The organism is Flavobacterium sp. (assembly GCF_027484705.1).
Taxonomy (GTDB): Bacteria; Bacteroidota; Bacteroidia; order Flavobacteriales; family Flavobacteriaceae; genus Flavobacterium.
In genome coordinates this window covers 57,672-115,342 of sequence record NZ_JAIXSL010000012.1, presented here as the reverse complement: position 1 = coordinate 115,342, position 57,671 = coordinate 57,672, and the positions used below count along the sequence as shown (strand labels likewise).

At 42.6% G+C, this 57,671-nt stretch carries 57 protein-coding genes (2 of these 57 cut by a window edge); 28 read left to right on the top strand and 29 right to left on the bottom strand.

Annotated features, from left to right (window positions below; translation table 11 throughout):
• Positions 1-808, bottom strand: partial view of a recombinase RecA gene (gene recA / locus Q0058_RS07250; RefSeq protein ID WP_298222369.1) — the 5' portion only. Its footprint begins 197 nt before the window's first position; the window shows 808 of its 1,005 coding nt (coding positions 1-808); its start codon is at positions 806-808; the stop codon falls past the left edge of the window.
• Between the two features lie 114 nt (positions 809-922).
• On the opposite strand from recA, the gene Q0058_RS07245 reads away from it, so the two are divergent.
• The 4 genes from Q0058_RS07245 to Q0058_RS07230 all read left to right on the top strand — a co-directional run bounded on the left by Q0058_RS07245 (position 923) and on the right by Q0058_RS07230 (position 3,740).
• Positions 923-1,051, top strand: coding sequence for a hypothetical protein (locus tag Q0058_RS07245; protein ID WP_298222367.1), 129 nt, complete (start codon positions 923-925; stop codon positions 1,049-1,051).
• 192 nt (positions 1,052-1,243) lie between these two features.
• Positions 1,244-1,975, top strand: a complete 732-nt coding sequence (locus Q0058_RS07240) for a lysophospholipid acyltransferase family protein (RefSeq protein ID WP_298222366.1) — start codon at positions 1,244-1,246, stop codon at positions 1,973-1,975.
• A gap of 45 nt (positions 1,976-2,020) precedes the next feature.
• Positions 2,021-3,010, top strand: a complete 990-nt coding sequence (locus Q0058_RS07235) for an acyl-ACP desaturase (protein WP_298222364.1) — start codon at positions 2,021-2,023, stop codon at positions 3,008-3,010.
• Between the two features lie 76 nt (positions 3,011-3,086).
• Positions 3,087-3,740 carry an HD domain-containing protein gene (locus Q0058_RS07230; RefSeq protein ID WP_298222362.1) on the top strand — a complete coding sequence of 218 codons (654 nt, stop codon included), beginning with the start codon at positions 3,087-3,089 and terminating at the stop codon, positions 3,738-3,740.
• 32 nt (positions 3,741-3,772) lie between these two features.
• Here Q0058_RS07230 and Q0058_RS07225 read toward each other — a convergent pair whose 3' ends face one another.
• The 6 genes from Q0058_RS07225 to Q0058_RS07200 form a co-directional block, all read right to left on the bottom strand.
• Entirely contained in the window at positions 3,773-5,332 is a 1,560-nt protein-coding gene (locus Q0058_RS07225; protein ID WP_298222360.1) for a hypothetical protein, read from the bottom strand.
• A gap of 23 nt (positions 5,333-5,355) precedes the next feature.
• Positions 5,356-6,138: an enoyl-CoA hydratase-related protein gene (locus tag Q0058_RS07220; RefSeq protein WP_298222358.1), complete on the bottom strand. Its 783-nt coding sequence runs from the start codon at positions 6,136-6,138 to the stop codon at positions 5,356-5,358.
• Between the two features lie 3 nt (positions 6,139-6,141).
• Complete coding sequence (locus tag Q0058_RS07215) at positions 6,142-7,557, bottom strand: ATP-binding protein (RefSeq protein ID WP_298222527.1); 1,416 nt, start codon at positions 7,555-7,557, stop codon at positions 6,142-6,144.
• Between the two features lie 59 nt (positions 7,558-7,616).
• Positions 7,617-8,171, bottom strand: coding sequence for a CopD family protein (locus tag Q0058_RS07210; RefSeq protein ID WP_298222356.1), 555 nt, complete (start codon positions 8,169-8,171; stop codon positions 7,617-7,619).
• Between the two features lie 72 nt (positions 8,172-8,243).
• Positions 8,244-9,257, bottom strand: coding sequence for a ferrochelatase (hemH, locus tag Q0058_RS07205; RefSeq protein WP_298222354.1), 1,014 nt, complete (start codon positions 9,255-9,257; stop codon positions 8,244-8,246).
• An 88-nt stretch (positions 9,258-9,345) separates the two neighbouring features.
• The gene (locus tag Q0058_RS07200; RefSeq protein WP_298222352.1) at positions 9,346-10,218 is read right to left on the bottom strand and encodes an AraC family transcriptional regulator; all 873 of its coding nucleotides are present in this window, start codon (positions 10,216-10,218) and stop codon (positions 9,346-9,348) included.
• Positions 10,219-10,445: 227 nt separating this feature from the next.
• On the opposite strand from Q0058_RS07200, the gene hemA reads away from it, so the two are divergent.
• The 14 genes from hemA (at position 10,446) to Q0058_RS07130 (ending at position 22,316) form a co-directional block, all read left to right on the top strand.
• Positions 10,446-11,702, top strand: a complete 1,257-nt coding sequence (gene hemA / locus Q0058_RS07195; RefSeq protein WP_298222350.1) for a glutamyl-tRNA reductase — start codon at positions 10,446-10,448, stop codon at positions 11,700-11,702.
• Entirely contained in the window at positions 11,699-12,625 is a 927-nt protein-coding gene (hemC, locus tag Q0058_RS07190) for a hydroxymethylbilane synthase (protein WP_298222525.1), read from the top strand. The genes hemA and hemC overlap by 4 nt, the downstream gene beginning before the upstream one ends.
• 3 nt (positions 12,626-12,628) lie before the next feature.
• Positions 12,629-13,309, top strand: coding sequence for a uroporphyrinogen-III synthase (locus Q0058_RS07185; RefSeq protein ID WP_298222349.1), 681 nt, complete (start codon positions 12,629-12,631; stop codon positions 13,307-13,309).
• 49 nt (positions 13,310-13,358) lie between these two features.
• Positions 13,359-14,384, top strand: a complete 1,026-nt coding sequence (gene hemE / locus Q0058_RS07180) for a uroporphyrinogen decarboxylase (RefSeq protein ID WP_298222347.1) — start codon at positions 13,359-13,361, stop codon at positions 14,382-14,384.
• 83 nt (positions 14,385-14,467) lie between these two features.
• Positions 14,468-14,848, top strand: a complete 381-nt coding sequence (locus Q0058_RS07175; RefSeq protein ID WP_298222345.1) for a hypothetical protein — start codon at positions 14,468-14,470, stop codon at positions 14,846-14,848.
• A gap of 1 nt (position 14,849) precedes the next feature.
• Positions 14,850-15,392, top strand: a complete 543-nt coding sequence (locus Q0058_RS07170; protein ID WP_298222343.1) for a GNAT family protein — start codon at positions 14,850-14,852, stop codon at positions 15,390-15,392.
• Positions 15,389-16,291, top strand: coding sequence for an oxygen-dependent coproporphyrinogen oxidase (hemF, locus tag Q0058_RS07165; protein ID WP_298222341.1), 903 nt, complete (start codon positions 15,389-15,391; stop codon positions 16,289-16,291). Before Q0058_RS07170 ends, hemF begins: the two co-directional genes overlap by 4 nt.
• A gap of 43 nt (positions 16,292-16,334) precedes the next feature.
• Positions 16,335-17,324: a porphobilinogen synthase gene (hemB, locus tag Q0058_RS07160; RefSeq protein ID WP_298222337.1), complete on the top strand. Its 990-nt coding sequence runs from the start codon at positions 16,335-16,337 to the stop codon at positions 17,322-17,324.
• Between the two features lies 1 nt (position 17,325).
• Positions 17,326-17,694: a c-type cytochrome gene (locus tag Q0058_RS07155; protein ID WP_298222335.1), complete on the top strand. Its 369-nt coding sequence runs from the start codon at positions 17,326-17,328 to the stop codon at positions 17,692-17,694.
• Positions 17,695-17,847: 153 nt separating this feature from the next.
• Positions 17,848-18,318, top strand: coding sequence for a methylated-DNA--[protein]-cysteine S-methyltransferase (locus Q0058_RS07150; protein ID WP_298222333.1), 471 nt, complete (start codon positions 17,848-17,850; stop codon positions 18,316-18,318).
• Between the two features lie 133 nt (positions 18,319-18,451).
• The gene (locus Q0058_RS07145; protein WP_298222331.1) at positions 18,452-19,609 is read left to right on the top strand and encodes a serine hydrolase; all 1,158 of its coding nucleotides are present in this window, start codon (positions 18,452-18,454) and stop codon (positions 19,607-19,609) included.
• Positions 19,610-19,645: 36 nt separating this feature from the next.
• Positions 19,646-20,359: a 3'-5' exonuclease gene (locus Q0058_RS07140; protein WP_298222329.1), complete on the top strand. Its 714-nt coding sequence runs from the start codon at positions 19,646-19,648 to the stop codon at positions 20,357-20,359.
• Between the two features lie 47 nt (positions 20,360-20,406).
• Entirely contained in the window at positions 20,407-21,861 is a 1,455-nt protein-coding gene (locus tag Q0058_RS07135) for a nucleoside recognition domain-containing protein (protein WP_298222327.1), read from the top strand.
• Positions 21,862-21,866: 5 nt separating this feature from the next.
• Positions 21,867-22,316, top strand: a complete 450-nt coding sequence (locus Q0058_RS07130; protein WP_298222325.1) for a DUF1569 domain-containing protein — start codon at positions 21,867-21,869, stop codon at positions 22,314-22,316.
• Between the two features lie 68 nt (positions 22,317-22,384).
• Here the strand turns inward: Q0058_RS07130 and Q0058_RS07125 are convergent, their stop codons facing one another.
• From Q0058_RS07125 to Q0058_RS07080, 10 genes are all read right to left on the bottom strand, one after another.
• On the bottom strand, positions 22,385-23,410 hold the full coding sequence (locus Q0058_RS07125) for a DUF2167 domain-containing protein (protein ID WP_298222323.1): 1,026 nt from the start codon (positions 23,408-23,410) through the stop codon (positions 22,385-22,387).
• Between the two features lie 133 nt (positions 23,411-23,543).
• Positions 23,544-24,203: a CoA transferase subunit B gene (locus Q0058_RS07120; protein WP_298222321.1), complete on the bottom strand. Its 660-nt coding sequence runs from the start codon at positions 24,201-24,203 to the stop codon at positions 23,544-23,546.
• A 2-nt stretch (positions 24,204-24,205) separates the two neighbouring features.
• On the bottom strand, positions 24,206-24,907 hold the full coding sequence (locus Q0058_RS07115; protein WP_298222319.1) for a CoA transferase subunit A: 702 nt from the start codon (positions 24,905-24,907) through the stop codon (positions 24,206-24,208).
• 145 nt (positions 24,908-25,052) lie between these two features.
• Positions 25,053-27,344 carry a transglycosylase domain-containing protein gene (locus tag Q0058_RS07110; RefSeq protein ID WP_298222317.1) on the bottom strand — a complete coding sequence of 764 codons (2,292 nt, stop codon included), beginning with the start codon at positions 27,342-27,344 and terminating at the stop codon, positions 25,053-25,055.
• 10 nt (positions 27,345-27,354) lie between these two features.
• A complete protein-coding gene (locus Q0058_RS07105) occupies positions 27,355-27,843 on the bottom strand; it encodes a gliding motility lipoprotein GldH (protein WP_298222315.1) in 489 nt (162 codons plus the stop codon).
• Positions 27,827-29,155, bottom strand: coding sequence for a regulatory iron-sulfur-containing complex subunit RicT (ricT, locus tag Q0058_RS07100; protein WP_298222313.1), 1,329 nt, complete (start codon positions 29,153-29,155; stop codon positions 27,827-27,829). Before ricT ends, Q0058_RS07105 begins: the two co-directional genes overlap by 17 nt.
• Before the next feature lie 182 nt (positions 29,156-29,337).
• Complete coding sequence (locus Q0058_RS07095) at positions 29,338-30,696, bottom strand: rhodanese-related sulfurtransferase (protein WP_298222311.1); 1,359 nt, start codon at positions 30,694-30,696, stop codon at positions 29,338-29,340.
• 274 nt (positions 30,697-30,970) lie between these two features.
• Positions 30,971-31,381 (bottom strand): BrxA/BrxB family bacilliredoxin, encoded by a 411-nt coding sequence (locus Q0058_RS07090; RefSeq protein ID WP_298222309.1) that lies wholly within the window; start codon positions 31,379-31,381, stop codon positions 30,971-30,973.
• Positions 31,382-31,463: 82 nt separating this feature from the next.
• Entirely contained in the window at positions 31,464-32,600 is a 1,137-nt protein-coding gene (locus Q0058_RS07085) for a lycopene cyclase family protein (protein ID WP_298222306.1), read from the bottom strand.
• A gap of 1 nt (position 32,601) precedes the next feature.
• The gene (locus Q0058_RS07080; protein ID WP_298222304.1) at positions 32,602-33,342 is read right to left on the bottom strand and encodes a transporter; all 741 of its coding nucleotides are present in this window, start codon (positions 33,340-33,342) and stop codon (positions 32,602-32,604) included.
• 82 nt (positions 33,343-33,424) lie between these two features.
• Between Q0058_RS07080 and Q0058_RS07075 the strand changes: the two genes are divergently transcribed.
• From Q0058_RS07075 to Q0058_RS07065, 3 genes are all read left to right on the top strand, one after another.
• Positions 33,425-35,296: an Nramp family divalent metal transporter gene (locus Q0058_RS07075; RefSeq protein ID WP_298222302.1), complete on the top strand. Its 1,872-nt coding sequence runs from the start codon at positions 33,425-33,427 to the stop codon at positions 35,294-35,296.
• Between the two features lie 117 nt (positions 35,297-35,413).
• Positions 35,414-36,067 (top strand): metal-dependent transcriptional regulator, encoded by a 654-nt coding sequence (locus Q0058_RS07070; protein ID WP_298222300.1) that lies wholly within the window; start codon positions 35,414-35,416, stop codon positions 36,065-36,067.
• Positions 36,068-36,078: 11 nt separating this feature from the next.
• On the top strand, positions 36,079-36,498 hold the full coding sequence (locus Q0058_RS07065; RefSeq protein ID WP_298222298.1) for a hypothetical protein: 420 nt from the start codon (positions 36,079-36,081) through the stop codon (positions 36,496-36,498).
• Position 36,499: 1 nt separating this feature from the next.
• Here Q0058_RS07065 and Q0058_RS07060 read toward each other — a convergent pair whose 3' ends face one another.
• The 5 genes from Q0058_RS07060 to Q0058_RS07040 all read right to left on the bottom strand — a co-directional run bounded on the left by Q0058_RS07060 (position 36,500) and on the right by Q0058_RS07040 (position 42,101).
• Positions 36,500-36,625, bottom strand: coding sequence for a FeoB-associated Cys-rich membrane protein (locus tag Q0058_RS07060; protein ID WP_298222523.1), 126 nt, complete (start codon positions 36,623-36,625; stop codon positions 36,500-36,502).
• 32 nt (positions 36,626-36,657) lie between these two features.
• Positions 36,658-38,892: a TonB-dependent receptor gene (locus Q0058_RS07055; RefSeq protein ID WP_298222296.1), complete on the bottom strand. Its 2,235-nt coding sequence runs from the start codon at positions 38,890-38,892 to the stop codon at positions 36,658-36,660.
• A 116-nt stretch (positions 38,893-39,008) separates the two neighbouring features.
• Positions 39,009-41,111 carry a ferrous iron transport protein B gene (feoB, locus tag Q0058_RS07050; protein WP_298222294.1) on the bottom strand — a complete coding sequence of 701 codons (2,103 nt, stop codon included), beginning with the start codon at positions 41,109-41,111 and terminating at the stop codon, positions 39,009-39,011.
• Positions 41,111-41,350, bottom strand: a complete 240-nt coding sequence (locus tag Q0058_RS07045) for a FeoA family protein (RefSeq protein ID WP_298222293.1) — start codon at positions 41,348-41,350, stop codon at positions 41,111-41,113. The genes feoB and Q0058_RS07045 overlap by 1 nt, the downstream gene beginning before the upstream one ends.
• 82 nt (positions 41,351-41,432) lie before the next feature.
• Positions 41,433-42,101 (bottom strand): SCO family protein, encoded by a 669-nt coding sequence (locus Q0058_RS07040; RefSeq protein WP_298222291.1) that lies wholly within the window; start codon positions 42,099-42,101, stop codon positions 41,433-41,435.
• A gap of 90 nt (positions 42,102-42,191) precedes the next feature.
• Here Q0058_RS07040 and Q0058_RS07035 point away from each other — a divergent pair, with 90 nt between their 5' ends.
• Positions 42,192-44,255, top strand: a complete 2,064-nt coding sequence (locus Q0058_RS07035) for a M13 family metallopeptidase (RefSeq protein ID WP_298222289.1) — start codon at positions 42,192-42,194, stop codon at positions 44,253-44,255.
• 82 nt (positions 44,256-44,337) lie between these two features.
• Here Q0058_RS07035 and Q0058_RS07030 read toward each other — a convergent pair whose 3' ends face one another.
• Genes Q0058_RS07030 through Q0058_RS07015 form a run of 4 tightly spaced genes read right to left on the bottom strand, consistent with a single transcriptional unit; the run spans position 44,338 to position 48,853 of the window.
• Entirely contained in the window at positions 44,338-45,267 is a 930-nt protein-coding gene (locus Q0058_RS07030; RefSeq protein WP_298222287.1) for an EamA family transporter, read from the bottom strand.
• Positions 45,268-46,071: an SDR family oxidoreductase gene (locus Q0058_RS07025; RefSeq protein WP_298222285.1), complete on the bottom strand. Its 804-nt coding sequence runs from the start codon at positions 46,069-46,071 to the stop codon at positions 45,268-45,270.
• A gap of 21 nt (positions 46,072-46,092) precedes the next feature.
• The gene (locus Q0058_RS07020; RefSeq protein WP_298222282.1) at positions 46,093-48,486 is read right to left on the bottom strand and encodes a M20/M25/M40 family metallo-hydrolase; all 2,394 of its coding nucleotides are present in this window, start codon (positions 48,484-48,486) and stop codon (positions 46,093-46,095) included.
• A gap of 19 nt (positions 48,487-48,505) precedes the next feature.
• On the bottom strand, positions 48,506-48,853 hold the full coding sequence (locus Q0058_RS07015; RefSeq protein ID WP_298222280.1) for a hypothetical protein: 348 nt from the start codon (positions 48,851-48,853) through the stop codon (positions 48,506-48,508).
• Positions 48,854-49,092: 239 nt separating this feature from the next.
• Here Q0058_RS07015 and ssb point away from each other — a divergent pair, with 239 nt between their 5' ends.
• Entirely contained in the window at positions 49,093-49,419 is a 327-nt protein-coding gene (ssb, locus tag Q0058_RS07010; RefSeq protein WP_298222278.1) for a single-stranded DNA-binding protein, read from the top strand.
• 16 nt (positions 49,420-49,435) lie between these two features.
• Positions 49,436-49,861, top strand: coding sequence for an HRDC domain-containing protein (locus tag Q0058_RS07005; RefSeq protein WP_298222276.1), 426 nt, complete (start codon positions 49,436-49,438; stop codon positions 49,859-49,861).
• A gap of 63 nt (positions 49,862-49,924) precedes the next feature.
• On the opposite strand, the gene Q0058_RS07000 is transcribed toward Q0058_RS07005, so the two are convergent.
• Positions 49,925-50,608, bottom strand: a complete 684-nt coding sequence (locus Q0058_RS07000) for an HAD family hydrolase (RefSeq protein ID WP_298222274.1) — start codon at positions 50,606-50,608, stop codon at positions 49,925-49,927.
• Between the two features lie 11 nt (positions 50,609-50,619).
• Positions 50,620-52,680 (bottom strand): methionine--tRNA ligase, encoded by a 2,061-nt coding sequence (gene metG, locus Q0058_RS06995; protein ID WP_298222272.1) that lies wholly within the window; start codon positions 52,678-52,680, stop codon positions 50,620-50,622.
• Positions 52,681-52,924: 244 nt separating this feature from the next.
• Here metG and Q0058_RS06990 point away from each other — a divergent pair, with 244 nt between their 5' ends.
• From Q0058_RS06990 to Q0058_RS06975, 4 genes are all read left to right on the top strand, one after another.
• A complete protein-coding gene (locus Q0058_RS06990; RefSeq protein WP_298222270.1) occupies positions 52,925-53,905 on the top strand; it encodes an LD-carboxypeptidase in 981 nt (326 codons plus the stop codon).
• A gap of 9 nt (positions 53,906-53,914) precedes the next feature.
• Positions 53,915-54,274: a YraN family protein gene (locus Q0058_RS06985; RefSeq protein WP_298222268.1), complete on the top strand. Its 360-nt coding sequence runs from the start codon at positions 53,915-53,917 to the stop codon at positions 54,272-54,274.
• Positions 54,275-54,311: 37 nt separating this feature from the next.
• Positions 54,312-56,513 carry a M12 family metallo-peptidase gene (locus Q0058_RS06980; RefSeq protein ID WP_298222264.1) on the top strand — a complete coding sequence of 734 codons (2,202 nt, stop codon included), beginning with the start codon at positions 54,312-54,314 and terminating at the stop codon, positions 56,511-56,513.
• A 78-nt stretch (positions 56,514-56,591) separates the two neighbouring features.
• On the top strand, positions 56,592-57,275 hold the full coding sequence (locus Q0058_RS06975) for an alpha/beta hydrolase (RefSeq protein ID WP_298222262.1): 684 nt from the start codon (positions 56,592-56,594) through the stop codon (positions 57,273-57,275).
• 10 nt (positions 57,276-57,285) lie between these two features.
• Here the strand turns inward: Q0058_RS06975 and Q0058_RS06970 are convergent, their stop codons facing one another.
• On the bottom strand, positions 57,286-57,671 hold the 3' portion of the coding sequence (locus Q0058_RS06970; RefSeq protein WP_298222260.1) for a 2OG-Fe(II) oxygenase. It continues 208 nt past the right edge of the window; only the last 386 of its 594 coding nucleotides appear in the window; its start codon lies beyond the right edge, outside the window; the stop codon is at positions 57,286-57,288.

Below are 57,671 nucleotides of genomic sequence, written 5' to 3'. Positions count from 1 at the left end.
CACCTTCGCCGTACATGATGTCGAATTCCGCGGTTTTGAATGGCGGTGCGACTTTATTCTTGACGACTTTCACTTTAGTTCTGTTTCCAATCACATTGTCGCCTTCTTTGATTTGCGAGGAACGACGAATATCCAAACGAATGGAAGCGTAGAATTTCAACGCATTTCCACCGGTGGTTGTTTCAGGGTTTCCGAACATCACGCCGATTTTTTCTCTCAATTGGTTGATGAAAAATACCGTACAATGCGTTTTGCTGATCGTTCCTGTTAGTTTTCTCAAAGCCTGCGACATCAGACGTGCGTGCAATCCCATTTTGGAATCACCCATTTCGCCTTCGATTTCACTTTTTGGGGTCAAAGCCGCCACCGAGTCAATCACGACAATATCAATCGCTCCCGAACGGATCAGGTTTTCTGCGATTTCCAAAGCCTGTTCTCCGTTGTCCGGTTGTGAAATGATCAGGTTTTCGATGTCGACGCCTAATTTTTCCGCGTAGTTTCTATCGAACGCGTGTTCCGCATCGATAAACGCAGCAATCCCGCCTGCTTTTTGAGCTTCTGCAATCGCGTGTAAGGTCAGCGTGGTTTTACCTGAAGATTCAGGCCCGTATATTTCTATGATTCTTCCTTTTGGATAACCGTTGACGCCCAAAGCCAAATCCAGACCTAGCGATCCTGAGGAAATGGTTTCCACTTCCTCTACGGCTTTGTCGCCCATTTTCATGACGGTTCCTTTTCCGTAAGTTTTATCTAATTTGTCAAGGGTTAGCTGTAGTGCTTTTAATTTTGCCTCTTTTTCTGAACTCATCTTTCCGTGGTTTATATTGTACTTATTTGGCGTAAAAATAATTCTTTTTTCAGCAAGTTGACAACGATTCACAAAATGTTATGAGCATTTTTTCTCGTTTAAAAACAACCTTTTATGACGCTATTTTTCCCGACGGTTGAGCCATTACTCCTTGCGTTTTATGGGCAAAACAACCCAATGGTCTACGGCGTGAAAAAAATCGGTATGGAAAATAAATATTGGGTTGTTTGTGTCTTGCCCTAAAATAATTTAACCCAGCAAATCAATTATTTACTATCAAACTTAAAGATTAAAAAAAAGTACCTTCTGCAGTTTTTCTGCCCGTTTTGTTAAAATATAGCAGCTGCTCGCGATTCAACTTATTGGAAGCTAAAGGTTTTTAGTGGTCGTTAACAATAAAATTATTTTCTTACTTTTGACACAAATTTTTTTGAGATGGAAAAAATAATATCATACCCAATATCTGCAATAGCGATGCTGTTGTTTTTATTGCTGTTGGTTGTTTTTCATCCGATTCAATGGATTTGCTTTACTGTTTTTGGATACCAAGCGCACAAGAAAAGTGTCGATTATCTGAACTTGTGTTTGTTGCGCATCGCCCATATTTTAGGCACGACTTACAAAATAGAAAATCGCGAAGCCATTCCCAAAAATGTTCCGCTGATTATGGTAGCCAACCATCAAAGTTTGTATGACATTATCGGCATCATTTGGTTCCTGAGAAAATTTCATCCAAAATTTGTCAGCAAAAAAGAACTTGCGAAAGGCATTCCGAGCATTTCTTATAACCTGCGTAAAAGTGGTGCTGCCATCATCGACAGAAAAGACCCGAAACAAGCTATACCGGAAATCAAAAAGCTGGGTGAATACATCGAATTGCACAAACGTTCCGCCGTGATTTTCCCCGAAGGAACAAGAAGCAAAACGGGTCAACCCAAAGAATTTGCCCAAAGTGGCCTCAAGATATTATGTAAATATGCGCCCTCGGCATATGTGGTTCCGATCACGATTAACAATTCGTGGAAATTTGTAAAATTTGGATTTTTTCCGTTTGGTTTGGGAAATCGTCTTACATTTACGGTCCATAAACCTATGGCGGTCAGAGATTTTTCATTTGAGGAGTTGATGGCCAAAACAGAAGCATCAATAGTAAATTCAATAATATAAATATAGATTAGGTTCCAATCCCAAATCTAAAATCCTGTTTTAATAATGTCTATAAAGAATATTCGTCTAGAAGTCATGCAGTTTCTAGAAAATAAAGTCGACGGTTTCATGGACCAGTACCTGATTCCGGTTGAAAAAATATGGCAACCTTCCGATTTTTTGCCGAACTCCGAAAGCGACACTTTTTTTGAGGAAGTCAAAGAATTGCGCGAACTCGCCAAAGATTTACCTTACGATTTTTGGGTAGCGATGGTCGGCGACACGATTACCGAAGAAGCTTTGCCAACCTACGAATCCTGGCTCATGGATGTCGAAGGCGTCGATAACGTCGAGCGCAACGCCTGGTCAAAATGGGTGCGCCAATGGACCGGCGAGGAAAACCGCCACGGCGATGTCCTCAACAAATATCTTTACTTGTCTGGCCGTGTCAACATGCGCGAGGTTGAAATCACTACGCAATACTTAATTTCTGACGGATTTGACATCGGAACCGGACGCGATCCTTACAAAAACTTCGTCTATACTTCGTTTCAGGAATTGGCAACTTACATTTCGCACAACCGCGTTTCGCAACTTGCCAAAAGTTATGGCGACAACAAACTCTCGAAAATGTGCAAGATGATTGCGGGCGATGAGATGCGCCACCACCATGCGTACAGCCAGTTTGTGACAGAGATTTTTAAAGTCGATCCGAGTGAAATGATGCTCGCCTTCAACCATATGATGCGCAATAAAATTACGATGCCTGCCGGTTTCCTAAGAGAATCCGGGCAACAGATTAGTTCCGCTTTCGAGCAGTTCTCGAACTCTGCGCAACGCATCGGCGTGTATACCGCAAACGATTACGTCGAAATCATGCAGAAACTCATCGACAAATGGGAAATCGACAAAATTACTGGGCTTACCGACGAGGCCGAAAAAGCACGCGATTACCTGATGAAACTTCCAGCGAGAATGGCTAAAGTTTCTGAAAGAATGGTGATTCCGCCGGATTCGTTTATTTTCAAATGGGTTGAGCCGGCTACCGCAAGATAAATTTCAATATTGAATCATAAATGTTGGATTTTAAAGTATATACTTTGAAGTTCAACATTTTTTTTAAACCAAAACCATGAACCATCCCGATTTAATTTCCAAAACCATCGCTTTCGTAAAACAACAATTGGCTGGTGCGGAAGGCGGGCATGATTGGTTTCATATCGAACGTGTCTACAAAAATTCGCTGTTGATTGCGCAATCGGAAACCTGCGATGAAACGGTGGTTAAACTCGGCGCTTTGCTTCATGATATTGCCGATAGTAAATTTCACGGCGGTGACGAAACCATCGGTCCGAAAACCGCGCGCGCTTTTTTAGAAAGCCAAAAGGTGGATGAATTGATTATCGTTCATGTATTGAACATCATCGAGAACATATCTTTCAAAGGCGGTAATTTCGAGAAGCAATTCCACTCCAAAGAACTTGAAATCGTGCAGGATGCGGACCGTTTGGACGCGATTGGAGCCATTGGCATTGCCAGAACTTTCAACTATGGCGGATTCAAAAACAGACCGTTATACAATCCTGCCATTGCGCCTAATTTGCACATGAGCAAGGAAGAATATAAATTGAGTGAAGCGCCAACGATCAATCATTTCTATGAAAAATTGTTGTTGCTGAAAGATAAAATGAATACCGAAACCGGAAAGCAAATCGCTCTGGAACGCCACCAGTTTATGGAAAAATTCCTGTCGCAGTTCTACGCTGAATGGGATGGTGAGAAATAAAAAAAGAGCGCCGTGAAGTGCTCTTTCTGTTTTTATAACGTGACTTTCAACAATTGTTTTTTCTTGCCTTTGCGACCCATAAAATAGACGGAAGGCTCGTCGGTCATAATCGCGCCTGTGGAAACCATAAACGGCACGTCGTTGTCTTTGTCGTCTAAGATTTCTTTATAGTCGAAATCGCCGTTTTCATTGACACGGATGACATTCAAATTAGAACGTTTCGTGCTGGTTTGTCCGAATTGGATGCGGTCGTTTCTGAGTTTCTTTACTTTTTCCCCGGTGTTGATGAAGAAATAAGTGTCATTCCCTTTCAAAGTCGAAGTGTACGAAATATACGATTCGTCTCCGGCGGTTTGCTGGCGTTTGTTGATGTTTCTCGCCCAGACGATATCTCCGGACTGGTTCAGTTTCGCGCTCACGATGTCATCATAATGGTAGATCGTTCTTGTCGTCATTCCGCCATTACCCGTGCTTGTGGTCTGTGTGGTCATATAAAATTCTTCCGCATTGAGGACAATCTCGCCATCTTTCTTGATCAGCATTTTTCTGAACGATAGGTTTTTAAGTTCTTTGTCTTTGTCTTTTCCGTATTTGTCGATCATGAACTGCTCGGTAAACGGATTGAATTTGCTTTTTCTGACGGCCAGGGTTGTCGGATCCATTTCGAAATAACAGATACCTTTATAACGGTTGTCTTTTCTGTCAGAATAAAATCCCACGCAAGCCAGACGGTCCTGAAAGATGATCGTTTTAAGCGATCTTGCGTAGTGTTCTTCGGTATCAAAAGCCTGAGTCTGCTCGCTGTCATTGGTGACGCGCGTCAATTCAAACTGGTATTTCCCACCGTCTTTTTTGCTTTTCTTTTCATCAGTATACACTTTCCCTAAAAGGTATAAGGTGTTGCCGTCTTTAGACACATCGATGTTTTCGTACCTGAATTTTCTGTCTTTAATCTCGCGTTTGAACGTGTGGTCGATTTTCTTGTTGAGTTTGTTGTCGTACAAGAACAGTTTGTGCGTTTCAGCAAGCCTGTCTTTAATATCGACGGTCACAGCAAAAGCATTTTTGTCTTCATTAACAATCATACTCGCTCCCGAATCACTGTCGAAAGCCGCTCCGGTTACGGCAAAGGTAAATTGTTTGATCTCGTCGCTTTTTACACGGAACAATTCTTTCTTGGTGAAATTAAAATCCTTGATGTTGGCCGTCAGCGAAGAACAGATGTAGGCTTTTTCGTTGCGGTTGTAAAGAAAATCAATCATGTGCACTTGAGTATCGTCTGTAATGACGCCCAAAACGGAACTTTGTTTTTCATAATCGGAATATTTCAATTCGTATTCGTATTCCTTGATGAGTTTCAATTTCGAATCATAGTGCTCAAAATAATAACCGCGGGCCGAGGAGAACAATCCGCCGACATAAGACCTGACGACAAGTACGCCACCACTGCCATCTTCGGTGACGTTGGTGATCTGAGAATATTTGTATTCATCTTTAAAAATATCGCTTTTGACGATAGTGGTGGGAATGTCCTGCGCGTAAGTGAAAATAGAACTCAAGGCGAATAATGCGTAAGCGATAGTTTTTTTCATTTTGTTATAAGGGTTTGGTTGAACTAGTTTCCTTTAAAATCCGCCTTTCGTTTTTCGAGAAATGCGGAAGTGCCTTCTTTAAAATCTGCCGTGCCGAAGCATTTTCCGAACGCTTTGATTTCGGTCTCAAAACCATTGACGCCTTCCTTAAAATTGGCGTTCACAGCTTTGATGGCTTGTCCAATGGCTACGGGAGAATTTTTTAAAATTTTAGCAGCAATGCCGTTACAGAACTCCAGAAGCTCGGCTTGCGGCACGACGTGATTCACCAATCCGACGCGGTAAGCATCTTCTGCCGAAATCATTCCTGCGGTCATAATCATTTCCATGGCGCGGCCTTTTCCGACGAGTTGTGGCAAACGCTGAGTTCCGCCATAACCAGGAATGACGCCAAGCGATACTTCAGGCAATCCCATTTTGGCGTTGTCCGAGGCAATCCTGAAATGACAGGCCATCGCAAGTTCGAGTCCGCCGCCTAAAGCAAATCCGTTGACGGCGGCGATTACCGGTGTTTTGAGTTTCTCCACAAAATCGAACAGCAATTCCTGTCCGCTCGCGGCTAAGTGCGCGCCTTCCTCTACAGAAAAATGAGCAAATTCGGCGATATCGGCTCCCGCTACAAACGCTTTTTCTCCTGTTCCGGTCAGGATGATGACCCTGATTTCCGGATTTAATTCTAAGGTATTGAAAACGTGATGCAATTCCTGTATGGTCGCCACATTGAGCGCGTTGAGTTTGGTCGGACGATTAATCGTTACTGTTGCGATTTGGTTTTCGCTGCTGATGAGTATGTTTTCGTAAGTCATGATTTAAGAATGTATTAAGGGAAGCGCTACCATAAAAGTCGTGCCTTTCCCAAGTTCGGTTTCAAATGTAATTGTTCCTTTATAATTTTCGATGATATTTTTGATAATTCCCAAGCCCAAGCCCATGCCACTGTTTTTGGTCGTAAATTTAGGTTCGAAGATTTTGCTCAGATATTGCTCCTCAATGCCGGTTCCGTTGTCTTTCACGAGAATAATAACCTCATTCGGATGCCTTCTGACAGACACTAAAACCGATTTGTAATCCTGATGTTCCGGAATCGACTGGATGGCATTTTTGACTAAATTGGTGATAATCCGGATCAATTGCGTGCGGTCCATTTTGGAGATGATTTCCTTTTCTTCGCTTTCAAAAACGAGGTAATCTTCATTAAAAATATCGAGCGCCAACTCTACAACCTCAACCACATTAAGCGTTTCGTTCTGCTGTGCCGGCATCGAAGCGAAGTTTGAAAACGCCGAAGCCACGGCGCTCATCGTATCTATTTGTTGTATCAATGTTTCTGAATAATCTTTGAGTTTCTGTTTGAGTTCCGGATCGTTCGCATCGAATTTCCGCTCGAAACTCTGCACGGTCAAACGCATCGGCGTCAGCGGATTTTTGATTTCGTGTGCGACTTGTTTCGCCATTTCCCGCCAGGCTTCCTCACGTTCGCTTTGGGCTAATTTCACGGCACTTTTCTCGAGTTCGTCGACCATGCCGTTATACGCTTTAATCAGCAAATTGATTTCCTTGCTGTTGGCTTCAAGCACGATTTTTTTGTTCTTTTGATTCAGACTCGTTTCACTCAAACGGTCCGAAATGGTTTTGAGCGATTGCGTGATGTAAGTTGAAAGGAAATACGCCAAAGCAAAGGCAATCACAAGCATGAAAGCATAAACTTGACCCAATCGAATTAGGAAATTTTGCAATTCTTTTTCATAGAAACCATCGTCTTCCACATAAGGTAAATTGAGAATTCCGAGCGGTTTGAATTTCTCGTCTTTGATCTGGCTGTACGAAGAACGGTTCCTGACGCCGTCAATATTTTTGATGTCGACGTAGCGTTTCTCAATGGAAGATTGCACGAGTTTGAGAATGTATTTTGGAATCGGCGGCGATAAAGTATCAATTGAAAATGATGCTTTGGAAGATTTGAGCAATTTCCCATCGAGACTGTAGATGTTGATTTCAAGGTTGTGGATTTGGGCCAATTCATGAATTTTATCCTTGAAAATCAATCCCAGATTCCGTGAAGTCAAAGGATAAGTCGTCGTCGAAAGTACGTATTGAATGTGTTCCTTAATCGCACTTTCCTTGCGTTCAAGCCGTTCCTGGTGGTAATCCTTCGCCTCGTTCTTAAACTGAATGATCGAAATCGAAGCCATCAAAATCGACGCGATCAAAATCAACACAATCATCGACAGGAAAATCCTGATCCGCAGTGAAAGCATCGACATTTTGAATTTGGCGGCCATATTTAAGATGGATTGCGTTCGCGGATTTTCTTATAAAAACGGAACCCGAGCATGATCAATACGGAAAATAAAATGATTCCGAGAACACCATAAATCCAGTTGACAGCATTTTTTAAGATCACTAAAAAAACGACGGCGAACAAAATGATCGTAGCGCCTTCATTCCACAACCGCATAAAATTCGAGCTGTGTTTCACTTCATCGCGCTGCAACTGCAAATAAATCTGATGGCATTTGCCGTGGTATAAATACAAAAGGAATACAAATCCCAACTTGACATGCATCCAAGGCATCTGCAACCAGGCGTTACCCAAATCCGTGAAAAACAGCATCCAGAACGCAAAGAAACTCGCCAAAACCGCCGACGGCCAAGTGATGATATACCACAGGCGGTACGTCATGATTTTGTATTGCTTTTGCAGGATCTCCTTTTCCGGCGATGGTTTTTCGGAAGCTTCAATCTGGTATACAAACAACCGCACGATGTAGAACAAGCCCGCAAACCAAGTAATGACGAAGATTAAATGCAGCGATTTGAGGTAGTTGTATAGTTCCATTTGATTGATTGACGCGTTCCTGAATTTTTTTTAAAAGTAATAAATAATCATCCGAGAATTCGTTACAGCAATTTATTTTGCCCAATCATTAATCCAATGGCTCACAGTAGCGCACCATTCGTCACCATCATTCATACACGGAATAGCCATAAATTCCTCACCACCATGTTCTTTAAATTGATGGTTGGCTTCCATGGCGATTTCTTCTAAAGTTTCGAGGCAATCGGAAACAAAAGCGGGTGTTACAACGGCTAACTTCTTAATTCCTTTTTCGGGCATTTTGTTAACTTCGACATCCGTATAGGGTGTCAACCATTTGTCACCTGCCAACCGCGATTGAAAAGTTTGGCTGTATTTCCCTTCTGGAATACCTAAATATGCGACTACTTGTTTGGTGGTTTCATAGCATTGATGACGGTAACAAAACTCATGTGCCGGTGAAGGCGTATTGCAACACGAACCATCTATTTTACAATGCGATTTCGTAATATCGGTTTTGCGAATATGCCGTTTGGGAATGCCGTGGTAGGAAAACAACAAATGATCGTATTCGAAAGTATCGAGATGTTTTTTGATGGAATTCGCCAATGCTTTAATGTAGTCAGGTTTGTTGTAGAAAGCGGGTACAATGGTGAATTTCATTTCAGGAAAATGCTGCTGACGCAATTCCTCTGCTAATACTAAAATAGTGGTCGTTGAGGCCATCGCATGTTGAGGATATAGCGGAAAAAGCATCACTTCATCGACGCCTTTGTCTTTTAATTCCTGCAACCCTTTTAAGATCGACATTTTGCCATAGCGCATCGCCAAAGCTACCGGAACACCAACTTGGTTGCGCACTTTTTTGGTCATTCTTTCAGAAATCACGACCAACGGAGAACCTTCTTCCCACCAAATTTTAGCATAAGCTGCTGCAGATTTTTTAGGACGTGTCTGCAAAATGATGCCGCGAACTAGCAAAGCGCGCAATAAGAACGGCACATCGATGACGTATTTGTCCATTAAAAATTCATCTAAATAAGGCTTGACATCCTTGGCGGTCGGGCTTTCGGGCGAACCCAGATTGACTAATAAAACTCCTTTCATTTTGGCTTTTTTTAATTTCGATAAAAGTAAACAACTTCTTTTGTTCAAATGATGAAGTGTCACTTTTTGGCAATTGTTGAACTTTGATTTATGTGTTTGGGTTAATCGACATCAGGTATTTTTTAGGTGTCGTGGCAAATTTCTTTTTGAAGGCGGCAATGAAATGGCTTCCGGTACTGTAACCGATTCTAAGTCCGACTTCATTAACGTTATACGAACCGCTGTCTAACAACCGGCGCGCGAAATCCATTTTGTAGTCGAACAGAAATCCGTAGACCGTATCGCCATAAATCTGTTTGAAACCCATTTTGAGTTTTTTGAGATTGAGCCCGACTTGGTCTGCGAGTTCCTGCAAACCCGGAGGTTCGGCCATATTGGCAATCACGATATCTTTTGCTTTGCGGATTTTCATGACGTTTTCTTCATCCACCAGAAACGGGCATTGCTCGGCATCGGGATCTTCGGAACGGTTGAAATAAAGGCTCAGCAATTCGTACCCTTTACCTTTATAGTATAAATTCTTAATCGACGGATGCAGGTTGTAATGGAAAAGTTGGCTCAGCACGATCGCCATCGACGGGCTGATATCGGTTTCGCTGTAATATTTCTTATCCTTATTTTCAATCGTCAGAAACGGAATATAATTCGCTTCGTCGGAAAACAAGGCATGGAACTTTTTAATCGAAACAATCACCGAAATCACCCACGAATGCGGCGCCATTTCAAGATGCAAAGGCAGTTCTTTTTGCGGATTGTAGAGTAGCAAAGCTTTTTCTTCTTTCAAATCTAAGGCGTACGAACCCTGATTAAATATAAATTTAGCCTTGCCCTTGATGCCAAAATGAAATTGGATCAGCCCTTGTTTTATCTGCCTTTCCGCGGTAAAAACTTCCTCATCGTCATTTTGAAAACGGATTAGGGTAAAATCTTCTTCAATTGTTATTACTTCCTGAGAACCCATAGCGATATTTTTTCGTATATGTTTTTGAATCACGCTTAAAATCTATTTAGAATAATTCTATATAAGCAATTTCACAAGGCTTGATTCCAGTGCAAATTTATAAGAATTTACGAGGTAATACAGGATTTGGATTAAAATATCTCGCAGCGTTACAAATAGTCCTTTGAGCGTTACTTTTATAAAAAGCATAGTGATAATTTTGTTGAACTTTCTCGATAAGTAAATTTATGGAAAACAATACCGCCCCGAAACCTCATTACTTTTATGCCGTTGGCCTGAGTTACAAAAAAGCCGACGCAGTGATTAGAGGTTCGTTCAGTCTCGATGCCAAAGCCAAAACCAGAGTGCTCGAGCAGGCCCAAAGTGAAGGAATCGAAAGCCTTATCGTCACTTCTACCTGCAACAGGACTGAGATTTACGGTTTCGCAGAGCATCCTTTCCAGCTCATCAAATTGATTTGTGAGAACAGTAACGGCACCGTTGAAGCTTTCCAACAAGTAGGTTTTGTCTATAAAAACCAGGAAGCCGTCAACCACATGTTTCGTGTAGGAACCGGTTTAGACAGCCAGATTTTGGGTGATTTCGAGATTATCAGCCAGATTAAAACCAGTTTTAACGAATCGAAATCATTCGGCCTCATCAATACTTTTTTAGACCGTCTCATTAATGCCGTGCTTCAGGCGAGCAAAAGAATCAAGACTGACACTGAGATCAGTTCAGGCGCTACATCCGTGTCTTTTGCTTCTGTTCAATACATCATTAAGAACGTAGAAAACATCGGAAACAAGAACATCCTGCTTTTCGGAACCGGTAAAATCGGAAGAAACACTTGTGAGAATTTGGTCAAACACACCAAAAACGAACACATCACCTTAATCAACAGAACCAAAGACAAAGCGGAAAAACTTGCCGGAAAACTGAACCTGATTGTAAAAGATTATTCCGAACTGCACCTCGAATTGCAAAAAGCTGATGTTGTTGTTGTTGCCACTGGCGCTCAAAACCCAACGATTGACAAAGCGATTCTGAATCTCAAAAAACCAATGCTTATTTTAGATTTGTCGATTCCGAAAAATGTGCACGAAAATGTTCAGGATCTCGAAGGCGTCACTTTAATCCACATGGATCATTTATCACAAATGACCGACGAGACTTTAGAAAAAAGAAAATCCCATATTCCGGCTGCGGAAGCGATTATAGAAGACATCAAGGAAGAATTTTTAACCTGGACGAAAGCCAGAAAATTTGCCCCGACGATTCACGCTTTAAAGGAAAAACTCAATTCGATCAAAGAAGGCGAGCTCAATTTCCAACGCAAGAAAATCTCCAATTTCGACGAAGAACAGGCTGAACTCATCAGCAACCGCATCATCCAGAAAATCACGAACCATTTCGCAAACCACCTCAAAGACGACAACACGATGGTGGACGAAAGCATCGAATGGATCGAGAAAATTTTTCAAATCGAAACGGTCGCAAAATAATGAGCAAAACCATACGCATCGGAACCCGCGACAGCGAACTCGCCCTTTGGCAGGCGCACACGGTTCAGAAACAACTCCACGATTTAGGCTACAAAACCGACATCATCGCCGTCAAATCGCAGGGCGACATCATACTTGACAAACCTTTATACGAACTCGGTATCACCGGCATCTTCACCAAAACCTTAGACATCGCTATGATTAATGGTCAGGTTGATATTGCCGTACATTCGATGAAAGACGTGCCGACCGCTTTACCGCAAGGCATCGTGCAGGCCGCCGTTTTGGAACGCGCCAACATTCTCGATATACTCGTTCACAAAGGCCATCCTGATTTTCACAACGAAAATACGATTGCTACGGGAAGTCTGCGCCGTCAGGCCCAATGGCTGAACCGTTATCCGCACCATCATGTTGTAGATTTACGTGGCAATGTCAATACGAGAATGCAAAAATTAAAAGACAACGATTGGAACGGAGCTGTGTTTGCCGCTGCCGGACTCGAAAGAATCAATATCAAACCCGAAAATTTTATAGATTTAGACTGGATGGTTCCCGCACCGGCTCAAGGCGCGATGGTTGTGGTGGCGATGGGCAACGATAATTTTTGTCTCGATGCCGTTTCCGAACTCAACGATGTTGAAACCGAAGTCTGCACGCATATCGAAAGACAATTCTTAAAAACATTAGAAGGCGGATGTACCGCACCGATTGGGGCGATTGCAAAAATCATTGATGATGAAGAAATCGTATTCAAAGGCGTTTTGTTATCGCTTGACGGAAAAGAAAAAGTAGCCGTTGAAAAATCGGTTCCGATTCAGGAATGGAAAAAACTCGGGTATTACTGCGCTCAGGAAGTTTTAGAAAACGGAGGCGCGGCGATTATGGAAGTGCTCAGAAAACAGTTCAAACCGAAAGACTAAGCTATGGAGCCACAAGTCCGCATCTTATCGACCAAAAAGCTTTCACCCAACCACAAGCAGTATTTGTTGAATGCGGATTTTTCGGTCATCGAAGCGGATTTCATCGGCATTGAATATAAAAATTTCAGCATCGGTCAACCCAATGAGTTTCTGATTTTCACCAGCCAAAATGCCGTAGAAAGCGTTCTTAAGAATAAAGATTACACCGAGATTTTGCACAAACGTTGTTTTTGCGTCGGGGAGAAAACGAAAGCATTACTAGAAGAAAGCGGTTTTGTCGTTCTGGTGTATGCGGATTATGCGGCGGAATTGGCCTCGCTGATTTGCAACAAATACCAAAAGCAAACCTTCACGTTTTTTAGCGGGAATCTGCGAAAAGACATTTTGCCCGAAGCGATGCAGTTGGCTCAGATTGCATTTGAAGAAATTGTGGTTTACGAAACCGTATACACGCCACAGGAAATCACCTCGAAACCCGATGGGATTTTGTTTTTAAGTCCATCGGCAATAGAGAGTTACGTACAACTAAATAAAATTACAGACCAAGTGTGTTTCTGTATCGGGCAAACCACCGCAGAAGCCGCAGAAAAATATACCGACAACATTGTCATCGCCCAGCAGCCTTCTGTCGAAAACGTGATTGTCCAATGCATCAAATATTACAGTAAAAGAGAAAACCATTAAGAAACACATAAGCCTAAAGCCTATTGCTTAGAGCCTAAAGCCAAAAAAAATGATTAAAAACGACTTATTTTTAAAAGCCTTAAAAGGAGAAACCGTCGAGCGTCCACCAGTATGGATGATGCGTCAGGCCGGAAGATACTTACCTGAATTCATCGCCCTACGCGACAAATACGATTTTTTCACGCGTTGCCAAACCCCGGAATTGGCCGCTGAAATCACTGTGCAACCGATCCGCAGAATTGCTCCGGATGCCGCCATTTTATTCTCGGATATTTTAGTGGTGCCGCAAGCGATGGGCATCGAAGTGTTGATGAAAGAAAGCGTCGGGCCTTTTTTACCCAACCCAATCCGAACGCCTCAAGACGTTGAAAAAGTGATCGTTCCGGACATTCATGAAACTTTAGGTTACGTGATGGACGCGATCAAACTGACCAAAGAAATGCTCAATGACGAAGTACCGCTGATTGGTTTCGCGGGTTCGCCGTGGACGATTTTCTGCTACGCCGTGGAAGGCAAAGGCTCTAAAAGTTTCGACACCGCCAAAGGATTTTGCTTCACGCATCCCGAAGCCGCACATGTGTTGTTGCAAAAAATTACTGATACAACAATTTTATATTTAAAGGAAAAAGTAAAAGCCGGCGTCAATGCCGTGCAGGTTTTCGATTCTTGGGGCGGCATGCTCTCACCGGTCGATTATCAGGAATTTTCGTGGCAATACATCAACCAGATCGTAGAAGCTTTGGCCGACGAAACGCACGTCATCGTGTTCGGAAAAGGCTGTTGGTTCGCACTCGGCGAAATGGGCAAAAGCCGCGCGTCTGCATTAGGCGTTGATTGGACTTGCTCGCCTAGAAATGCCCGTTATCTGTCAGGCGGAAACATCACTTTGCAAGGCAATTTCGATCCGTCGAGGTTGTTGTCGCCAATCCCAACGATCAAAAAAATGGTGCACCAAATGATTGACGAATTCGGCAAAGACAAATACATCGTCAACCTTGGCCATGGCATTTTGCCGAACATTCCGGTCGACCACGCCAAAGCGTTCATCGATGCCGTGAAAGAATATAAAAATTAGGGCGTGCCCCTACGGGTCGGGCTATCCGCAGTACACGGTACTTGCTCCTATCCCTCACGCAACCTTCGTAAAATAGAACGATTATGCCATTGAGTTTCAAAATCCGGGACGAAGAAAACCAGCGCATCAACAACCTGCTCAAGAAGTTGATCGGGCTCGATTATGTTCCCGAAAATGGCAACGCACTGATTGATGAACTATTAGCCGGACTCAATTTGAATATGCAATCGCTGTTGGAGTTCAAACCTGAAAATCTCGTGGCGCATCTTCAAAAAAACAATTTTGATTGGGACAACGCAGAACAGTTCGCCGATTTTCTGATGGCGCTTTCGTCAAGATTGCCCGAAAAAGGGTTTTCGTTATCTGAAAAAGCCATTGCGGTCTATGAGTTTGTGCAGACCGAAAGCAAAACGTTCTCTTTTAATATTTTCAATAAAATCAACGCCGCGCAAAAACAAATATAATATGCCATTCGAACTCTGGAAAACCGACACGATTGACGACATTCTTCCCGAAGAATTCTACGCGTTGGTGCAAAGCAATAAAAGCCACGTCGAAAACACGTTCCCGATTACCGTAAGTTGTTGTTCGACACTTGAGAAAGCTGAAGAGCTTATCTTAAAAAACGGACGCAAAGAAAACGAAAAAGACGGTTACCATTTTTATTTGCGCAACACCGAAACGGAAAAACTGATCGGTTACGTGTGCGTCAAAAACATCAACAAAACGATCCTGAAATGCGAACTCGCCTATTTCATCGACAAAGATTTCGAAGGGCAAGGCATCATTTCCAAAGCGGTTGCCAACACGGTCGCTTTTTGTTTTGGCACGCTCGAAATGAATAAAGTGTACATCTGCACTTCAAAAATCAACGTGGCCAGCCAGCGCATCGCCACCAAACTAGGATTCCAGAAAGAAGGCATCCTGCGCGAGGAATTCAAAAACGGAAAAGCCATTTTAGAAGATATTGTTTATTTTGGATTACTGAAATCAGAATACCGACCATGAAAGACCTTTTTTACCAATACATACAAACACTGCAGGACACGATTGTGGCCGGGCTCGAATCGGTTGACGGACACGCAAAATTCCGTGAAGACCTTTGGCAACGTTCCGAAGGAGGCGGCGGAAGAACCCGCGTGATAGAAAACGGGGCGGTTTTCGAAAAAGGCGGCGTCAACATTTCAGCCGTACATGGCAAATTGCCCGAAGCGATGCAGAAAATGTTCAACGTAGGCGAAGCTGATTTTTTCGCGTGCGGATTGAGTTTGGTTATCCATCCTAAAAACCCTATGGTACCAACGGTTCATGCGAACTGGCGCTATTTTGAAATGTACGACGACCAAGGCAACATCCTCCAGCAATGGTTTGGCGGTGGACAGGATTTGACGCCGTATTATTTGTTTGAAGAAGATGCCATACATTTCCATCAAACCTGCAAAACCGCTTGCGACCAACACAATCCCGAATTTTACCCGAAATACAAAAAGCAATGCGACCAGTATTTCTGGAACGCCCACCGTCATGAAGCGCGCGGTATCGGAGGCTTGTTCTTCGATTATTGCAAAGCAAGCGAAACAATGTCAATGCAGGATTGGTTCAATTTCGTCACAGAAGTAGGCGATAGTTTTCTTGAAGCGTATGTTCCGATTGTTGAAAAAAGAAAGCATTTGCCTTACACCGAAGCACAAAGAAACTGGCAGGAAATCCGCCGTGGTCGGTACGTAGAATTCAATTTGGTGCACGACAAAGGCACCTTGTTCGGGCTCAAAACCAACGGCCGCATCGAAAGCATCCTGATGAGTCTGCCGCCTCATGTGCAATGGGTTTACGACCATCATCCCGAGCCGGGAAGTCCAGAAGAAAAACTGATTAAAGTACTCGAAACTCCAATAAACTGGATTTAGGAATTATTTTGAATTTTGAATTCTAAATTTTAAATTAAAACATATGTTTCCATTAAACAGAAATAGAAGACTAAGAACTAATGAAGCGATTCGCTCTTTAGTGCGCGAAACCATCATTTCTCCAAACGATTTTATCGTACCGCTTTTTGTCGTTGAGGGCAAAGGCGTAAAGGAAGAAATCCCATCGATGCCGAATTATTTCCGCATCAGCCTCGACAACCTTGAAAAAGAAGCCAAAGAACTTTGGAGGCTTGGCTTGAAATCCGTTTTGTTATTCGTCAAAGTCGATGACAAACTCAAAGACAACAAAGGCACCGAAGCGTTAAACCCGAATGGCTTGATGCAACGTGCCATCAAAACTGTCAAAAATGCCACGCCCGGAATGTTAGTGATGACCGACGTTGCGCTTGATCCATTTTCTTCTTTTGGACACGATGGTGTGGTTGAAAACGGACAAATCGCCAACGACATCACTTCAGCGCTTCTTGCCGAAATGAGCGTTTCACACGCCGAAGCCGGAGCCGATTTCGTAGCGCCTAGCGACATGATGGACGGCCGAATCCTTGAAATCCGCGACGCGCTTGAGGATGCCGGTTACATCAACACCGGAATTTTAGCCTACAGTGCCAAGTACGCTTCTGCCCATTACGGCCCGTTCCGCGATGCTTTAGACAGTGCGCCGGTAGATTTGCAGGATGTTCCCAAAGACAAAAAAACCTACCAGATGGATTACCACAACCGCATCGAAGCGATCCGCGAAACCCTTATGGATATTGAAGAAGGCGCCGACATCGTCATGGTGAAACCCGGAATTTCATATCTCGATATCGTGCGTGAAATCAAAAACGCCGTTGAAGTTCCTGTGGCAGTATACCAAGTTTCAGGCGAATATGCAATGATCAAAGCCGCTTCGCAAAGAGGCTGGCTCGACCACGACGCGGTGATGATGGAACAAGTGACCGCGATCAAACGCGCCGGGGCCGATATGATTGCGAGTTATTTTGCGAAAGACGTCGTTAAATTGATTTCGTAATATGAGGCCACTTGCATTTATTTTTATACTTGCTCTCGTAGTTTCTTGCAAGAAGGAATCCGCAGAGCCATTCGGAAAAGCTACGACTAAAACGCCAATAACTTTGGGCAAAGAACTCTTCGAAAGCAAGGGCAATTGTGTCGCTTGTCATTTGAAAGATCAAAAAGTAATCGGTCCAAGCATTCAAGACATAGCTAAAACTTACCAAGCGCAAAAAGCGAGTATTGTTGGTTTTCTAAAAGACGATGCCAAACCCATTGTCGATCCTTCGCAATACGAGGTCATGAAAACCAATTTTGCCATCACGAAAATGATGAGCGACGAAGAATTGCAAGCCATTGAAGCGTATATATATTCGAATTTGAAGTAGGAGCTATTTCCCGCTATCCACTATATCTTTTGTTCTGAACGCCAGAACAAAAGGATATCGTTACTATCGGGGCTAGGGCATCGAATAAATCAAACTTTTATGCTCCAGCGTTAAACTTTTGTACACCTTGCGGTAAAAATCTATATTTACCTCATGGAAACCGCGTTCATCAAAACCCCGCTCGGAACCGCCAAAATCTCTGGTGACGAACACGGTATTGCTTCCATTTCAATCTTAGAAGAAGGAGAAATTACCGAAAAGATTCCAAACGATTTAAAAGAAGCCGTCAAGCAACTGCAGGATTATTTCAACGGAAAACGCACCCGTTTCGATTTTAAATTAAATCCGCAAGGCACCGAATTCCAGCAAAAAGTCTGGAACGCCTTACTCGAAATTCCGTTCGGAAAAACCGTTTCGTATATGGACATCACCAAAAAACTCGGCGATGTCAAAGCGATTCGCGCCGTAGCCTCAGCCAACGGAAAAAACCCACTCTGGATTGTAGTTCCATGCCATCGCGTGATCGGAACCGACGGCTCGCTTACCGGATATGCCGGCGGATTGTGGCGCAAGAAATGGCTGCTCGAACATGAAAACCCAACGACACAACAAAGTTTGTTTTAACCAATAAGGAAACCAAAATCCGTGCAGATCCTCGTGATTTGTGTCATCCGCGTTCCATCTTCATTTAAATTGTTTTTAAATTAAAAAGCAATTCAGAATTTCCGTAAATTCGTTTATTGCAAAATACACGCACATGAGATTCTTGAAAAAATTACTGCTTTGGTCGGTCATTGTCTTCGCCACGATTATCGCTTTACTCTACCTTTTCAAAGTAGATTATCTGATCAAAGCCGTGCGTACGATTTACCTCAACGGCCACACCACTGCATTTCTAAAAGACTACACCGAATTCGACAACCGTGTCATTCCAAAAAGCCATACGCCGCAACCTTGGGCGACTTCCAAAGATTACAATGCCGTAAAACCTACTGCTGAACTCGAAAAATGGCATCAAAAACTCGGAACCGTCGCGTTCCTGATCATCAAAAATGACAGCGTCTGGAACGAAAGCTATTATGACGATTATGAAAAAAACTCCAAATCGAATTCGTTCTCGATGGCCAAAAGCATTGTGTCGGCTTCACTCGGAAAAGCAATCATGCAGGGCAAAATCAAAAATTTAGACCAAAGGGTTTCTGATTTTTTTTCTGAATTTAACAACGGAACTTCCGCGCGCATGACTGTCGGCGATTTATCTTCGATGGCTTCAGGTCTGGATTGGGACGAATCGTATTACAGCCCATTTTCAATTACGACACGCGCCTATTTTGACGATGATTTAAACAAAGTCATCCTCGGGCTTAAAGGCGTTGATGAACCCGGCCAATCCTACAAATACTTAAGCGGGAATACCCAACTTCTAGCGATGTGTATCGAAAAAGCGACCGGAAAAAGTCTCGCCGATTACGTAGCCGAAAACTTCTGGGAACCTATGGGCGCCGAAAACGAAGCGTTCTGGCAAACCGACCATAAAGACGGCATCGTCAAAGCGTATTGTTGTTTCGCCAGCAATGCCAGAGATTTTGCGCGTTTCGGAAAACTGTATAAACAACACGGAATGTGGAATGGGAAACAAATTTTAGACAGTACTTTCATCGCCAAATCAACGATGCCAAGATTCGAAGATTCTCCGGAATATGGTTACGGTTGGTGGCTCTGTGATTACAAAAACAAAAAGATCTTTTATATGCGCGGTCATTTGGGGCAATACGTGATTGTGATTCCTCAGGATGATCTGATTATTGTCCGGCTTGGAAACCTCACGCAACGAAGCACGAAAGGCAGCCCGCACAGCGACGACTTTTTTGTCGATATTGATGAAACTTATAAAATGCTCGCACAAAGAAAATAGTAAAAGCCAAGAATTGTTTAACTAAATATATACGCCATGATTGAAAAACTGAACCTCGAAAACATTTTGTTCCTCGACATCGAAACCGTTCCGGAACAAGAAAATTTTACCACACTTGATGCTGAAATGCAAGCGCTTTGGGAAACCAAAACCCAATACCAGCGAAAAGACGAATTTACCCCTGAAGACTTTTACGAACGCGCCGGAATCTGGGCAGAATTCGGGAAAATCGTTTGCATTTCCGTCGGTTATTTTACGTTTAAAGGCGACATCCGCCATTTTAGGGTGACGTCATTTTTTGGGGAAGAACCCAAAATTCTTAAAGATTTCTCTAATTTAATGGAAAACCATTTCGGCAAAGCACAGCATCTTTTGTGCGGCCACAACGCGAAGGAATTCGACATTCCGTTTATCGCAAGACGCATGATCATTCACCAGATTGCGATTCCGTCGAAGTTGAATCTGTTCGGCAAAAAACCATGGGAAGTGCAGCATTTAGACACTTTGGAATTGTGGAAATTCGGCGATTACAAACACTTCACTTCACTGAAATTACTCACGAAAGTGCTCGGCATTCCTTCTTCCAAAGGCGATATTGACGGCAGTCAGGTCGCGCATGTTTTCTACGTGGATCAGGATATCGACCGTATCATCACCTATTGCGAAAAAGACGTCATTGCCGTAGCTCAGGTTTTTCTGCGGTTGCGCCGCGAGGATTTGCTCGTTGAGGACGAAATTTTGCATGTGTAAGATTGGTGGCAAATTCAATTAATATTACATTTACGAAAAAGTAAGTTATGGTATTAAGTAGGTTTTGGCTCACGATTTTTATCGCTTCTATTGTGTTTGTGGTTATTAGTTTGTCTACCGGCAACAGCTATACGATCGATTATGTGTTGAATGGAAAGAAGGATGATCCGGTGCTGATTTCAGAAAAGTATAAAGAACAACTTCCCGTTTTCATCAAAGATTCGATTGAAAAAGCGCCCGAACAGACAATGGTCATCAACCGCGATACCATCAACGCTGATACGACATACATATTCAAAAACAAAACCGTCAAAATCTACAGTGGCGTTCAGAAATCGGACGGTTTGCTGCCCACTTGTAAAAATACTTTACTAGATTTAATCCTGCCGCTGATTGCTTATCTGGCTTTTTTCTGCGGTTTGATGGAGCTTTTGATCATATCCGGTGCTTCCGGAAAATTGGCTAAACTATTGAGTCCGGTTTTCGTAAAAGTGTTCCCGAGCATCCCGAAAGACCACCCGTCAATTTCGTATATGACGTTGAACTTTGCCGCCAATTTCCTAGGATTGGATTCTGCCGCTACGCCATTCGGATTGAAAGCGATGGAAAGTCTGCAGGAAATCAATCCCGAAAAAGATAAGGCGAGCGATGCGCAGATTATGTTTTTGTGTCTGCATGCCTCGGGGCTTACTTTGATTGCCACTTCAATCATCGGTTATCGCGCTGCTGCCCATGCGACGAATCCAGCTGATGTGATGCTGCCTTGTATCATCACTTCGTTTATCGGTACGATTGCCTCTTTTCTGATCGTTGGCATCAAACAGAAAATCAATTTCAAAAGCGCTTCTCTGGTGGTCGGTTTGATGGTTTTAATCGCTGCGATTGTTGGATTATTGATGTATGTGAATCATTTGGATTTGATCGGGAAAAACTATTTCACCTCTAACCTTTCCGCTTTAATATTAGTAGCGATCATTGCTTTTACCTTAATCTTCTCATTCATTAAGGAAAAAAAATTCACTGAGGCGAAAACCACCGTTTTTGAAGCTTTTGTCTCGGGAGCCAACAACGGCATTAAAACCGGCGTCACCATTTTCCCTTATGTTTTGGGCATGTTGGTGGCCATTTCGTTATTTAGAAACAGTGGTCTGTTTGAAATTATCAGCAACTGGATCGCGTTTGGTTTTTCAGCTATGGGCGTGAGTAAAGAAATCACGGACGCACTGCCGGTAGCGTTGCTTCGGCCTTTTAGTTCCGCAGGATCAAGAGGGTTTTTGATCGATTCGATGAATACCTTTGGCGCTGATTCCATGACTGGAAGATTGAGCAGTATTTTTCAATGCAGTGCCGAGAGTACGTTTTATGTCATCGCTGTGTATTTTGGTTCGGTGAATATAAAGAATTCGCGTTACGCTTTGGGCACCATGCTTTTAGTAGATGTAATTTGTGTGATCACCGCGATTTTTGTCGCAGGATGGTTTTTTAATAATCTAAATTTCTAACAATTATGGCAAACATATTTGACAAGGAAGCCAATGCAAAATTGCTCGAAAGGCTAGGGAAATTGGAGGCGGACACTAAACCTTTATGGGGGAAAATGACTGCGCCGCAAATGGTCGTGCACTGCCAGAAACCACTCGATGTAGCGGTTGGAAAACTCGTTCTCAGCGGCGGATTACTCGGATTTTTGTTCGGGAAAATGGCCAAAAACAGTTTCATCAAGAACAGAAGTTTCAGCAAGAATTCCCCAACGGCTCCGGAATTTAAAATTTCAGGAACACCCGATTTTGAGGCTGAAAAAGAAACCTTAATGTCAATTATAGAAGCGTTCGGAAATGTTGGCCCGGATGTCATCACCAATAAGAAGCATCCGTTTTTTGGTATGATGACCGAAGAGGAATGGGGCATTTTGCATTACATTCACCTCGACCATCATCTGCTCCAATTTGGATTATAGATCGGAAAATCACAAAAAAAATCCCCATTTTAGATTCAGTTCAAATGGAGATTTTTTTAGATTAGCGATTAGACCGGATGCTCATCTTCCTTTTCAGGAAAATCTTTTGGCAATTCTGTTTCGGGTTGATCGTCTGATGCTATTGCTTCTTCGTTACTGTTCGTGGTATCTCCGGTATGCTCTTCCAGTAATTTTGGTTCTTCATTTTCGGCTTCCGGTTCCGATTTGTTTTTAGAAAACCAACCTTGGATTTTCTTTTTGAAAGCCCCAAAGAAACCCAAAAAGGCCAATGCGATTACTTTTCCGAATTTGGCGATGATGGCTAAGAAACCTACTTTAGCCAGTACTTTTCCTGCAACCAAACCTCCGATGGTCCAGGCGGCGACCGAATCTACAGATTCATCAAAATCGTCGTATTGATAGCCTTCATTGAACTGGACGATATCGAGCACTTTATTAAGGTCTTTTTGTACGAGTTTCAATTCTGAACTCGTAGCAATCGCATTTAGAACAAGAACACCTTTGCGCCCGAGAATCCTGATGTTATAATTCAGCGTATTGACTGGCTGGCTGCCAAATTTTATTTCTTTGGCCCAATGTAGTATTTTGCGTTTTTCATCATAAAAAGGTTTTGCGGCCCAACCCACAATGGTTATGGCATCGTATCCTTGTTTTACGCGCTCCTTGTTTTCTTCCGTAGCATCTTTCTTTAATTGGTCCAGAAGTTCATCATAGTCAATATCGTCTGCGTCATCGTCCTTAACGTATCCGATTTCATCATACTGGATATTGAATACATAGCTGTTTTCTGTTAAAACGCCAGTCTGTTCTGGAAGCACAAAGCCTAAGGTGAGGCCCTCGCCTTTAGGATTTCCCCACAAATCGACCAAAACCTTTTCAGCCTGTTGCGCATCTAAGTATTTGAATCCTTTTGGGATTGTTATTTTACCGATTCCTCCTTTTAACTCAATGGTTCCGTGTTGGTAATGGTACGAGTTTTCAACCGAATCAATTTTAACCTGATTGATTTCGTCTTGTGAAAATGAAAGTAGCGCCGACAGGCAAGTGAGGATTGTAAGAACCGTTTTCTTCATCGTTTATGGGTTTTTGGTTAGTGTTTCAAAACCCATTTCATACGAAAATGTGTATTATAGATTGAAAAACAGTGTTTTCAAATATAATATTTTTGGACTATAAATGTTAATTTTTTTAAAGAATCGAAATGAATTATCCGATGACCATTTCCGGAATCTCGCCTTCAATGATCAAATCAGCTTCGGTCGATGCGATAATATGTTCTACAGAAACGCCCGGCGCTCTTTCTAAAAGTTTGAATCCGTTGGGTGTAATTTCGAGAACGGCCAATTCGGTGACGACTTTCTTCACACAACCCACGCCGGTTAACGGCAAAGTACAACGCTTCAAAATTTTGGATTCTCCGGCTTTGTTGACGTGCATCATCGCTACGATAATATTTTCTGCAGAAGCGACCAAGTCCATCGCGCCACCCATGCCTTTGACCATTTTTCCTGGGATTTTCCAGTTGGCGATGTCACCGTTTTCCGCTACTTCCATCGCACCTAGTATTGTTAAGTCGACGTGTTGTCCGCGGATCATGCCAAAACTGAAACCCGAATCAAAGAAACTGGCTCCGGGCAAAGTCGTGATGGTTTGTTTTCCTGCGTTGATTAAGTCCGCATCTTCCTCACCTTCGAACGGAAACGGGCCCATGCCCAAAACCCCGTTTTCACTTTGGAATTCTACCGAAATATCGGTGCGCACATAATTGGCTACAAGCGTTGGAATGCCGATGCCCAGATTGACGTAGTAACCGTCTTTCACTTCTTGTGCGATTCTTTTTGCAATATCGTTTTTATCTAAAGCCATAACTAGTCTCTTTTTCTGGTCGTGCGTTGTTCGATGCGCTTCTCAAATTTTTGTCCCTGGAAAATCCTTTGAATCAAGATTCCGGGAATATGAACCTGATTCGGATCGAGTGTTCCTACAGGAACCAATTCTTCAACTTCAGCAATCGTAATTTTTGCGGCGCCACACATACACGGATTGAAATTTCTTGCGGTTCCTTTGAAAAGCAAGTTTCCGGCTTCATCGCCTTTCCAAGCTTTTACGATGGCGAAATCGGCTTTGAAAGCGTGTTCCATGACGTGCATTTTTCCATTAAATTCTCGGGCTTCTTTGCCTTCGGCGACTTCGGTTCCGTAACCGGCTGGCGTGAAGAATGCAGGGATTCCGGCTTGTGCGGCACGACAACGCTCGGCTAATGTGCCTTGCGGAATGAGTTCGACTTCTAGTTCGCCCGAAAGCATCTGACGTTCGAATTCGGCGTTTTCGCCCACATAGGACGAAACCATTTTTTTAATTTGTTTTTTCTGTAGGAGCAATCCCAAACCGAAATCATCGACTCCTGCGTTATTGGAAATGCAGGTCAGATTATTGGTTCCTTTGCTGACGAGTTCCGCAATGGAATTTTCAGGAATACCGCAAAGCCCGAAACCGCCGAGCATCAGCGTCATTCCGTTTTCGATGCCTTGTAAGGCTTCTTGTACTGAGTTTACTTTTTTGTTGATCATGGTTTGCTGCTAAGCCACGAAGGCGCAAAGTTTAGATTTATGTTGTTGGTTATTGTATGCCTAGCCCCGATAGTAGCGGAAATCCTTTTGTGGCGGGGTTCGCCATAAAAGATTGCAACGGATAGCGGGATGAAGCTTCTAAAAACTATAATTCAAATTCATCGGTATTCTGTTCGAAATCGGTCGTGTCTTTGACGGGCGCCCAACAATCGACTTTTATGGAAAGATTCGCCGGTCGTTCGAAATCAGATTTGGATACGTTGAGCGTTTCATCGCCATAACATTGCTTCATAAACATCGCCCAGATCGGCAGTGCAGCTGTCGCGCCTTGTCCGTAAGTGATGCCTTTAAAACGCGCCGAACGGTCTTCGCAACCTACCCAAACACCCGCCGCAAGATTCGGTACCATACCCATAAACCAACCATCGGATTGGTTCTGAGTAGTTCCTGTTTTTCCGGCAATCGGATTGGTAAACATATACGGATAACCTGTGACGCGGTTGTAGCCATTCCCTCCGCCTTGTGTTCTCAAACGAGCTCCGGAACCGCCTTCGGTAACCCCTTCAAGCAATTTGATGACGGCGAATGCGATGTCTTTATTGAGTACGTCGTGCGAATCGGGTGATGGTTCGTAAATCACTACACCATTTTTGTCTTCGATGCGCGTGATGAATTGCGGTTTGATGTAAACGCCTTCGTTCGCGAAAGTACTGTAAGCAGCGACCATATCCTCAACGGTGATTTCTACCGCGCCCAATGCTATTGAGGGTTGCACGGGGATTTCAGATTTGACGCCGAGTTTGTGTGTGAGTTCGACCACAGCTTCAGGGCCGACTTTATCAATCAGTTTTGCCGAAACGGTGTTGATGGAATTCGCGAGCGCTTTTTTCAAAGTCACCATCCCACGGTATTGGTTGTCGGAATTCTTAGGTTCCCAGTCTTCGGTCACGTGGTGTTTGCCTTTATGAATCATAAACGGGCTGTCGATGATGGAATCGCAAGGCGACATATTGAGCTGCTCGATGGCAGTTGCGTATACAAATGGTTTAAACGTCGAGCCTACTTGGCGCGCGCCCTGCCCTACGTGATCGTATTGGAAATATTTGTAGTTGATGCCGCCAACCCAAACTTTGATGTGTCCGGTTTGTGGTTCCATCGCCATCATACCGGCCTGAAGGAAGCTTTTGTAATAACGGATCGAATCGGTTGGCGTCATGATCGTGTCGCGTTCTCCGTTCCAGGTGAAGACTTTCATTTTGGTTTTAACCCCGAAAGATTTGATGATTTCGTCTTCGGATTTGCCTTGATCGGCCATGCCTTTCCAACGACTCGAATTCTTCATGGCTTTCATCATGAGTTTCTTGGTTTCAGCGTCTGAGATATTGACAAACGGAGCGTTTTTGTTGTCTTTTTGCTGGCTTGCAAGTTCGATTTGAAGGTTCGTGAGGTGTTTCTTCATCGCTTCTTCGGCGTAAGTCTGCATTCTCGAATCAATCGTTGTGTAGATTTTGAGACCATCTTTGTAGATGTCATATTCCGAACCGTCCGATTTCTTGTTTTCTTTGACCCACGTTTTCATGAAGTCGCGCAGGTATTCGCGGAAATAAGTTCCTATACCGTCGGTATGGCTTTCGGGTTGGAAATGCAAAACGATTGGTTTTTGCTCGAGTTGTTTTTTGGCGGATTCTTCGAGGAAACCGTTCCGCACCATTTGACCGAGCACGACGTTTCTTCTTTTTTGTACTTTTTCGACGCGGCGCACCGGATTGTATAACGACGGATTGGTCAGCATCCCGACGAGCATTGCACTTTCATCAATGGTCAGATCGCGCGGTTCTTTTCCGAAATAGACTTTGGCGGCGGAACGTATTCCGACTGCGGTATTCACGAAATCGGCTTTGTTGAAATACATCGCGATGATTTCATTTTTGGTGTATTGTCTTTCGAGTTTGATCGCGATAATCCATTCTTTGGCTTTTTGGATCATCCTCAGCGGCAGGAATTTCGAGCCTTCGCCGTGGAAAAGCAGTTTGGCCAATTGTTGGGTTAAGGTACTCGCACCACCGTCAGAGCCTAATTTTATTGCGGCTCCGAGTGTTCTTCGTCCATCGATTCCTGAATGTTCGTAGAAACGTTCGTCTTCTGTGGCAACCAACGCATCCACAAGGTGTTTGGGAAGATCGGCATATTTGATCGGCGTCCGGTTTTCATTGTAAAATTTACCAATGGTCACGCCATCTGTAGAAATGATTTCTGTCGCCAAATTGGAATCCGGGTTTTCGAGGTCTTCAAACGACGGCATCGAACCCAACAAACCCCACGAAGCGAAAAGGAAAAACAGAAAAATGCCTCCCAAAGTATAAAAATAAATTTTCCAGAATTTCTTTTTATAGTAATTGAGATCCTTAGTCTGATTGTTGTTTTTTGGAACTGCCATAATGCTTGCTCTAATTTTCTATTCTAAAACCTACTTCCGTGATTCCGTCTAATTTTTTTACACCCACCACTTTACCGGTTTGTCTGACTGCATGGCGAATGTGTACTTTGTAACTGCCCGGTTTGAACGTCATGAGTTCTTTATAAACGAGTTTACTTTCCTTTACATCGGTAAACCCGTAGCCTAGTAAAGAACCGTCTTCATTCGCCATTTGGTATTCAAGCGTATCGACAAGGGTCATCTTGTTGGGTTGTTCAAGCGCTACAATCAAAAACAAATTGTTGTACGGATAATCGTTGTTGTCGCGGATGTTCACGAACAGGTTGTATTGTTTTTTAGGGTCGAGCTTCGGCAAATCGAAACTCACGACGCTGTCTTTGTCCCAGCTTTTGCCGACGGATTTGTATTCGTCGAAAACCCTTTTCTTATCGCAGGAAACCACGAAACAAAAAAGGGATAACATGCCCAGAAAATAAAGGAAATTATTTCTTCGGTTCATTTCTGTTGACAGGAATTATTTTATTATTGGCCGGTCTCGGGTTATTATTTCCGCCTTTATTGGGGTTGCCGCCTTTGTTCGGATGATTGCCTCTATTGGGGTTATTGCCTGCAGGCCGTTCGGGTCTTTCTGTTCTGTCGCCAGTCGGTCTTTCTGATCGTTCACCAGCTGGTCTGTCGCCTTGTGGTTTTCTTTTCTTGTTCGATTTTTTCTTTCTGTTCGGTTGGTCGAAACGCGTAAGGCTTTCTTGTCCCATCGCGTTGTTGAAGTCTTTCTCCGGTTCCGAAACCACTTCCACGGCGAAATCTTCAAGTGAAGATACTTTGTTTTTAAGTTTGTTCTCGGCCATGATTTCACGCACCTGATCGATCTTCAAAACATGCCATTGCGCAAAATTATTGGTATAGGCAAACCACATCAAGCCTTTGAAAATATCCTGTTTCTGACACACCGCGTCGCCTTTTTCAGTCACGAGTTTGGTATCAAAATCAGGGAAATCCTGAAGCGCATCCATGTAAGTGTCGAGTTCGTAATTGAGACAACACTTCAATTTTCCGCATTGTCCCGCCAATTTCTGCGGGTTCAAGGACAATTGTTGGTAACGCGCCGCCGAAGTATTGACGCTTCTGAAATCCGTCAGCCAAGTCGAGCAACACAATTCCCTTCCACAAGATCCGATGCCGCCCAAACGCGAAGCTTCCTGACGGAAACCGACTTGTTTCATTTCGATTCTGGTGCTGAATTCTTTAGCGAAATCCTTAATCAGCATACGAAAATCGATGCGATCATTCGCTGTGTAATAAAAGGTCGCTTTGGCACCGTCGCCTTGGAATTCAATATCGGAAATCTTCATTTCAAGATTGTGCGAAATCGCCAATTCGCGCGCGCGCACTTTCATCGGTTCTTCTTTATCGCGTGCATTCGACCAAATGTCGATGTCTTTTTGGGAAGCTTTTCTGTAGATTTTTGCAACGTCAGGACTCGTATGATTGACGCCTTTTTTCTTCATTTGGATTCTGACCAACTCGCCCGTCAAAGTGACGATTCCGATGTCATGACCCGGTGAAGATTCGGTCGCTACGATGTCGCCGATGCTTAAAGTCAGTTTTTCGGTGTTGCGGTAAAATTCTTTTCTTCCGTTTTTGAAACGCACCTCAACACAGTCGAAAGGTGCTTCGCCGCTAGGCAAACTCATATTCGCCAACCAATCAAAAACCGTCAATTTGTTGCAGCTATCGGTGCCGCAAGTCCCATTATTTTTACACCCTTTTGGCGCACCGCCATCAGAAGTGGAACAACTATTACATGCCATACATTTGAATATATATTGATCGTCCCGAAAGACTACTAGACAAAAACGTTTAGAGCGTAAAGATAGTATTTTTTGCGAAAGTTACTGAGTTGCTAAGATACTAAGTTGCTAAGTTTTTTTGAGTAAAAAAAGCCTGATTCAGCAATGAAAACAGGCCTTTGAATCTAATTTACTGCTGTGATTTATTCAATAATTTTAAAGATTTTGTCCGAAAGACGGGTTCTAAAAGGCAACACAATAGTAACCTTATCACCAAGATTTGCAACAGTTGAGGCAGTTCCGTTGACTTGCATTTCGGAAATGGTTAGCGTTTCGTTGCCTGTTGTCGGGCCTGAAATCAGAATCGTATCGCCGGTTTTTAAATCGCCATTTTCTATGACGAAAAGTCCGACTTGCGCTTTTACATAATAATGTTCGACTTTGCCCAATAGCATTTTTTTAACTTTAATTTTTTGACGAATCGGGGTTTCTTTCGCGGCAGTCGCTAATGGAAGATCAGACAATTCGCCCGAATGTTTGAACTTGAGTTTATCCGATTTTCCTTTTCTGAAAATTTTATTACCATTGATAACACCACGTCGCAATTTGACTTGTTCATCTAAAGGCATGTGGATGATTTCTTGACATTCTACAGAGCAGCAGTTTTCCATAACGGCCTTGCAATCGTCGCATTGGATGAACAACAAATGACAGCCTTCATTCTCGCAGTTCGTATGATTGTCACAAGGTTTGCCGCATTGGTGGCATTGCGACACGATATCGTCGGTGATGCGTTCGCCCAAACGGTGGTCGAATACGAAATTCTTACCGATGAACTTGCTTTCGAGACCTTCTTCCTTGATTTGCTTGGCGTAATTGATGATGCCGCCTTCAAGTTGGTATACGTTTTTAAAACCTTGGTGTTTGAAGTAAGCCGAAGCTTTCTCGCAGCGAATACCGCCCGTGCAATACATCACCAGTTTTTTATCGTCTTTGTGGTCTTTGAGTTGTTCGTTGATGATTGGCAAACTTTCGCGGAACGTTTCGACATCAGGAGTGATGGCGCCTTTGAAATGGCCGATTTCGCTTTCGTAATGGTTCCTGAAATCGACAACGATGGTATCTGGATCTTCTAAAATCTGGTTGAATTCTTTAGCTTTTAAATGCACGCCGATGTTCGTTACATCGAAGGTTTCGTCGTTGAGACCATCGGCTACGATTTTGTCGCGGACTTTTACGGTAAGCTTCAAAAACGAATGATCGTCATGTTCGACGGCTACGTTCAGACGGATGCCTTTCATGAAATCGTAAGCTTCTAAAGTTTGGCGGAACGCCTCGATGTTTTCGGCCGGAACCGACATTTGGGCGTTGATGCCTTCTTTGGCAACATACGTTCTGCCGAGTGCGTCAAGCGCATTCCAGGCGAGGAATAAGTCGTTGCGGAATTGTTGTGGGTTTTCGATTTTGGCGTACGCGTAGAAAGACAAAGTAAGTCTTTGTTTACCGGCTTGGTCAATAAGCTCGGCCCTTTCTTCTGCGCTTAAGGTGTTGTACAGTTGCATGCTATAAACGTTTAAGTGAGAAATATGTCGTGAATTCTAACTGGAAGAATTCGGGGACAAAGATAGTATTAATTTGAAAATTTGGAAATGAAACTTCAACGTTTACGACGAACCCTAGCCCCGATAGTAACGGAAATCCTTTTGCTCCGGCGTTTACTTCGTCAGTTCGCCAAGGCTCGGGTGGAGCAAAAGATTGGGAGTGTATAGCGGGAAACAGCTCCTAAATAAAAAAGCCAAACAATTGCGTCTGGCTTTTTATAAATGAATCTGCTTCTTAGCAGTATTCGTCGTAAGCGTCTTTTAGATTTTCCGCGATCAGTTCTGCAGGACGGCCTTCGATGTGGTGGCGCTCCAACATGTGCACCAACTCGCCGTTTTTGAACAAAGCCATGCTCGGCGATGAAGGCGGGAACGGGAACATGTGTTGTCTGGCGGCATCTACGGCTTCTTTATCGACACCGGCGAAAACCGTGATCAAGTGGTCTGGTTTTTTAGCACCGTCTAAACTCAATTTCGCACCCGGACGTGCGTTTCTGGCGGCACATCCGCAAACAGAATTGACGACCACTAAAGTTGTTCCGTCTGATTTTAAAGCGTTCTCGACGGCTTCTGCGCTATATAATTCTTGAAAACCGGCATCTGAAAGCTCGGCTCTCATCGGTTTTACCATTTCTTCTGGATACATAGTATTTTTGATTTTAAAGTTGTTGGTGTAAAAATCTGGTGCAAATATAAGCAGAATTCTCAACTAGAATCCTAAACATATGTTAGAATATGCGTCGGAATAATGCTTTTATGAAAAGTCCTTTGGGGCATTTCCAGATGACTTGCAGATCTTCTGAAAATGAAGTTTCCTCGTCGAGAAATTTGAAGATTAAAGTGGGATTGCCTTCTCGAAATAACGAAGCGAACACTTGACTTCCGCGTTCGTTGTTTCGGTATAAAACATCCAAAAACAACAAATCGTAAAACCAGAATTTGTCTTTTTTATGGAATTGTCTGAGGTCGGTTTCTGTTGATAGAAATTCGACCAACGCTTTCGATTTCTTAATCGTGTTTTTGAAAGTGTAACCAGTGCTTGCTTTAGTCCAACCGCCGACAGAACCGATGTTGATGATGTTTTGGGTGTTGTGTTTCCAGAACGGATAACTGGTCATCGGAATGTTGCCGCGTTCTTTTTCGACGATTTCGTATTCGGTGATTCCTAGTTTTTTGAGGTAATCCTGAATCGCGGTTTCGTATTCAGAAGTTTGCAATAAATCCGGAGAAAATAAAGTGTATTCGATCAAAGCTTCGGTTTCGGAAGTCGGCAAGACATACATAAAACGCGTGTTGCCTTTCTGTTCGACAGAAAAATCCATGAATGTGGCACGATCTGGATTGAAAACGGCTTCTTTGCTTTTGATGAACCAACCTACGAAATGCTGCTGCAACAGCGGATATTTCGATTGGCGCTTTACGATTTCGGGATTGTAAATCGAATTTAAAACGCGATTGCATGTATAACTTTTCGCTTCCGTTTTAACGACGCAATGGTTTCCTAATTCTTCAAAATCGGTGACTTTCTGCTGAATGAAATGGATGTTTTTTTCCTGAAGAATGCGCTCAAGAACATGATTGTAAAAGTCCAAACCTTTAATCATTTTGTATTGGTAAGGCTTTAAATCTAATGTTCGCTGAAAATGTTCATCGGCAAAAAGCGCCGTGTTCCAGGTTTTAGAAATGATGTTGTCGAACGGATTTCTTTCATCCCAAAAACACCAAGTTCGGTCGTTGGTTTTTTTGGTATTTTCGTCAATCAACAAAATCGATTGGTCTTGAAACTTTCCCGAAATCACCATTTCATAAACCGTCATCATTGCTGACAAACCGGTTCCCGTGACAATATAATGGTAGTGTTGCATGTTACATTCGGAATGAAAATCCTAAAGCGGTATAGTAATCCGGTGCGTTTTCAGTAAGTCCGACACCGGCAGACAAATCTAACATAAAATTGTCGTTAATCAAATACGTGATGCCGCCGTCAAAACTGTGATCGGCCGTTTGGGTTTGGGGCGCAAATCCGAAGACTTCGACATAAGAACCGAGTTTTTCGCTGATGGAATATCCTGTCGTCAAAGTGTAAATGAAAGTCGGTTCGGCAGTAAAACCGTCCCATTCGCTTCCTAAATTATAACTGAGACTAAACTTGTCCGACAAAGTATGCTGCATCGTGAAACGGAATTCCGGCGCATAAAAGTCCGTTTTATATTTTGAAGAAGCTGCTTTGGGAACCGACATATGCCCGATAAAAGAAGTTTTGGGAATGATGCCTTTTTCTTCGCAGATTTTGATTTTACAACCGATTAAGATGGGTCTTAAACCAGAATATTTTTCGGTTTCGCTGTTTTCCGTTTCGAGTTCTGTAATGAGTCGGAGTTCAAAATTTTCGTTGACGCCATACTTCCATAGCGCTGATGGCAAAGCCCAAGTCGAGTTGTTGGCATTTTCCTTTTGGTAACTGAAACCGCTTTCAAGCTGGAACATGCCTTTGGGAACAATAGCAGGCGTTTCCGTTTGATCGGGACGGTCGGCCTGAATCGGAGAAATTTGAGCCGAGGCCACAACATTAAAACCCAAAAATAAAAACAACAGCAACTTTTTCATAATATAAAATTTTTAGACAAACCTAAAAAAATATTTACCTAAATCAAATTTATATTTATATTTGCTTAAAATCATTCCGTTTATGAGCCATTCGTTAGAAGAAGTCAACCAGTCCGTTTCGACGCAAAACAAAACCACGGTTTTTAGAAAAATCCTTGCTTTCTTTGGCCCGGCCTACCTGATCAGCGTCGGTTATATGGATCCCGGAAACTGGGCGACCGATATTGCCGGCGGAAGCCAATTCGGTTATGCGCTGATTTGGGTTTTGCTGATGAGCAACATCATGGCATTATTATTACAAAGCTTGAGCGCGCGGCTTGGCATCGTGACACAACGCGATTTGGCGCAGGCTTCAAGGGAAACTTATTCGTCTTTCATCAACTACATTTTATATTTTCTGGCGGAAATTGCGATTGCTGCGTGCGACTTGGCGGAAGTTCTAGGAATGGCAATCGGAATCAATTTATTGTTCGATATTCCGCTGATTCAAGGCGTGATGATTACCGTTCTCGATACTTTTCTGTTGTTGTTCCTGATCAACAAAGGCATCCGCAAAATGGAAGCGTTCATCATCACTTTAGTAACGATTATCGGGCTTTCGTTTATTTTTGAAATGATCTTCGCCCAACCAGAACTTCCAAAAATCATCCATGGTTTAATTCCGAGTTTGCCCAACAGCGCCGCTTTATACATCGCGATTGGAATCATTGGAGCAACGGTCATGCCGCACAATTTATACTTGCATTCGTCTTTAGTGCAAACCCGAAAATTCGACAGAACAAATGCCGGAATCAAACAAGCCTTAAAATACAATTTCATCGACAGCACGATTGCGCTCAACCTCGCGTTCTTTGTCAACGCCGCGATTCTGATTCTGGCTGCAGCTACTTTTTATAAAAACGGTATGTTTGAAGTCGCCGAAATTCAGGATGCGCACCGCTTTTTAGAACCGCTTTTAGGAAACAAATTTGCGCCGATATTGTTCGCTGTAGCTTTGATTGCCGCCGGACAAAGCTCAACGATTACGGGAACTTTAGCAGGCCAAATCGTCATGGAAGGTTACCTCAACCTTAGAATCCAACCTTGGGTACGACGCATCATTACAAGAGTTATTGCGATTGTTCCCGCAGTCATCGTCATCCTTATTTACGGCGAAAGCGTCACCGGAAAAATGCTGATTCTAAGCCAAGTGATTTTGAGTTTGCAATTGGGATTTGCGATCATTCCGCTTATTCATTTTGTCAGCGACAAATCTAAAATGAAAGGTTTCCACATCAGCAAAGCCACACAAATCGCCGCTTGGATTATTGCCACAATCATCGTTTCTTTGAACGCCAAACTGGTTTTTGATGAAATCAACGGCTGGCTCGAAACCTCAGAAAACCCAATTATCCTTTGGCTTACGGTTGTGCCGTTGGCGGTCGGCTTTTTGATTTTACTACTTTACATTGTCTTCAAACCTTTCATTACGAAAAGCCAACACAAGATTGAAAACCATTCGCCGCACCATATCGAACTCAAATTCTCACCTTCCAAACACAACGAAAAAAAGAATATCGCCGTAACCGTTGATTTTTCTTCAGCTGACGAAAAAGCCTTACAACACGCGATCAATCTCGGTGGAAAAGACGCACAATATACGCTGATTCATGTCGTGGAAACCGTCGGCGCGATGATGTACGGCAACACGATCATCGACCACGAAACCACGATTGACGAGAAATTGTTATTCGAATATTTCCAAATGTTGTCCGACAAAGGCTATCAGGTGAACACCAAATTGGGCTTCGGAAAACCCGGGAAAGTCATCTCGGCTTACATCAACCAGGGCAACTTCGATTTGCTGATCATGGGCACGCACGGCCACCACACTTTCAAGGATTTGCTGCTCGGCACGACCGTCGATAAGGTGCGCCATGAGATTACCATTCCGTTATTTATTATTAAAAATTAGGAGCTATTTCCGGCTGTTCACTTTATCTTTGTTGCTCCTTAAAGAAAGGAGCAACAAAGGATACCGCTGCCATCCGGGCTAGGGCTTTCGTGACAGGTTTAAATCCCGAATTCAATCATGACGTTATCAGAAGAAAATTACCTCAAGACCATCTACCATCTGACGTCGGTTTCTGACGCTGAAGTCAGCACCAATGCGATTGCCGAAAAGATGGAGACCAAAGCTTCATCGGTGACCGATATGCTGCGCAAATTGTCCGAAAAAGACTGGATCAACTATAAAAAATACCAAGGCGTTTCTCTGACTGAAAAAGGAAAATTGGCAGCCAAAATGATTGTGCGCAAACACCGTTTGTGGGAAGTTTTCTTAGTAGAAAAACTCCATTTCGCTTGGGACGAAGTGCACGACATCGCCGAACAACTCGAACACATCAAGTCGGAACAACTCATCAACAAACTCGATAATTTTCTAGGAAATCCTACAAAAGATCCGCATGGCGACCCGATTCCAGACAGCAACGGAAAAATCATAGCAATCGAAAAAGTGTTGCTTTCTGAAGTCTTGCCCAACCAAAAATGCCAATGTGTCGGGGTCAAAGATTCATCGGCAGCTTTCCTGAAATACCTCGACAACAATAAGATTGCGCTAGGCACTGCGATAAAAATGCTGTCCGAAGAAGAATTTGATTTATCTTTAAAAATCGAAATCGACCATAAGGAAATGGTGATCTCGCACAAAATCGCAAGTAACCTTTACGTGAAACTGATTTAAAATCTAAAACCATGAAAATCCGAATAGCTTTATTGTTTCTGAGTTTTTTATGTCTGAGCGTATCGGCACAGAAACGCAAAAAAGGCAAACTCGCCGACTTTACGATCACGCAAACCAAAATGCTAAAGAAAACCGGAACGCAATTGTTTCTCAAACAAGTGATTTCGGACGCGCGTTGTCCTGAAGGCATCGATTGTATATGGGCTGGTGAAGCGCAAGTACTCCTGTCTATTTACCAAAACAAAAAATGGATTGACGAAAAAATAATGGTTTTCTCCCCAAAGACAGTAGAAGATAACAGAGCGTGGTTGTCCGGTAAATTAGGGATTTCGAGCGCTAAAATAAAATCTATTAGATTGCTTCCTTACCCGAAAGACAGCATTAAAATTGACCCTAAAACCTATTCGATTAAAATTGAAATCGAAAAATAATTCAGGAACATCCGCAATCATCGGTGCCGCAATTTTTCTTTGACTTTTTTTTCCAAAAGAACTTTCGGACCAAAAAGCCAATAGCAAAACCTAGGATAATATAAGCCGTAATTTCTTGAAAATTCATCATCTAAAGATAGGTCTTTTATTTTTTGAAGGCTACAATTTAACACCAACACTCAAAAAGAAAGTCCTTGCATCATTGGGCAATATTCCGGGACCGGGATAACCACTAGCTCTGCGAGTCGCATAGACAGTATTGTCTAAGTTGTTAATTCCTGCTCGGATATTAAATTTTTCTAGGAATCTATATTCCATAGAAAGATCGTATACTGAATAACCGTTAAGTTTTCCTGTAAGGCCATTTGCTGGAGGTGTTTCCGTATTGTCTGAGTCGGTATAAACCAATCCAGTTCTTCTGTTCTGAACGGTTGAAGAAAAGCTTTTGTAACTCCAAGTGAGTCCAAAATTGTGAATATAACGAGGCGCATTTTCAACACGATTCCCTTTTAAATTACTTTCGGTAAGCACATTTGGTGCGGTTTCAGAAGGTTTAGTGACTTTATAATCTTCATAGCGCGCGTCAATAAATGACATGGTTGTAAATAATTGAAGGTCTCCAATTTGTTGATTCACTTTCAAGGCTTTGGAAATATTCAAATCCACAAAACTTTCAATTCCTTTATGTATTGCTGTTCCAAGATTGGTTCTAAACTGATAAGTTCTTGGCGTTGGATCATTGACAAATTTTCGAATCAATCCGATTTTATTGTCGTAATTCAGATAGAAAAAACCAACATCGAAATTAATCCAGCCCAACAAATTTCCTCGATAACCAAAATCGGCATTAAATCCATCCGCGTCTTTCAAGTCTGGATCAATCACGTCAGTAGTGGCGGGCAGCGTGATATCAGAAAATAGAACTGGCCGAAATGCTCGGGAGAAATTAGCGTAAAAATTAGTTTTGTGGAGTTTATATTCAACGCCAATTCCCATCAATATTTTATTTCTACTCAAACTTTCCGGTGTAACATTGTCATCGTTTCCATCAGTGGTGATACCCAGTCGTCCATCTATAGATGATTTGATGTTTTCATACCGAATACCAGAAGTTATACTCAAATGGTTATTGATTTTAAATTGATTTTCAGCAAATAACGCAATATTGTCTGTTTGAAAGTCTAAGTCTCGGGAGTACCGACCATCTATTTCTAAATCAAAATCAGAAGCTGTTGTGCCCTTACCTTTTTGTTTTCTGGTGGTGTTGGCTTGATATAGTCGCAGTCCAAAAGCTAAGTTCTGATCCTGTTTTCCGAGTTTGTAAGTATAAATGCTACGAGTTTCAATCCCCAAATTTTTATAAAAATCACGATCAACTTGACGATTGGCGTAATCATTTGTTGTAGTACTGATCGCGTCAATCGTGTTTGGCGTTGCAGTAAAACCGACGCTGTTGCGTTCTCCGAGAAGTCCGAACAACTTGGTATTTAGGGTTAATTGAGAAGATAGTTTGGTGTCTAGAACTAAAGCGGCAACGTTCCAGGGTATTCCAAACCAATTTCGTTCTCGTAGTGATTGCCTTGGATTATCTTTAAACTGCACGTCAGTTAAACCACCGGCTTGCTGCATTTCATAATCCATGTTGGTGTATTCTAGTGATAATTTGGTGTTGGGCGTAAATTGATAAGCAAAATAGGCATGAGAATTTCGGACTTCATAGCCGCTATTTTCTCTCCAGCCTTTTCCGGTTCTAAAATGATTGTAAACATAATAGGAGAACCTGTTCTTTTTTCCACCAATAGCATTGTACGAACTCATCAGTCCGTAGCTGCCTAGCGTATTTTGGGTTTCAAACGAGAATGGTTTTTCCGTTTCTCGTTTCAAAACATAGTTCAACATGCCACCGAATTGTGAGCCAAATTGCAAGGATGCACCACCACGTAACAACTGAATGGCGTCGACGGCCTCTAAAGGCGGATTGTAATACGCTTCAGGATAGCCAAAGACATCCGAAGAAATGTCGTATCCGTTTTGCCTTGTATTGAGTTCCCAACTTCTATTGGGACTCAAACCTCTGACACCAACATTAATCTGAATCCCAGAACCTTCATTTTCCCAAACAGAAACTCCAGGTACTTTTGAAAAGACTTCGCGTGCGTTATTGGTAGTGACATTAGCATTGAGATTGGCCAGTCTGATGACCTCGTTTTTCTTGCCAGAAAAAAGCGTGTTGTTTTCTACCTCGTGCAATCTCTCAGGAGTTTGCTGTTTTACAATTATTGTAACCGTTGATAACTTTTTAACGGTGTCATTTTGAACAAGATCAGATAAGTCTTGTTGTGCAAATACGATGGTCGAAAAACAGAGAATGCAGAACGAAATAAAAAGTTTCATGAGTTGAATGGAATAATTTTCGGCAAAAGTAAATGCTAAATTTTATTTAGACAAATTAAAAATAATAAAATGTTGTATTTAACTTTTGTCGAAGTAAATGCCAAAGGTTTGCGGATTTATCGCAATATTTGATAGGCGGCCAAAGCGACAACATAAGCTAATCCGCTCATCAGAGTCAACTGAATTATTGGCCATTTCCACGAATTGGTTTCTTTTCTCGTTATGGCTAGTGTACTGGCGCACTGCATCGCAAAAGCGTAAAAAAGCAGCAGCGAAATCCCCGAAGCAAAGTTGAATATTTTCATGCCGGTTTCATCGTTGGTTTCGGCTTTCATTTTGTTTTTGATGGTGTCTTCGCTTTCGGTATTGCCGACACTGTAAATCGTCGCAAGCGTTCCCACGAAAACTTCCCTCGCGGCAAACGAACTAATCACAGCAATGCCGATTTTCCAATCATAACCTAAAGGCGAAATCACGGGTTCAATCGATTTTCCCATGAGGCCGATATAAGAATTCTCTAATTTTTGTGAAGCGATCGCGTTTGACAATTCCGTTTCCGATAATGGTTTGGATCGGTTTTGTTCAATAATTTGCTGCTTGGCATTGTTGAAGTTTTCACCCGGACCATAAGAGGCCAAAAACCACAAAACGACCGAAATCGCTAAAATGATTTTACCCGCGCCAAAGACGAATGCTTTGGTTTTCTCTACCACATTGATGAAGACATTTTTTATTAATGGCAATTTATAGTTCGGCATTTCCACGACGAAATAAGTTTTGCTTTTAATCTTTAAAATCTTATTCAATATATAAGCAGATAAAAGTGCCATCCCGAAACCAATCAAATACAACAACATCAGGGTCAATCCCTGCAAATTGACGATGCCCAAAACATAACGGTCAGGAATCACTAGCGCAATGATGATGGCATACACCGGCAATCGTGCCGAGCAAGTCGTAAACGGTGTGACCAAAATCGTGATGAGGCGTTCTTTCCAGTTTTCGATGTTTCTCGTGGCCATAATCGCGGGAATCGCACAAGCTGTTCCTGAAATCAACGGCACGACACTCTTCCCAGAAAGCCCGAAACGGCGCATGATTTTGTCCATCAGGAACACGACGCGGCTCATATAACCGCTTTCTTCGAGCACAGAAATGAATAAAAACAGAAACGCAATTTGCGGGATGAATATCAGAATTCCTCCGATTCCGGGAATAATGCCCTGTGAAATTAAATTCGTCAGCACGCCGGGCGGTAATTTTTCTCCGACAGCGTTGCTTAAGTTGGCGAAAGTGGCGTCGATGAAATCCATTGGGATTTTCGACCAATCAAAAATGGATTGAAAGATAACCGCCAGTATCATAAAGAAAATCACGTAACCCCAGAATTTGTGTGTCAGTACGCGATCGAGTCGGCTACGAAAATCTCTCGCATTTTCATGGTCAATCTGTTGTCCTTCCTTCAAAACATCGTTGATAAACTGATAACGTTTGATCGTTTCTTTCTGCTGCAAACGTTTCAAATCCGAATGCGATTTGGTGAAAGAACTCCTGATTTCGTTGCGATCGAGATTCAAAAAATTAACATCCTGAGTAATGACCAGCCACAATTTATAAAGCAACTGGTTCGGAAAGGCTTTGCGCAAATTGTCGAAATAAACCGGATCAATACTCGAAGCATTCAGGCAAGGTTCCGTAGAAATCGATTTGTAAGTAGTAATCAATTCTTTAAGTTCGGCAATGCCCAATCCTTTTCGCGAACTCACGAGCGCCACTTTGGTTTTGAGCCGTTCTTCAAGCAGCGGAATGTTGAGCGTAATGCCTTTATATTTCATCCGGTCCGCCATGTTGATGACCAGAATTGTCGGGATTTCAAGGTCTTTGATTTGGGTGAACAGCAGTAAATTTCTCTTGAGGTTCTCGACATCGGTGATCAGCAAAGCGACATCGGGATAAAGCTGGTCGTTTTTGTTGAGCAGCAACTCGATGACGACATTCTCATCGATAGAACTAGCGTTTAGGCTGTAAGTTCCGGGCAAATCGAGGATATTCGCTTTGAGGTTGTTCGGCAGTTTGCAGAACCCGATTTTCTTTTCAACGGTGATTCCGGGATAATTTCCGACTTGTTGGTTGAGTCCCGTCAATTGGTTAAAAACCGAAGTTTTTCCGGTGTTGGGATTTCCGATTAAGGCAACGTTGATGGTTTGTTTGGCTTTCATTATTCGTGGTTTTGAATAATTTCAACCTCAATCTCAACGGCTGTTTCCAGACGAATCGCCACATGAGCGCCATTGATGTTCAGATATAACGGATCGCCAAAAGGGGCAATCTGGATCAGTTCTACAATATTTCCGGGCAGGCAACCCATTTCAAGTAATTTTAATGGGATGGCTTCCACATCAAATTCCTTGATGAGTGCTTTTTCTCCTTTTTTCAAGTTGGAAATCGTAGTGGTCAAACCTTATTTAGATTGAATTAAGATTGCAAAAGTACAGATAAAAAAAGAATATAAGCTGAGATTTATGACATTTAAGGAAATTTTATTCTTCGCTGCAAAGCCAATTGATATCGTCTATGAGACGTTTTATTTCTTCCTTTTTAGTGCCGTCATAAAAACCGCGCACACGGCGTTTGCTATCGACAAGAACGAAATTTTCCGTATGCACCATATCGTACAATTCTGAGGGTTTTCCGAGTTTCACCGCGAGATAAGATTTTCGCGCCATCGTATATATGGCTTTTTTGTCTCCGGTCACAAGGTTCCACTTGCTGTCGTCGACACCTTTGGTTATTGCGTATTTTTTTAAAACCGGCACAGAATCCGTTTCGGGAAATACCGTATGAGAAAGCAACATGACTTTGGGATTCTGCAAAAAAGCTTTCTGTACATCGACCATATTCGTGGTCATAATCGGGCAAATCGAGCCGCAAGTCGTGAAGAAAAAATCAGCGACGTAGATCTTGCCTTCGTAATCTTTCTGAGTAATCGTTTTCCCGTTTTGGTTGGTAAACGAAAAGTCAGCTATCGTGTGATATTTTTCAACATACTGCATCGTGCTATCAACGAGTTCCGAATTGACGTCAGCCGGATTAAAAATCGGAAGGCTCTTTTTGGGTCTGAGCACGAAATAAAACAACGTAAGACAAATGACCGAAAACACAGCCATAATCCCGAAGAAGATTCGGAATTTTTTGAGAAAATCCAACATAATTCAAATTTGTAACAAAAGTATGAAATCGCGACCTATCGACATTAGAATTTTATCGATAGTTTTGCAACCTTAACCAAACTTTATATAATGAAAATACACTTTCACAAACCGCTGCTACTGATGATTCCGATGCTTATCAGTTATCATACGCTACAAGCACAGGATTCCGCAAAGAAAAAACCAGGAATCAATCTTGCAGATATGGACAAAAAAGTAAAACCAAGTGATGATTTCTATCGTTTTGTCAACGGAACTTGGCTTGACAAAACCGTGATCCCGAACGACAAGACCGGCTGGGGAACTTCGGAAGAACTCTATGAAAACACCAATAAAGATGTGGCAAAAATCTTAAAAGAAGCCATCAACAATCCGAAATACAAATCGAACACTGATCAAGGGAAAGCCATCTATTTGTATAAATCGATCATGGACACGGTTTCGAGAAACAAACAAGGCATCAATCCGCTCAAACCTTATCTGGCTCAAATCGATGCGATTAAAAACATTGACGATTTGCAGAATGCCATCATCGCCATGGAACCGCTTGGAGGCATCGGTTTCTTTTCCGTTGGGATTGGCGCTGACGACAAAGACAGCAATAAAAATTCCGTCAACATCATGCCCGGAAAAGTCGGCTTGCCGGACCGTGAATATTATGTAGCCGACGACAATGATTCGAAAGAGAAACGCGAGAAATATGTGACGCATGTGGCGCGCATGCTGAAGTTCCTGAGCAACGACCCTCAAGCGAATACTTTAGAAGATGCCAAAAAAATACTGGCACTTGAAACGGCGATGTCACAGCCGAGATTAGACCGTGTAGAACGCAGAGACAGCCGAAAACAATACAATCCGATGACCGTGGCCGAGCTTCAAAAAATGACGCCAGCCATCAACTGGAATAATTATTTCAATAAATTAGGCATTACAAAGCTAGATTCAGTGATTGTGTCGCAGCCAAGATATATGGAGGCATTACAGACCATTTTAGCCGCGAATGATGTCGATACTTGGAAAGCCTACATGCGCATCACTTTACTCAACAGGACTGCCGGACAATTATCGAGCGCCATTGGCGATGCTAATTTTGATTTCTATGGAAAAACACTCAACGGCGTGCTCAAAAGAAGACCGCTTGACGAACGTGCTTTGCAGACGGTCAACTTTTCGATTGGGGAAGCTTTAGGAAAATTGTATGTAGAGAAAAAGTTCCCAGCTGAAGCCAAAACCAAAGCCGAGAACATGATCAAAAACATCATTCAGGCTTACAAAGTAAGAATCAACAACCTGAGCTGGATGTCGGCCACTACGAAAATCAAAGCCATTGAAAAACTGGACAAACTCATCATCAAAATCGGTTATCCGGACCACTGGAAAGATTATGCTACACTGACGATTAAAGCAGCCAATGAAGGCGGAAGTTATTTCGAGAACATGCAAAACATCTCACGCTGGACGTTTAACGATGATGTGCGTAAACTAGGCAAACCGGTTGATAAAACGGAATGGTTTATGTCGCCACAAACCGTGAATGCGTATTACAATCCGGCATATAATGAGATCGTTTTCCCTGCGGCTATTTTACAACCACCTTATTACGATTACCGCGTTGATGAAGCGCTTAATTTTGGTGCTGTTGGCGCCGTGATTGGCCATGAAATCTCACATGGTTTTGATGATTCGGGTTCGCGATACAACGCTGAAGGAAACTTAGTAGACTGGTGGACCGAAGAAGATTTAAAACAATTTACCGCTTTGGGTACTGCGCTTGCCGACCAATACAGCGCTTTGGAACCATTCCCAGGAATTCATGTGGATGGAAAATTTACTTTGGGTGAAAACATCGGCGATTTGGGTGGTGTTAATGCCGCTTATGACGGATTGCAGATGTATCTGAAGTCGAATAAAAACCCAGGCTTGATCGACGGATTCACGCCTGAGCAACGTTTCTTTATTTCGTGGGCCACCGTTTGGCGTTCAAAAGCGAGAGAAGAATCAATCAAAACACAAGTGAAAACCGATCCGCATTCACCAGACAATTACAGAGGTTATGTGCCTTTGCAAAATGTCGATGCTTTCTATAAGGCGTTCAACATTAAGGAAGGTGATAAAATGTATATCGCTCCGGAAAAACGCGTGAAAATCTGGTAATCATACCATACACTATTAAAAAATCCCATCGCTTTATTGAGGTGGGATTTTTTATTTAGGGTTGTTGAATTTCAAAATGGATTTAAGGAATCATTTTCTTTTTTCGCATCGCCAGATTCACGAGATACAAACCGACCAATACAATGATTCCGCCCGCGGCGATAAATAAAGTCAGCGGTTCGCCGAATATAATCGCGCCTAAAATCACAGCTACAATCGGATTGATATAAGCATAAATACTATTGACTTCGGCGGGAAGTTTCTGTAACGCATAAATGAATGCGACAAACGTCAACACCGAACCTACAACCACCAGATAGCCGATTGCCCACCACGAATTTACCGGAATTTCGCTCAATGGAATCGTGGTTCCCGTAGCTCCGATCAAAGCGAATAAAAACAAACTCGACACCAACATCTGCAATCCCAAGCTAAAATACGGATTGAAACTTGCGGCTTTTTTCTTGGTGTATAAAGTACCGAAAGCCCAAGTTAATGTGGCGATCAATGACAAGAAAATACCAAAACTGAAATCAGGCTGCAGAAAATCTTTAAGATGGTCGTAGAAAATAAGGCAGACGCCGCCGAAGCAAACCAGCAAACCGCTCACCGCCAATTTCGACAATTGCTCGCCCTTGAAAAAACTGATGATCACAATCCAGATTGGGAAAATCGCACCGAGAATGGCGCCCAAACCGCTGCTGATATATTTGACGCCCCAAGTGCTCAGGCCGTTGCTCAAAACGAAATTCAGCAAACTTAAAATCAGGATGGTTTGCCATTGTTTGCCTTTGGGCCAAGGTGTTTTTTTGAATAAAAAATAAACCACATACAAAGTGCCGCCTAGAAATTGCCGGATCGCTACAAGCTGCATCGCGGGCATGTGTTTGACACCTTCTTTGGAGGCCAGCCAAGTCGTTCCCCAGAAAAAACTGACCCAACATAAAGCCAGTACCGGCAATCCGATAGCTTCTATTTTTGTCGAAACCGCTTTTTTGATTCTTGCTCGCAACTAGAGATTGTTTTTAATGAAAGTATAGCCTAAAACCGAAGTTACTTTATCGCTTAAAATGGTTTTCCCGATGGATGGTTTATCGAAATTGAATTCGGGAATCTCAAGATTCATGTCAAGCGCTTTTTGGTTGTAATATGCTTTTCTCGTCGGATGAAATGGTGCAACAGCATTGAAAGTTTCATCCCAAACCTCGTTTTCAATAATGCTTTGGATGATACCAATACAATCGTCAAGATGAATCAGATTGATCGGCGCATCAGGGTTTTCGATGTTTTTTCTTCCGGCTAAAAACCGAATCGGATGCCTTTCGTTTCCAATCAATCCGCCAAAACGCAAGACTGTAATTTGAAAATTAGGGTTGTTTTGTAGCAGTTGCTCGGCTTTTAATAATTGCCGTCCACTTTCGGAATCCGGTTGTGGAATTATATTTTCGGTAATAATTTCATTAAGATCCGAATACACGGATGTAGAACTCACCAACAAAATTTTACGAATGGACGAAGCTTCAACGGCAGCCGCTATTCTATTGATTTTAGCCACGAAATCTTCTTTTTCAACGCCGCGTAATTTTGGTGGAATATTGAGAATCAGGATTTCAGAATCTTTCAGGAATGAAATCATATCGCCTTCAATGCCCAACTCTGAAACCGAAATCTGAAAAGGTTTTATGCCATTATTTTCGAGCATTTCCAATTTTGAAGCTGAAGTCGTCGCACCATAAATCGTGTAACCCTGACTTACTAATTGTTGCGCCAAAGGAAAGCCCAGCCAGCCGCAGCCAAGTATGCTAATTTGTTTCATTGATGGATTTTAAAACCAAGATTATTTGATTTTGACCGTATCGACAACCTGCACAATACTGTCATTTTTGAGCTCAAAGGTAGGGATTGTCATGCGGTTCTCGGGAATGACTTTCTTTTCGGAAGGTTTTATTTTTTGCTGTATCACAATGGCGTCAGTTAAAACGAACGGTTTTGGCATCATCCACGAGGCGCGTGGGGTCATGGTGAATAACGGATTGCTCATCAAATCGAAAGAACTTTCGATCAAATCCATGTCCAAAACAGCTTTTGCGGGAATGCTGAATTCGAGTTCCAAAGGTTCGTTATTGACCACATAATAACTCAAAATCCGCTTGGTTGTTCTTTGGTAGAGCGATCCTTTTTGCGCGATGGCTTTCACGTGGTTCGCTTTCAAATTGTAAATCGGCATTTTTTCATTGGCGAAAATATCATAGCGGTTGACGTTCCTGTTGGGAGCAATCCGGATTTTCAACAATCGCTGGCTTCCCACAATAGAATCTTTTAAAAAGGCGATGGTCGGTTTCTGCAAATTTTTAAGTGGCGCGTTTGCCGAGAACGTAAATTCGGAATTGTATTTACTGAACATATTGTTGCCCGTTAATGCATCGGCTTTTTGAGGATTTTCTCCGAGGTAGTTTTTCGTCCAGTCATCAAGATTTTTATCATAAGTGGTCCAGACTGCTTTGTTCTGGTCGACATTTAAAAAGTAAACCAGACTGTTGGGTTTGGCTTTTCCGGCTTCATAGCTTGAATTAAAGTGGGCGATTCCAAAAAACACTAATGATAAAATCAGAAAGGAACTTACCCAAAAACCTTTTCTGGCGAAGGATCCAAAAATCGGCAGCAACAATCCGAACACCAATAATGTCAAGACAGCGCTTCCTGCAAGCATTTTCAATCCCAAACCAACCGGGAACTGCAGGATGAACGGCACAAAAATCACCAAAGCCGGAACCGCTAAAACAAGGTTGACGACCTGATTGGTTTGTTGTGTAATGATGAAATAAGCGAGCATCAACAATCCGAAATAAACCGGAATCACAAAAAAACCGGCGCCCGGAAGGTAGAAAGCGATTCCGAAATTGATCAGGATCCAGACAAAAATCGGAGCGATGGTTTGATTGAGATTAATCGTTACCGTTTTTGCGCTTCCATAAAAAAGAAACGCAATCGTCAGGTTCAAAAATGCAAAAGCAGTCAGATAATAATGCCCATTATAAGTAAAACCCTGAAGAATATCTTCGTATTGCGGATAGATTTTCAACAACAACTGCCAACCAAAATAGTTGCACAAACCAACAGTAATCAACGCGCCGAAAAAGTATAAAAAACCTTTGGCGATTTCTTTACCCAACAAGATTTTCTTGCCAAATCCGATTAAGACGAGAAGCAGGAATAACAACAGCGCACCAACAGCCATCGTCAAAATCCAGTCGAACGGATAGCTTACAAAGCAAAACGGCGTATTGAAATAGACATTGTCCTTGTCCGAATCCAAATGCTGCAGATCGGCATTCGAAAAATAATGCAGCAGCGGCATCAGATACGAACCCTGATGCGCAATCGTGGTCGGGCTGATGTGGCCGAAATTATCCTGCGCCGTATGGTAATTGAAATGGTTGTCGATGAACGCAAAATTGAATCCCTGAATTTGACCTTGTTCCCTGAAAACGGTCAGATCGGTATCATTCGGAAGCATTTTGTAGATGCTATACATGAGTGAATTCGAGACCGGATATTTCGGGTTGGCTTTGGTGAATCCTTCGACCATGGCGGCATTCCCGTGATTGACTTCCATGAGCATATAACTTGGCCCGGCCGTTCCGCGCGCTTCAAAATTGAGCGCCAATCCGATTTCTTTAGCCCATTGGTGTTGGGTTACGAAAAGCGCTGCGCCGTTCAAACCCAATTCCTCGGCGTCGGAAAACAAGATTACAATATCATTTTTATGAGCGGGTTTGTGATGCAAAAAAGCACGCAATCCTTCTAAAATGGTAGCCACTCCGGAAGCATCATCGCTGGCGCCAAAGGAACAGGAATGCGGAGCGCTGTCATAATGCGACAACAACAAAAGTGCTTTGGAACTGTCGGAACCGTTAATCCTGGCAATGATGTTTTTGGATTTGACGAGATTTCCCCATTCTGTGAGTGTAGTTCCTTCCTGTACTTGCGGATTCAATCCTAAATTTTTCAATTCCTGTAGCAGATAATCCGCTACCGCATCGTGGTTTTTCGAACCCACGTAATGTGGTTTTTGGGCTATATTCCCGATATGCTCCAACGCTTTTGGGGTAGAAAACTCCGATAAGTCTGCCGGATTTGAGACCCATTGCGGCATCATCGAATAATAGATGAATCCAAGCATTGCGGCCAAAAACAGCGCCGCCAAAAGTGATGCGTAATTTTTTTTCATTCGGTTAAGTTTGTTGGGGTTAACGGTTTTTTTTCACCAGCATAAAAGAATCGTTATTGAGATGTAAATAGCCTTGATTGTAAACAAAATAATAGGTATTCCCGGTTTTGGTCTGGAGCAAATTGGTAAAAAATTCAAATTCAAATCCTTTACTGAGTAATGCTCCGCGACTGGTTTTTCGCTTGCTTTTGGGGTTGAGCTCTGAAAGTACGCGGTAATTTTTACGCAGCTTGCTGTTGATGTTACGCACAAAATTATTGCGATCCTTATTCATTCTGTTATTGTAGCTGTTGCGGCAACCGTCACTACAAAATTTCTTGTCTTCACGACCTGCGATTTTCTCCTCGCATTCTAAACAGGTTTTCATGGCGTTGATGTTTTATAATTTTCATATGGATTCGATAGCGACAAATAAAAGTCATGGATTCGGGCGGTAAAACTTTTAAAGCCAATCAAATATAATAATTAATTTGCATTTACAAACGGTTACAAACAGTTACAAACGAAATTAAACGTTTAATTACCGGCTAATTTTTGCAACTTTTTACAATTTTGCGAAATCGAAACCAAACAAATTATTTTAACCATTTTAAATTTTTAAACGCCATGAGTACATTAAGAAACCAAGTACAGCTTATCGGGCACGTTGGACAAGAACCTGAAATCAAAACCTTTGAAGGAGAAAAAAAATTGGCTCAATTATCCATCGCCACGAATGAAGTTTACAAAAACGACAAAGGAGAAAAAGTAGAAGAAACCCAATGGCACCGCATCAGCGCTTGGGGAAAAACAGCGGAAATCATCGAGAAGTATGTCACCAAAGGAAAGGAAATCGCCATTCAGGGAAAACTGACACACCGCAGCTATGATGATAAAAACGGGGACAAAAAATACATCACTGAAGTAGTGGTTTCCGAATTGTTGTTATTGTAAAACCAACAGTGGTGCTATGAGTATTAAAGTCTGTAATATCCGTTTAGACAAACAGCATCTGGAGCCGGATCAAAAAAACCTCAACGCCTTTCTGGCCTCCGTTAATGTGAAAATGACTTCCTCCAATTTTGTTACCACAGGCACGACAGATTATTGGTCAGTACTTGTCTTTTATGATCTGAAAAAAGAAATCCAAACGGCGCTGCCGGAAAACGAACTTGCAGAGGCTGATCAGGAATTGTATGAAGCTCTGAAAGCATGGCGGAACAACAAAGCGGCTGAAGTTAACCTGAAACATTATCTGATCAGTTATAACTCGGAATTGCTGAACATCGCCATCAAGAAACCAAAAACATTATCCGCTTTGAGAAAGATAAAAGGTTTTGGAGAGATTAAGGTTGAAAGATACGGATCTGAAATACTGAGTGTCGTGAACCCGTAAAACTCTAAAAAAGAGTATTCAAAAAACAAAAGCGACAAGTTCGTTTTTACTTGTCGCTTTTGTTTATAATAATTTTAAAACATCGGTGATTTTTTCAAGCGTCTTAAAGTTGGGATGCTCGACTTTATGGCTTATTTTTTCATGTTCCCAAGTCGTGTGAAACGGAATATGCACGGCATGTCCGCCAATAGCCAGAACCGGCAACACATCCGATTTTAAGGAATTTCCAATCATGAAGAATTCTTCAGGTTCAATCTCAAGACGTTTCAATAGCTTCTGATAATTGATTTCCTGTTTATCGGCCATCACTTCTATATGATGAAAGTATGGCCCAAGTCCTGAACGGTGCAGTTTGCTTTGCTGGTCTTTAAGATCGCCTTTGGTGGCTACGACAAGTTTGTATTTTCCCTGAAGTGCTTTCAAGGTTTCTTCAACGCCGTCGAGCAATTCTATAGGTTTTTGTAAAAGTTCTTTTCCAAGTTCAATGATTTTTTCTACAATTTCTATGGATATCGTATTGTTCGAAATGCGCATCGCCGCTTCAATCATTGAAAGTATATAACCTTTAATGCCATAACCATATAGGTCTAAATTCGCAATTTCGGTTTTGAACAATTCCTGCGACAAGCCTTGTTGCGATAAATAATCGCTCATCAACACACAGAATTTTTGTTCGGTTTCCTGAAAATAAGGCTCATTGACAAACAAAGTGTCATCGGCATCGAAGGCAATTACTTTTAAATTCATGTTTTTTTGATTTAATTAATAGTTTCTCCGTTCCCGACCTCAGCATCAGGATTCACAAAAACCAATTTGCCTTCCGCATTGTTGGTCATCAGAATCATACCCTGACTTTCGACGCCGCGCAAATTTCTCGGGGCAAGATTCACAAGCACCGTTACTTTTTTACCGATGATTTCTTCAGGCGAAAAACTTTCTGCAATGCCGGAAACGATTGTTCTGATATCTATTCCGGTATCGACTTTTAAAACCAAAAGTTTGTTTGCTTTAGGCATTTTTTCAGCTTCGAGGATGGTTCCCACGCGCAAATCCATTTTGGCAAAATCTTCGAATTGCACGAGCTCTTTTTGTGGTGTTAAAATTTTGTTTTCAGCTTCATTTGCTGTTTTTGTTGCTTCCAATTTATCAACCTGTTTTTGAATCTGTTCGTCTTCGATTTGGGCAAATAAAATTTCTGATGGTCCTATCGTGTGACCGACAGAAATCAGATCGGAACTTCCGGTAATGTCAAACCAGCTTTTACCATGCCGCTCCTGATTTAAAATCCTGTCCAGTTTCGCCGCGGTGAAAGGCAAGAATGGCTCGCACAAAACGCGCAGGGCTGAAGCAATCTGAAGCGCCACATACATTTGCGTCTTTACGCGTTCTGGATCGGTCTTGAACATTTTCCATGGTTCTTCGTCGGCTAGATATTTATTGCCCAGACGCGCCACATTCATCAATTCGCCTAAGGCTTCTCTGAAACGGTAACGCTCAATGGAACTCGAAATTACCGCTGGATAGGCTTTCAATTCCTCCAAAGTCCGAAAATCAACATCCGAAAATTCGTTCGGTTGCGGCACGACGCCTTCGTAATATTTATGCGTCAAGACCACCACCCGATTGATGAAATTTCCGAAAATCGCCGCAAGTTCGTTGTTGTTTCTCGCCTGAAAATCTTTCCAGGTGAAGTCGTTATCTTTAGTTTCGGGCGCATTTGCCGTCAAAGCATAACGCAACACATCCTGTTGGTCCGGAAAATCTTCAAGGTATTCGTGCAGCCAGACTGCCCAGTTTTTAGAGGTTGATAATTTATTGCCTTCGAGGTTCAGGAATTCATTCGCGGGAACATTGTCCGGTAGAATATAACTGCCTTCCGCTTTAAGCATCGCCGGGAAAATGACGCAGTGAAAAACGATATTGTCTTTTCCTATGAAATGTACTAGTTTAGTATCGTTACTTTTCCAATACGGTTCCCAGTCTTTTCCTTCACGTGCGGCCCATTCTTTTGTTGATGAAATGTAGCCAATCGGCGCGTCAAACCATACATATAATTTTTTTCCTTCGGCTCCGGCGACCGGAACATCTATTCCCCAATCGAGATCGCGGGTTACAGCACGCGGCTCCAAACCACCGTCAATCCAGGATTTTACCTGTCCGTATACGTTTGGTTTCCAGTCGTTTTTATGGCCGACTAAAATCCATTCTTGCAAGAAATCCGAGTATTGGTCTAATGGTAAAAACCAGTGTTTGGTTGATTTCAAAACTGGTGTTTCTCCGGTAATCGTCGATTTAGGATTGATTAAATCCGTAGCATTCAAAGTCGATCCGCAGCGTTCGCACTGGTCGCCATAAGCCTCTTCATTGCCGCATTTCGGGCAAGTTCCCGTGACAAAACGATCGGCTAAAAACTGTTCGGCTTTCGCGTCGTAAAGCTGCTCGGTGACTTCCTCGATGAATTTCCCGTCTTCATACAGTTTCCTGAAAAACTCAGAAGCCGTATCGTGATGGATTTTCGAAGACGTGCGCGAATAATTGTCGAACGATATCCCAAAATCTACAAATGATTTTCTGATAATTCCGTCATACTTATCAATCACTTCTTGTGGTGTAATGCCTTCTTTTTTGGCTTTCATCGAAATCGCCACGCCGTGTTCATCGCTGCCACAAACAAACGCAACGTCTTTCCCCTGCAAACGCAAATAGCGCGAATAAATGTCCGAAGGCACGTAAACGCCCGCCAAATGCCCGATGTGGATCGGTCCGTTCGTATAAGGCAATGCCGCCGTGATGGTATATCTTTTTGGATTTTGTAACATAGTTCAAGTAAATTGATTGCAAAAATAAACAATAGAATCGAGAGTTTATGGTTTTTATTAGAAGCTGGTTCCCGCTATCCGCTAAATTTTTTGCGCCGAACCACGGCACAAAAAGATACCGCTACTATCGGGGCTATAGCAATCCGTAAAAAAAGAAAATCCGCGTCCTTCGGGAAAATCCGTTGCATCCGCGTTCCAAAAACAATAACTTTATATCTTTGCTACACCCGAGTTCAAATCCACCATGAAAAAAGCACCAACTTCAAAACTTTTTACCTTTGGAATCCTGTTCCTTTTTTCCATTATCCACTGTCAAGCACAACGCAAAATGATCACACCCGAATTTTTACACAAAGGCGACACCATCGGCATCCTCGCCACGGCCAGAAAAATAGATTTAGCCACCTTGCAACCCGCGATCAAATTACTTGAAAGTTGGGGTTTGCATGTCGAGATCGGCAAAACCATCGGCAAAGAAGACCACCAACTCGCAGGACCCGACTGGATGCGCGCAACCGATTTCCAGGAAATGATCGACAATCCGAAAATCAAAGCGATCTGGGGCGCGAAAGGCGGTTACGGAACGGTACGGATTATCGACAGGATCGACTTCACCAAATTCAAACAAAAACCCAAATGGATTGCCGGTTTTAGCGACATGACCGTGTTGCACAGCCACCTCAACAATATGGGCATTGAAACTTTGCATTCGATGATGGCCATCAGTGCTGAGAAAGCCGCACCAGAAACCCTCGAAAGTTTCAGAAAAGCCTTGTTCGGTGAAAAACTCGAATACCACATTCCGACACATCCGTTCAACAAAAAAGGAACCGCGAAAGGCGAAATCGTCGGTGGCAATTTATCGGTATTGTATAGCATCATGGGCTCGAAATCGGAAATCGATTATAAAGGGAAAATCCTATTCATTGAAGATCTTGATGAATACTTGTATCACATCGACAGGATGATGATGAACCTCAAACGCAACGGTTATTTCGACGGGCTCAAAGCGGTGATTGTCGGCGGCATGACGAGCATGAACGACAACGACATCCCGTGGGGAAAAGACGCGCTGGAGATTATTCAGGATGTGCTGAAAGATTATAAATTTCCAATCATTTATAACTTTCCGGCGGGCCATATCAAAGACAACCGCGCGTTAATTTTAGGGAAAACCGTCAGCATCGATGTTAATGATAAAGAAGCGGTCGTTAAATTCGAATAATTCAAAAAAATGGCTCAGCACAACGAACTAGGCAAACTCGGAGAACAACTCGCTGTGGAATTCCTGCAAAAGCACCACTACGAAATCCTCGAAACCAACTGGACGTTTCAAAAAGCTGAAATCGACATCATTGCGCGAAAGGAAAACACGCTCGCCATTGTAGAAGTAAAAACCAGATCATCAACGGAATTTGGTCTGCCGCAGGATTTTGTCAAGCCTCCAAAAATCCAGTTGCTCGTCAAAGCCGTAAATCAATATGTGGTTGCGAACGACCTTGATGTCAGCGTCCGTTTCGATGTCATTGCGATTCATAAAAAAGATAACGCATTCATTATAGAGCATTTAGAAGATGCTTTTCTTCATTTTTAATACTTATATTTGGAAAAAATTGCAAAAGTAAATTACCATGAAAAAGATGATTACCATTGTCCTACTGCTGTTGGGTTTTAATGTTTTTGCCCAAAAAGCAGTGTCGAAAAAAGTGCATGAATTGTTGGCCCAAGGAACGTCTTTCACCCCCTATTCCGTGTTGACAGCGACCCAGAATGCTGAAAGAAAAAACCTCGATAAGGCCGTTTCTGGTGCTACTTATGCCAAAATCAATACGCAGGAACTCGCGCGTTTGATGGCTCAAAAAGACCAAAACATCGAGCTTGCGATTCCGTATCAGGGGAAAGCGATTCAGGTTCAATTGTATCAGGTCAATATTTTCGCGGAAGGTTTTCATGTGGATACTGATAAAGCGCGATCAATTCCGTATGAAAAAGGACTGTATTACCGCGGCATCATTAAAGGCGATGCAAACTCATTAGTCGCGTTCAGTTTTTTTAATAACGAATTGACCGGTGTGATTTCGAATCAACAATTGACCAATCTTGTGGTCGGAAAAATCGACAGCAAGCAAAATACGGATAACTACATCATTTATTCAGACCGTAACCTGAAGGCCGCAAACCCCTTCCGTTGCCATGTCAAAGAAACATCAGATGCGGCTGTTGCGCCCGAATCTAATAAGACTACTGCCCAACCAAACAGCGTTAAATGGGCCACGTTTTATTTTGAGGTGGACAACGACCTATACCTGCAAAACAACAGCAATACGACCACGACTACCAATTGGATGACCGCTGTGTTTAATAATGTGCAGACCATATACACCAATGACGGTATTACGACCTCATTAAAATCGATGTTTATCTGGACGACCACCGATCCTTATGCCCTTGCCTTTGATGACACGGCCAAATCTTCTGATTATTTGTATAAATTTAATGAACTCCGACCCGTCTTTGATGGTGATATAGGGCAACTCGTAGGTATTGACGAAGGCGGTTTAGGCGGTGTTGCTGTCGGAATCAACGGGGTTTGTACACAAGATAATTACAGTTATTCCGACGTTGAATTCGATTATAGTGATGTGCCTGTTTTTTCATGGACCATTGAAGTAATCACGCATGAGCTTGGTCATTTGATGGGTTCGCCGCATACGCATGCCTGTGTCTGGAACGGAAACAACACCGCTATTGACGGTTGCGGCCCTACAGCTAATAGCGATTATACTGAAGGAAGTTGTGATATCGGCCCGATTCCATCGGATACCGAACAAGGCACGATCATGAGTTATTGCCATTTGTTGGGCAATGTGGGAATCAGTTTCGCCAATGGTTTCGGACCACAGCCTGCCGCGAGAATCATAAGCAAAATCAATGCAGGCACTTGTTTGAGTACCGACGGAGTGAATACCTGCATCAATACGGTGGCTAGTATTGGCGTCACCGCTACAACCAATACTTCAGCAACCGTCAACTGGACTGATCTGGGCGGCGCTACCGCTTGGCAAATTGCCGTCACGCCTTTTTCGGAAACCAACAACACCTGGATTCCGGTAAGCACCAACTCGTATACCGCCAACGGACTGTTGCCGAACACTTATTACGTGGTCAGCGTTCGTCCGAACTGTGGTTTTGGTCTGATTGCTCCTAACGAAAAGAGTATTGCCGTCACAAGTACGAGTTATTGTAATGGCGTACAAATTACAGATACCGGTGGCGTATCGGACGATTATACCGATTCTGAAACGTATATCAGAACCATCATTCCGAACTTGCCCAATAAGAAAATAGCCTTGACTTTTTCCGCTTTCGATTTAGAACAAGGTTATGATTATCTTTATGTGTATGACGGAAATTCAACCAATTCTCCAGACTTAAGCAACGGCGGTTTTACCGGCAATACCATTCCTGGCCCGTTTGTATCTTCTGCCGCAGATGGTTCGCTGACGGTTAAGTTTTATTCCGATGGAGGTGTGGTCGCGCCAGGTTATGTGGCCGATGTAGCTTGTGAGACTTCTTTAGCCAATACGGCTTTTGAGCCGAATATCGATTTTACTTACTCGCCCAACCCAACCAACGGCAATGTCACGATTACTTCTAAAACATTATTGTCTGAAGTCTTTGTGTATAATATCGAAGGGCGATTGCTGTATCAAAAGAAAACCAATGCTTTCGACACCAAAGTCGATTTGGCTGCATTTGCCAACGGAACTTATTTCTTCAAATTGAAATTCAACAACAAAGAAGCGAATTTTAAAATCATGAAAATGAATTAATCTTGCTTTGAATCCTTTAAAAACCACTTCTGATTGAGGTGGTTTTTTTTATATTCGTACTGTACTAAAATGCCTGTCATGCAAAAACTACTATTACTTCACGGAGCCTTAGGAAGTCAGGAACATTTCAATAATTTAGAGATTGAATTGGCTCGCGATTTTGAAGTGTATCGATTTAATTTCAAGGGTCATGGCGGTGGTGAAATTCCTGCCGACGGATTCTCAATTCCTAAATTTGCCGATGAAGTACTGGCATTCATGAACCAAAACAATCTTCAAAAAATAAATATATTCGGTTACAGTATGGGCGGTTACATAGGGTTATACCTCGCGAAAAACTTCCCCGAAAAGATCGAGAAACTGTTCACTTTAGCTACCAAATGGGATTGGACTTTAGAGAACGCCAGCCGCGAATCGAAAATGCTGAACCCTTCGGTAATTAAAGAAAAAGTGCCGAAATATGCTGGAAGTTTGGCCACACTCCACGGCAATCAATGGGAAATGTTGATGGAGAAAACGGCGGCGATGATGCTTGATTTAGGAACAAATCCAACCTTGAAAAACAATGACCTAACAACCATCGAAACACCAATATTAGTAGCTGTTGGTGATAAAGATAATATGGTAAGCATCGAAGAAACCCTCACCATGTATCGATTGTTGCCGTACGGACAATTGCTGGTTTTACCCAATACAACGCATCCGATAGACCGGATCGATCCTTCGCTATTGGCTTATCAAATCAAGAATTTCTTTTTGTAATCTATGAGTTTCAATCCCGTTTCAGCCAACCTGCAATACTCATTCTTCGGGCTTGCGTAACCAAAACCTCGTGCTCGAGTTCATTGCTTTTAAAAAACACGGTTCTGCCTTGTGTAGGTGCAATATGTTGGTCTTTTTTGAGGTGATGTACAAGCAATTCGCCGCCGTCTTCCTGTTGCCAGTTGGCATTTAAGTAACTGATCATCGAATAAGTCCTGCTTGCATTGTCCTGAAACTGATCCAGATGCCTGACATAAAAGGCGCCGGTTTCATAAAGTGAATAATGGAATTCATAACCCGTGATGCCCGCATAGCAACTGTTGTTGAGGTAAAGAATGAAAGCTTCCATCTGTTCCAGAAATGCGGTTTCATGAATGTTGTGGTGGTTTTTATCGA

Bases quoted from the DNA above. Each gene is read 5' to 3' on its own strand.
- Q0058_RS07245 (WP_298222367.1), top strand. From the start codon at position 923: ATGACGCTATTTTTCCCGACGGTTGAGCCATTACTCCTTGCGTTTTAT.
- Q0058_RS07240 (WP_298222366.1), top strand. From the start codon at position 1,244: ATGGAAAAAATAATATCATACCCAATATCTGCAATAGCGATGCTGTTG.
- Q0058_RS07235 (WP_298222364.1), top strand. From the start codon at position 2,021: ATGTCTATAAAGAATATTCGTCTAGAAGTCATGCAGTTTCTAGAAAAT.
- Q0058_RS07230 (WP_298222362.1), top strand. From the start codon at position 3,087: ATGAACCATCCCGATTTAATTTCCAAAACCATCGCTTTCGTAAAACAA.
- Q0058_RS07225 (WP_298222360.1), bottom strand. From the start codon at position 5,332: ATGAAAAAAACTATCGCTTACGCATTATTCGCCTTGAGTTCTATTTTC.
- Q0058_RS07220 (WP_298222358.1), bottom strand. From the start codon at position 6,138: ATGACTTACGAAAACATACTCATCAGCAGCGAAAACCAAATCGCAACA.
- Q0058_RS07215 (WP_298222527.1), bottom strand. From the start codon at position 7,557: ATGATTGTGTTGATTTTGATCGCGTCGATTTTGATGGCTTCGATTTCG.
- Q0058_RS07210 (WP_298222356.1), bottom strand. From the start codon at position 8,171: ATGGAACTATACAACTACCTCAAATCGCTGCATTTAATCTTCGTCATT.
- hemH (WP_298222354.1), bottom strand. From the start codon at position 9,257: ATGAAAGGAGTTTTATTAGTCAATCTGGGTTCGCCCGAAAGCCCGACC.
- Q0058_RS07200 (WP_298222352.1), bottom strand. From the start codon at position 10,218: ATGGGTTCTCAGGAAGTAATAACAATTGAAGAAGATTTTACCCTAATC.
- hemA (WP_298222350.1), top strand. From the start codon at position 10,446: ATGGAAAACAATACCGCCCCGAAACCTCATTACTTTTATGCCGTTGGC.
- Q0058_RS07185 (WP_298222349.1), top strand. From the start codon at position 12,629: ATGGAGCCACAAGTCCGCATCTTATCGACCAAAAAGCTTTCACCCAAC.
- hemE (WP_298222347.1), top strand. From the start codon at position 13,359: ATGATTAAAAACGACTTATTTTTAAAAGCCTTAAAAGGAGAAACCGTC.
- Q0058_RS07175 (WP_298222345.1), top strand. From the start codon at position 14,468: ATGCCATTGAGTTTCAAAATCCGGGACGAAGAAAACCAGCGCATCAAC.
- Q0058_RS07170 (WP_298222343.1), top strand. From the start codon at position 14,850: ATGCCATTCGAACTCTGGAAAACCGACACGATTGACGACATTCTTCCC.
- hemF (WP_298222341.1), top strand. From the start codon at position 15,389: ATGAAAGACCTTTTTTACCAATACATACAAACACTGCAGGACACGATT.
- hemB (WP_298222337.1), top strand. From the start codon at position 16,335: ATGTTTCCATTAAACAGAAATAGAAGACTAAGAACTAATGAAGCGATT.
- Q0058_RS07155 (WP_298222335.1), top strand. From the start codon at position 17,326: ATGAGGCCACTTGCATTTATTTTTATACTTGCTCTCGTAGTTTCTTGC.
- Q0058_RS07150 (WP_298222333.1), top strand. From the start codon at position 17,848: ATGGAAACCGCGTTCATCAAAACCCCGCTCGGAACCGCCAAAATCTCT.
- Q0058_RS07145 (WP_298222331.1), top strand. From the start codon at position 18,452: ATGAGATTCTTGAAAAAATTACTGCTTTGGTCGGTCATTGTCTTCGCC.
- Q0058_RS07140 (WP_298222329.1), top strand. From the start codon at position 19,646: ATGATTGAAAAACTGAACCTCGAAAACATTTTGTTCCTCGACATCGAA.
- Q0058_RS07135 (WP_298222327.1), top strand. From the start codon at position 20,407: ATGGTATTAAGTAGGTTTTGGCTCACGATTTTTATCGCTTCTATTGTG.
- Q0058_RS07130 (WP_298222325.1), top strand. From the start codon at position 21,867: ATGGCAAACATATTTGACAAGGAAGCCAATGCAAAATTGCTCGAAAGG.
- Q0058_RS07125 (WP_298222323.1), bottom strand. From the start codon at position 23,410: ATGAAGAAAACGGTTCTTACAATCCTCACTTGCCTGTCGGCGCTACTT.
- Q0058_RS07120 (WP_298222321.1), bottom strand. From the start codon at position 24,203: ATGGCTTTAGATAAAAACGATATTGCAAAAAGAATCGCACAAGAAGTG.
- Q0058_RS07115 (WP_298222319.1), bottom strand. From the start codon at position 24,907: ATGATCAACAAAAAAGTAAACTCAGTACAAGAAGCCTTACAAGGCATC.
- Q0058_RS07110 (WP_298222317.1), bottom strand. From the start codon at position 27,344: ATGGCAGTTCCAAAAAACAACAATCAGACTAAGGATCTCAATTACTAT.
- Q0058_RS07105 (WP_298222315.1), bottom strand. From the start codon at position 27,843: ATGAACCGAAGAAATAATTTCCTTTATTTTCTGGGCATGTTATCCCTT.
- ricT (WP_298222313.1), bottom strand. From the start codon at position 29,155: ATGGCATGTAATAGTTGTTCCACTTCTGATGGCGGTGCGCCAAAAGGG.
- Q0058_RS07095 (WP_298222311.1), bottom strand. From the start codon at position 30,696: ATGCAACTGTACAACACCTTAAGCGCAGAAGAAAGGGCCGAGCTTATT.
- Q0058_RS07090 (WP_298222309.1), bottom strand. From the start codon at position 31,381: ATGTATCCAGAAGAAATGGTAAAACCGATGAGAGCCGAGCTTTCAGAT.
- Q0058_RS07085 (WP_298222306.1), bottom strand. From the start codon at position 32,600: ATGCAACACTACCATTATATTGTCACGGGAACCGGTTTGTCAGCAATG.
- Q0058_RS07080 (WP_298222304.1), bottom strand. From the start codon at position 33,342: ATGAAAAAGTTGCTGTTGTTTTTATTTTTGGGTTTTAATGTTGTGGCC.
- Q0058_RS07075 (WP_298222302.1), top strand. From the start codon at position 33,425: ATGAGCCATTCGTTAGAAGAAGTCAACCAGTCCGTTTCGACGCAAAAC.
- Q0058_RS07070 (WP_298222300.1), top strand. From the start codon at position 35,414: ATGACGTTATCAGAAGAAAATTACCTCAAGACCATCTACCATCTGACG.
- Q0058_RS07065 (WP_298222298.1), top strand. From the start codon at position 36,079: ATGAAAATCCGAATAGCTTTATTGTTTCTGAGTTTTTTATGTCTGAGC.
- Q0058_RS07060 (WP_298222523.1), bottom strand. From the start codon at position 36,625: ATGAATTTTCAAGAAATTACGGCTTATATTATCCTAGGTTTTGCTATT.
- Q0058_RS07055 (WP_298222296.1), bottom strand. From the start codon at position 38,892: ATGAAACTTTTTATTTCGTTCTGCATTCTCTGTTTTTCGACCATCGTA.
- feoB (WP_298222294.1), bottom strand. From the start codon at position 41,111: ATGAAAGCCAAACAAACCATCAACGTTGCCTTAATCGGAAATCCCAAC.
- Q0058_RS07040 (WP_298222291.1), bottom strand. From the start codon at position 42,101: ATGTTGGATTTTCTCAAAAAATTCCGAATCTTCTTCGGGATTATGGCT.
- Q0058_RS07035 (WP_298222289.1), top strand. From the start codon at position 42,192: ATGAAAATACACTTTCACAAACCGCTGCTACTGATGATTCCGATGCTT.
- Q0058_RS07025 (WP_298222285.1), bottom strand. From the start codon at position 46,071: ATGAAACAAATTAGCATACTTGGCTGCGGCTGGCTGGGCTTTCCTTTG.
- Q0058_RS07020 (WP_298222282.1), bottom strand. From the start codon at position 48,486: ATGAAAAAAAATTACGCATCACTTTTGGCGGCGCTGTTTTTGGCCGCA.
- Q0058_RS07015 (WP_298222280.1), bottom strand. From the start codon at position 48,853: ATGAAAACCTGTTTAGAATGCGAGGAGAAAATCGCAGGTCGTGAAGAC.
- ssb (WP_298222278.1), top strand. From the start codon at position 49,093: ATGAGTACATTAAGAAACCAAGTACAGCTTATCGGGCACGTTGGACAA.
- Q0058_RS07005 (WP_298222276.1), top strand. From the start codon at position 49,436: ATGAGTATTAAAGTCTGTAATATCCGTTTAGACAAACAGCATCTGGAG.
- Q0058_RS07000 (WP_298222274.1), bottom strand. From the start codon at position 50,608: ATGAATTTAAAAGTAATTGCCTTCGATGCCGATGACACTTTGTTTGTC.
- metG (WP_298222272.1), bottom strand. From the start codon at position 52,680: ATGTTACAAAATCCAAAAAGATATACCATCACGGCGGCATTGCCTTAT.
- Q0058_RS06990 (WP_298222270.1), top strand. From the start codon at position 52,925: ATGAAAAAAGCACCAACTTCAAAACTTTTTACCTTTGGAATCCTGTTC.
- Q0058_RS06985 (WP_298222268.1), top strand. From the start codon at position 53,915: ATGGCTCAGCACAACGAACTAGGCAAACTCGGAGAACAACTCGCTGTG.
- Q0058_RS06980 (WP_298222264.1), top strand. From the start codon at position 54,312: ATGAAAAAGATGATTACCATTGTCCTACTGCTGTTGGGTTTTAATGTT.
- Q0058_RS06975 (WP_298222262.1), top strand. From the start codon at position 56,592: ATGCAAAAACTACTATTACTTCACGGAGCCTTAGGAAGTCAGGAACAT.